The sequence below is a fragment of the Anoxybacteroides voinovskiense genome (assembly GCF_014196205.1).
GTDB classification, from domain to species: Bacteria; Bacillota; Bacilli; order Bacillales; family Anoxybacillaceae; genus Anoxybacteroides; species Anoxybacteroides voinovskiense.
Genome location: NZ_JACIDE010000013.1, coordinates 1 through 57,671 on the forward strand (window position 1 = coordinate 1; position 57,671 = coordinate 57,671).

Genomic DNA, 57,671 nt, shown 5'->3' on the forward strand with positions numbered 1-57,671 from the left:
ATTTAGCATACTGTTTCAGAAAAGGGGAGGGGGACATTCCGAAGGAATTTGCAAAAAAGAAGGCGTTTTATTCGGGGATAAAATGATAATTTACACTAATTATCACATACAAAGAAGGAGCAAGTATATCAATAGATTAAACATGTCAAACCTTTATTTTCTGTTGATGGGCGTCTAACTAATGAAACGAGAGAGACTTTTTAGTAAACTTCAGTCACTTTTTCAGCAATAAATGCTGTCAATAATGGAGTATGGAATATTAAGGAAGAAGAAGTAATGCCCGAATGATAAAAAGGAGGATGAGTTATGTCAAATAACGTAAGACAGAGAAGAATCATTTTAGATTTAGCAGTTACTTTAGATGGTTTTATTGAAGGAAAAAATGGAGAAGTTGATTGGTGCATCATGGACTCTGAGATGGGGTTTATTAATTTCTTAAACCAAATTGATACTATTTTATATGGAAGAAAAAGCTACGATTTATGGGGACAATTTACCCCAGAAACTACTGATGATGCTGAAAAAGAAATTTGGGAATTAATTCATAGCAAAAAAAAATATGTGTTTTCCAGAACACAAAAAGAGGCTGATGACAAAGCGATATTCATAAATGATAATATTTTGGAAGAAGTATTAAAACTAAAGAATGAACCTGGTAAAGACATCTGGCTATACGGCGGAGCAAATCTTATTACTACTTTTATCAATTTAGGGCTTATTGATGAATTTAGATTATCTGTCCACCCTGTTATTTTGGGAGAAGGAAAACCGTTATTTATTGATATAAAGCAGAGATTGAATTTAAAACTAGTTAATACAAGAACGTTCTCCTCTGGCGTTGTGCAACTAATTTATCATTGGAATGGTAATTAATAATATGATTCATTCTAATGATAAATTGCCATAAATAGTAATGGTCATTTATTCAACGATTGGCGGGTTAGTGCAAGAACAATGGAAAACCTAAAATAATAGGTTTCCTTCAGCATTTTGACATTATCAACATGAAATTTTAACAGAAATGAAATAAAAAACGAGGCCGCTGCCGCAAAGCAACAGCCTCGTTTGCTTCATAGCGAATGATCCCCCTTATCCGTTCAACATCGGGCTCCCCAACTTTTTCGCCAGCTCGACAAAGAACGCAAGCGAATCTGGATTGGCCATTGAGCCAACGTTCACCGCTTTTTCGAGCGGGAAACCTAATAAAATTTTGCGAATCGGGATTTCCATTTTCTTTCCGTTTAACGTTTTTGGGATTTGGTCGACTTGGTAAATCGCATCCGGAATAAAGCGCGGCGATACGTGCGCTTTAATGGCTTCTTTCACTTGTTGTTTTAATGCGTCATCTAGCTCTACCCCTGGCTGAAGAACGACAAACAGCGGCATAAACGATTTCCTTCCCATCACTTCTAAGTCAATAACCAAACTGTCGAGAATGCCATCGACTGTTTCCACAGCACGATAAATTTCGCTCGTGCCCATGCGCACGCCCGCGCGGTTAATCGTCGAATCGGAGCGGCCGTAAATGACGCAGCTTCCTTCGGCATCAATTTTAATCCAATCCCCATGTTTCCACACGCCTGGATACGTATCAAAATAGCTTTCGAGATAGCGGCGGTCGTTTTCGTCGTTCCAGAAAAAGAGCGGCATCGACGGCATCGGCTCCGTGATGACTAATTCCCCAACTTCATTGATTAGCGAATGTCCATGTTCATCAAACGCCTGTACGTTTGCCCCAAGCGAACGGCATTGTAGCATGCCTGCGCGAACCGGTAACACCGGCGACCCACCGACAAACGCAGTGCATACATCTGTTCCGCCACTGCATGAAACGAGCCAAACATCTTTCACATGTTCATACACCCAAAGAAACCCTTCGGTCGTCAGCGGCGACCCTGTCGAAAGAACCACTTGCAACAGCGAGAAATCGTAAGTCTCTTTCGGTTGAATGCCTTGCTTCATGCAGACGTTAATAAACGCTGCGCTTGTGCCAAAATGCGTAATTTTTGCCTTTTCGGCAAGCTCCCATAAAACGTTCGCATCTGGAAACGTTGGGCTCCCGTCATATAACACAACTGTTGCCCCAACTAACAGCCCACCAATTAAAAAGTTCCACATCATCCAACCAGTCGTTGTAAACCAGAAAAATGTGCTGTCGCGCGCAATATTGCATTCTATCGATAAAATTTTTAAATGTTCTAATAAAATCCCGCCATGCCCTTGCACGATTGGCTTTGGCAATCCGGTCGTCCCTGAAGAATATAAAATCCAAAGCGGATGAGCAAACGGCACTTGTTCATACACAAGCTCGCCTTCTTCTTGCAATATGTCCGTCCATAATAAAACAGAATCGTCCCATGCGCGTACATCGTCATGTAAATACGGAACGACAATCGTCTTTTTTAGCGAAGGAAGTTTTTCTTGCAGTTCTTTCACAACAGGCACTTTATCAAACGTTTTTCCATTATATTGACAACCGTCCACCGCAAACAAAATCGTCGGCTCAATTTGTTGGAAGCGATCGATCACGCTATTGGCACCAAAATCCGGCGAGCAGCTTGACCAAATCGCGCCAATGCTTGCGCACGCCAAAAACGCAACGACCGTTTCCGGAATATTCGGCATATAAGCAACGACGCGATCGCCTTGTTTCACGCCGAGTTTTTTCAGTGCCGAAGCGACCGCTGCCGTCTGTTGTTTTAACTCTTTCCATGTCACTTCACGTAGCGAAACGCGTTCGGAACGAAATAAAAGCGCTGGTTTTTCCTGTATGTTGCGAAAAATATGTTCCGCATAATTTAACCGCGCCCCTGGAAACCAGTTTGCCCGCGGCATTTTCCGCTCTTCTAACACACACGTATACGGCGCAGACGACTGAATATCACAATATTCCCACACCGTTTCCCAAAATTGTTCAAGTTTCTCGACCGACCATTTCCATAGCGCCGCATGCGAATCAAACACAATCCCTTTTTTCGTTTGCAACCAATCCATATACCGCTTTATGCTTGACTGCTCGATTTGTTCTTTCGTTGGTGTCCATAAAATATCCCCATCCGTAACCGCTTTCATTTCTCCTCACCTTTCCCCTTTGGATAAAAACTACGAAAAATTCGGACTATTTTTATCATATCATCTTTTTTTCGGACAAGGAATACGAACTTTTCGTCAAAAAATGTTCAAAATCGTTGACAAAATGACATTCGCTGAATAAGATAAGATTAAAAGTTGGTTTAAGGAAAAATTATAACCTCTGTACAAATTATTGATAGGAGGGAAACTGTTATGACTGAAGCAAAACTTGCACGTTTATCTGATGCCAATCCTGGAGAACGTTTTCGCATTACAACGCTTAAAATAGAAGGAACGATGAAACGAAGATTGCTTGATTTAGGATTTGTGCCTGGCAGTGAAATCACCGTTTTACAAAAAAGCCCGTTAGGCGACCCGACCGCCTATCGCGTCAGTCATACGACCATTGCTTTAAGGAAGGAAGAAAGTGATCATATTTATGGGGAGAGGATCGGTAATGAATAAGCGGGAATATACGATTGCGCTTGCAGGAAATCCAAATACAGGGAAAAGTACGCTATTTAACGTACTAACCGGCTTACGGCAACATACAGGAAACTGGCCAGGGAAAACGGTCATTCACGCAGAAGGCTTTTTCACTTATAAAAACGAGGAATATCGAATCATCGACCTTCCCGGAACGTATTCGCTCTACTCCAATTCGGCGGACGAAGAAGTAGCTCGGGATTTTATTATTTTTAGCAAACCGGATGTCACGCTCGTCGTATTAGACGCAACCGCACTCGAACGAAATTTAAATTTAGCGCTACAAGTACTAGAAATGACCGACCGTGTCATCATTTGCCTAAACTTAATGGACGAAGCGAAAAAGAAAGGAATTGTCATTGATATTGCGAACCTTTCTAAAAAACTAGGCGTACCTGTCGTACCGCTTGCCGCGCGCAATAAAGAAGGGATTGAAGAGTTGCTTGAAACAGTCGCGCGCATGGTGCATGGGGAAATAAACACAACACCGCTCGTTGTTGCCTACAGCCGCGCCATTGAAGAAAAAATTGCGAAACTTCTTCCGCTTGTAAAAGAAGTGGTTGGAGAAGAATATCCAGCGCGCTGGGTGGCGCTTCGTTTACTAGACGGGGATACATCGTTGCTTCACGCATTGCAACACCATCCGCATCATTTCCTAAAGGAGGGAGCAACGTATGCGTGCCACTGTGCCAAATCCGTTTGATGAACTGATGGAACACGCCAAACGTTTAACAGATGGCGATACACGGGAACAAATCGTTGCGTCTATTTTCCAAACATCGCGTCAAATTTGCCAAGAAACAGTGACCTATACAAAACAAGAAAAGCGATATGAAACAGAAAAGCTCGACCGGATTTTTACATCAAAAATATGGGGATTCCCGATTATGCTCGCGATGCTTGCTGTCGTCATTTATATTACGATTGCCGGCGCCAATGTCCCTTCTTCGTTGCTCGCGGAATTTTTCGGTTGGCTTGAAGGGTATATTACGCTGCTATTCCAACAGTTGCACGCACCAAGCTGGTTACACGGCATTCTCGTTTTAGGGCTATATCGCGGAACGACATGGGTCGTGAGCGTCATGTTGCCGCCAATGGCGATTTTCTTCCCGATTTTTGCGTTGCTTGAAAATTACGGATACCTTCCGCGCGTCGCCTTTAATATGGATCGGCTCTTTAAAAAGTCTGGCGCGCACGGAAAGCAATCGCTAACGATGGCGATGGGGTTTGGTTGCAACGCTGCCGCTATCATGTCGACAAGAATTATCGAATCCCCACGGGAACGAATGCTCGCCATTTTAACGAACAATTTCGTTCCATGCAACGGCAGATGGCCAACGTTAATTTTACTTGCTTCCCTCTTTATGGCGGCAGGCTATACCGGCGGATGGAAAACGTTCGCTACCGCAAGCGTCGTCGTTGCAATGGTCGTATTCGGCATTATCGTGACCCTTACTGTTTCATGGATATTATCGAAAACGGCGTTGCGCGGTGTACCGACCCATTATACGCTTGAACTGCCACCATATCGCCGACCGAAAATATGGGATACAATCGTTCGGTCGACGTTAGATAAGTCGGTTTATGTATTGAAACGTGCGGTCACTGTCGCTGCGCCTGCCGGTGTGTTAACGTGGGTATTGGCAAACATTCATGTAGGCGATACAACCGTGCTGGCGTATTCCGCTCAGCTGCTCGACCCGTTTGCACGCCAATTAGGGCTTGACGGCTATATTTTGTTAGCGTTTATTTTAGGGCTCCCAGCAAACGAAATTGTCGTACCGATTTTATTGATGGGCTATTTATCGACTGGGGCGTTAATCGAAGTAGACGGTCTGCACTCGCTCAAACAAATTTTTCTCGACCACGGGTGGACGTGGCTAACCGCGTTAAATATGATGCTCTTTTCCTTGCTTCATTATCCGTGCGGCACGACACTTGTCAATATTTATAAAGAAACAAAAAGCAAAAAATGGACGTTCCTATCGTTCGCCATTCCAACAGCGATTGCGATTGTCGTCACATTTACAACTGCCCATCTCGTCCAATGGTTTGGGCTTTTGTAAAAAACATCCCGCTCTCGGTAAAGAGCGGGATGTTTTTATACATGTTTGATTTCTTCAATATGCGACACATCCGCCTCGTTAAGCAACTTCCAATGCCCGTCTTGCACAAAAACGGTTGTCAAGCTCGTTCCGTGCATAAATGGCGGCGCCCAAAGCTCCGTTATTGGCGTTTGTTTTAATCGTGCTACGAGCGTCTTTAGTACAACCCCATGGGTGACGATTAAAATATGGCCCGAACGGTGGCGGTCCACAATATCCGCTACCGCGGAAAATGCGCGCATTTGTACGTCAATAAACCCCTCGCCACGCTTTGGTGCATACAAATGCGGCGCGTTCCAAAAATGTTCAAACGAAACAGCGTCAAGCTGCTCGATTTGCTCGTGTGTTTTTCCTTCCCAATCTCCGAGAAAAATTTCCCGTAGCCGCTCTTCTTCATAAATTGGAACGGGCCGCTCCCCGCGGACGATTTTTGCCGTTTCTAATGCCCGCCCGCTCGTGCTTGTATAAATGGCGGTTAAATCGACTGCTTCTAATCGTTTGCCAAGCCGGCGCGCATCTTCCTTCCCTTTTTCCGTTAGCGGCGAATCAAGCCATCCTTGCATTCGTTTTTCGACATTCCATTCCGTTTCTCCATGTCTTGTCAAATATAATGTAAGCACGTTATCCCCCGCCCCTATCCCCTAACAATTACGTGTTAGAGGGAACATTCGATTGGTTATATTGTTCCAGCCAATGTTTTAGCTTCTCTGCTTCTAGCGATTTGCTGAAATAAAATCCTTGCGCAAAGTCACAATGCATTTGCTGAAGGAGCGATAGTTGTTGGTTCGTTTCGACCCCTTCGGCCAATACTTGAATATCAAGGCTTTTCGCTAAATGGATAATCGTATCGACAATGGTAGCGTCTTTTGAGTTTTCGGCGATTCCTTGAATAAAGCTACGGTCAATTTTTAACAATGTCACTGGCAAGTTACGAATATACGCAAGCGAAGAGAACCCTGTGCCGAAATCATCAATCGCCACTTGTACACCGACCGTCTTTAACTCTGTTAAAATGTGTTTTCCTGTTTCGATATTTTCCATTAAGCCGCTTTCGGTTACTTCTAAAATTAAATGTTCTGGTGCAAAACCAGTTTCATTCAATATGTAAATGACATGACCGACAAGTTCGGTTCGATTCAATAAGAACGGCGATAAATTGACCGCTAATTTTAACTTTGGAAACTGGGTTTGCCACTCTTTTACTTGCCGGCATGCCTGCTCTAGCACCCATAACGTAATTTCAAAAATAAAACCGCTTTTTTCTGCCAACGGAATAAACTCCAGCGGCGGAATTTCCCCGAGCGTCGGATGCCGCCAGCGAAGCAACGTTTCTACCCCCATCGCCGAACCGTTTCCTAATTCGATTTTCGGTTGGTAACATAAATAAAATTGCTCGCGAATAATGGCAAACGGAAGGTCACGTTTAATCACTTCCGCCCGGTTATGTACGGGCTGGTAAAAATGGTAGCCGTTTTTGCCGCGGTCTTTGACATAGTAAAGCGCTTGATCGGCATATTTCATCAGTTGCTCTTGATTGTCCGCATCGCTCGGAAAAAACGCAATTCCAACGGAAAGCGTGGACTGAATCATTTGTTTTTCATATCGAAATGGCTGATGAAACGCTTGAATTAACCGCTCTGCCAATAAAGAGACCGCTTCTTTCGCAGTATGCGGCAATAATAGCACAAACTCATCGCCACCAATTCGCGCGAAAAAGTGATTTTCCTGCAATACGGTTTGTACTCGTTTCACTGCTTCTTGTAAAAAATAATCGCCTGCTTGATGAGAAAAATGGTCGTTAATCCATTTAAATTTATCAAAATCTAAATAGCATAACGCAAACGGCGTTTGTTCATGAATTAATTGACGAATGTACCGTTCAAAATAGCTACGGTTCGCAATGCCCGTTAACGAATCAAAATAGGCGAGCTGGTGCAGTTTTTCTTCATATTTCTTCCGCTCGCTAATATTTTTCGCCGCGACAACGACATAGTCAAGCTCCCCATGCTCGTTGAAAATCGCTTTCCCGTTCGCTTCCATCCATATCCATTGTCCGTGTAGGTCAAGCCGACGAAATTCCGCCGTCTGTTTTTCGCCAGTCATATATAGTGTATGTAGTTTCTGCTGCAACTCGTCGACATCGTCACGATGGACGTAGCGAAACAAATCGGACGTTTCGCTTTCTTCTTGAACGACCCCAAACGTATGGACGAACGAAGGAGATATGTATGTTACCTTTTGCTCGTTCGACAAAATTAAAATATAATCGGACGAATGTTCGGCAATGAGGCGAAATCGTTTTTCGCTCTCCTCTAGCGCTACTTCTAATCGCGTTACTTCTGTTCGGTCGCGCAATACGACAATGCAACCGTTTTCCTCTTTTAATGGGAGCAATGAAACATGGACAAGTATTTCTCGCTCCCCGCTGCCCTTTATCATCCGCTCTCGTAAATCGACCGTCTCCCCTTGTTTTACACGTTCGAAATCTTCGGAAAATCCAAGCAACCGCACGTCATGTACATCTGCACCAACTAATGCTTGAAACGCTAGATTGCTATATATAATGCGCCCATTGGCCTCCACGAGCGCAACAGCTTCTGGAAATCGTTGAAAATAAGTCACAAAGTTGTCGCCCATCTCACTAGTTACCTCTCGAGTATATTTTTACTGTTCCTCTTGTATCTTCATTTTTACTAATCTAACGACAAAAATCAACAAAATGGACAAATTTTTTTCGAAAACCGGAATAAAAATCCCCTATACTCAAAAACTTGCCGGTTCTTTTTTTCTATGGTAGATTCAAAAGTACAGGTTGATAGAAAGGATGAGAACCATTGAAACGTCCAATCGTAATAATGCTGTCGCTTAGTGTATTGCTTGGCGCCTGCTCGGCGAACGAAACGAAAGAACAAACTCATGCAACAATGAGCGGAGACGTACGAGAAACGACGAAATCGACCGCGCATCTTCCGTCTTTTTTAAAGCCGTATGATGAAAATATGGCAGTGCTTTATCAACAAGCAGCGAACCATCGACAGTTGCTTGAAAACATTCCGTGCTATTGCGGCTGCGGAACGTCCGCTGGCCATAAAAACAACTACGATTGCTTCGTTTATGAAAATAAAAAAGACGGTTCTATCGTCTGGGATTCTCACGCGACAACATGCGGAGTTTGTTTAGACATTGCTGCCGAATCGATTACGGAATATGAACAAGGGAAATCGATAAAAGACATTCGGAAAATGATTGATGAAAAATATAAAGAAGGCTACGCCGAACCAACCCCGACGAAGCCGCTATAAACAAAAAGGCTATCTCTTCACAAAAGGGATAGCCTCTTTATCTTGGCATGACACTTAATGCTGTGTATAAATCGTACAATGTGTCTAGTTGTTTTTGTTTTATATCGTTTAACATACACTTCCATAATCGAACCATCGCCTGTACATCCCCATCTGCTGTATGCCGCTGTTCGCATCGGACGTTGTAATACGAAAGCGCTTCGTCTAACGTCGGAAACAAAAGCGGACGGTGGAGCATTTCCATCACTTGCCGCATCTCAAGAAAACGACCCGTCCATTTCGTGCGGTAATTCGTCCAAAGAAAATGATTGATAAACGATAAATCATGACCGATATGGTAACCAATGAGCATCCCCTCGCGAATAAACGACAAAAAACGATCCATTTCGTCTTTTAAGCGCGGAGCGGATTGAACGTCTTCTGTGCGAATGCCTGTCAGTTCAGAAATATGTTCCGGAATCGTTTTTTCCGGACGAATGAGCCGAGAGTAAAAGTCGGTAACGTCGCCGTTATTTGTTTTCGCTGCGGCGATCGCAAAAATTTCATCCCCATGTTGCGGCGAAAACCCTGTCGTTTCTGTGTCAATAATAACAAACGGAACGTGCTCTAGCCGCATATGCATATCTAGTTGTTTTTTTTGTTGTTCTTTTAACAACATTCGTACCCATACTTCTTGTTGAAAGGAATGTCGTTCGTTTTCTGGTACGGCAAATATTTTTTCGCTCGGCACCCCAAGCGATAACATACGCAACGCTCGCTGCCAAAATCGATGTTGTTCATTCATCGTGCCATCCCCTCACTTGCCGCATGACAACACGTTGCAGTTTTTTCGCAACTTTCATCGCTTGCTTTAAACGAGCTCGTTCGGATGTACTCAAAATAGAGAATGGAACATAATCTCCTGTTGCTTCTAGCGAATATTTCAAGCGGAAGTAAATGAACGTCATAAACGCTTCCTGCGCTTGCTTCACTAACGCAACCGGCAACAACGACTGCCTTTCCATCCATTGTATCCTTTCCCATGTCGTCATCGCCGAAATATTGCCGACGCACGACAAAAACTTAACTGCGTTCACTAGTTGCACATAGCCGCTCTGTTTTAAATGGAGGCAGCCGCTATACCGCCCCCACCGTTCCAACTGAAAATTTCCGAACCATCCAAGCGGCACATACGGAAACATGACATGTTCCCCCATTCGCTTTAACAATAGTGAATGGCTGCTTAGTTGTTCGAGCAACTTCTTTTTGCCGGTATACACTAATTCATGCGCTCCGTAAATCGGCCGCATATCCATCGCGATAAATAAAAAACGAATGTCGTCAGGAAAATGATGGTGAATATACATGGACATTTGCTCTTCCCAATCCCGCACCGATTGACTCCACCGCCGATTCGTCGCCATCACGTTTCCGAGGCAATACGGATATCCAATCTCTGCTAAAAAAGACGTTCCGATTTTCGCTAAATATTGAATAAACGCATAGCCTTCCGCTTCTTGCTCTCGCGAACAATCGAATAAAATGCCGTTATCTTGATCGGTCCATATTGTCGGCTCCCCTCTTCCTAAGCTTCCCATCACATACCAACACCATTTTTCCGGAGGTGTACCGACCGCTGCCCGTTTCGTTTCCTCCTCCGCCAACATAATCGCTTTTCGAACAAGCGCATCGTGCACATCGCTTAACGCGCGTGAAAGAGACGCGATAACGTCTCTTTCAATGACATTGCGCAGCAAGTAAGCTGCGTCACGATGAATTTTATTTAATTCATTGACCGTCTCTGCCTCAGCAATTTGCTTGAGCAATCCATCGAATGGTTCCATCGCTTTTTCCTCTTGCTTACTGAGCTGCTGTTTTGGACGAAAAAGCAGGATCTAGCTGTTCTGGATAGCCGTAGGAACCGTGCTCGCTAATGTCTAGTCCTGAAATTTCTTGCTCCGCTGTGACACGAAGACCGATCGTTTTCTTTAACACAAACAAAATAAGAAACGATACAAAAGCGACATACGCCATTGCTCCTAGTACCCCGACGGTCTGTACGATTAGTTGGTGGAATCCACCGCCATAAACAAGCCCCGCTTTGCCAATACCTGTTACTTCCACTAAACGAGGGGAAGCGAAAAACCCTGTCGAAATCGTGCCGATGATTCCGGCAATTCCGTGAACGGAAAAAGCATAAATCGGGTCGTCGATTCCTTTTCGTTCAAAATAAACCGATGTCCAAAACGTAAAGGAACCAGCAACGGCACCGATGACGACAGCGGCCCACGGCTCGACAAACGCGCACGCCGCGGTAATGGCGACTAGCGCAGCGAGCACCCCGTTTACCATCGCTGGAATGTCCGCTTTGCCGACGATAATTTTTGCTGTCACCATCGCGGCAATCGCCCCTGCCGCTGCCGCTAAGTTCGTCGTCAACGCGACATAGCCGAAAAATCCATCTCCTACTGCCATCGTACTTCCTGCGTTAAACCCAAACCAACCGACCCACAAAATAAACCCACCAATCACGGTATATACTTGGTTATGTCCTGGGATGACGTTTGGCGTTTTATCTTTATTAAATTTCCCGATGCGCGGTCCGAGTAACACAGTGGCGACTAGCGCCGCAATCGCTCCTTGTAAATGCACGACGGTCGAACCGGCAAAATCTTGCATGCCCATCGCCCCAAGCCAGCCGCCGCCCCACACCCAATGGCCGATGACTGGATAAATGGCAATCGTGAAAATCGTCCCGAAGATAAAATAAACCGATAATTTCGCACGCTCTGCAAAACCGCCCCATGCAATTGCCAAAGAAACCCCTGCAAACCCAAGCTGGAACAAAAATTTAATCGACAACGGCACGTTTGCCCACGAGAGGGAATCGAACGTTCCCTTCCCTTCTTTTAAAAACCATCCTTCCGTGCCGATGAAGCTGTTTCCTGCACCGAACGTAATCGCAAATCCAGCTGCCCAAAACGCTAAGGAAGCAATCGCAAAGCTTAAAATTTGTTTCCCTGCCACATGGCCAGAGTTTTTCATCCGTGTCGACCCCGCTTCAAGCAGTGCAAACCCTGCTTGCATGCCGATGACTAAAATGGCGCTAAGGATGACCCATAACGAATCAAGCGCTAAAGAAATTTCTTTTGGACTCATCTCCATCTCCCTTTCGTCACTTGTTTTAACATCTTTGTGTTATAATATATTACATAACAACAAGTGTTTCAACCTTCTTTTTCATCTGTAAGCGATTACACGCGAAAAAAGTTTGTTAAAAAACCTTACAAACGATTTTGGATAAAAAACAAAAACATTCATATACTACAAAAGAAACAAAACGAGAGGGTGAGAACATGAAAAAAGAGGAAAAACAACTAGACCATAAAAAAACATCCTCGCAACCTCAACCGCGAGGATATGGGGACAAAAAACTAGGAGGACCGAACCGCCCAGCAGAATAAAAACGTAACGCAACGGTTGCTCCGACAATACCTAAAGCAAACAAGGTGCCGACCCAAAAGAGCGGTAATGTTCCTGTCTGGGGCAACATGGCAAAAGAGATCACCACTAAAACCCAGTAAAACCAAGGGTTTCAGAGGTGGTCTCTTTCACATACTTCAGTGAAATTTCATCAAAAAGGGGCTTTTGAGTCAGCCCCTTTATCTTTTCATTGATGCAAGCGTTTGTTTTAGTTGTTCTTCCATGTGCACAAGTTCCCGCTCGACTTGTTGGCGTTTGAGGCGGCCTTCTTGTTGGATTTTCAACGTTTCTTCTAACGTTGTGACAAGGTTTTCTTGCGTTTTTTTCAATGTTTCAATATCAATTAGCCCACGCTCATTTTCTTTTGCTACTTCAATGCTATTTATTTTTAACATTTCCGAGTTGCGTAACAATAAATCATTCGTCGTTTCAGTAACTTGCTTTTGTGCCTCGACCGCTTTTTGTTGGCGGAATAGTGTTAGCGCAATAACGACTTGGTTTTTCCAAAGCGGAATCGCGGTTAAAATCGACGATTGAATACGTTCGACAAGCGTTTGATTCATATGCTGAATCATACGAATTTGCGGCGCTGTTTGAATCGTCACTTGTCGGCTTAATTTTAAATCGTGAATGCGTTTTTCTAACCGATCAGCGAACTGCAATAAATCGTTCACTTCTTGTATTTCCATTTGATTCCCTGAACGTTCCGCCTGCGCCCGTTTTTCCGGGATGGTCTTTGTCCGCAGTTCTTCTAGTTTGATTTCTGCTGCGGCAATATAAATGTTTAGCGCATCAAAATACTCCTTATTTTTTTCATACAACGTTTCTAACATCATAATGTCGCGAAATAATAACTGCCGATGTTTTTCTAGCTGGTCAGCAATTTTATCAATTTCGACGCCGATTTTTTGATATTTTGCCATCATCCCTTGCAGCGATTTCGATACGGAGCCGAACAGCCGCGAAAAAAAGCCTTTTTTCGTCGGCAATAAATCGTCTGGATTGACTTCTTTAATTTTGCTCATCAATGTACTAATTACTTCGCCGACCGGTCCAGCGTCTTTCGTTTGCACGTGATGTAAAATCGCATGCGAAAATTTTGATAGTTCCGCTTGGGCTGCGACCCCATATTGAACGATTGCTTGTTGGTTGCGCGGGTCGATTTGTTGCGAAAGCTGGAATGCTTTTTCTCGGTGTTCTTGTTTTAATGTGTCAATTAACTTAGCCGGTCGTTGTTCTTCTGCCGTTTCTTTTTCGGCAGGTAACGAAAAAGGGTTTTCTAGCAAGGAATCAAGCGAGCTTGTCCACTGTTCGTTATCGAACCGATTCATATTCCTGCTCCTTTCTCTGTTCTAACGGTTGCTCGAGCGATTGCTCGAGTAATTTCGTTTCTACTTGCAATGCAAACAGATCGTCTGAAAGAATTTCTAACAAGCGCTGTTCTGCGGTAATAACGAGTTCATCTAACAGCCGTTCTGCTTTTCGCAGCGCTTCTTGCATGTCGGCATTACGAACGGGTTGGTGGATGAGATACACATATTTTTCAATCATCGTGACGGCACAGTCTAATTCATGCAGGAAAAAAGGCTGCGCCAACCGAAATTTCCGCGGGTGTTGCTCGACGGCACGAATCATTTTTTCAACCGTTGCGCTTAGATGTGAGATTTTCTGCCACATCACAAGCGAACGAACTTTCAAGCGTGCGCGTCGCATTCGCTTCCATTGTTTCCGCGCTTGCGCAAGCTCTGTTTGGATATAACGCTTTTCTTCTTTTAACAAGTCTGGCGCAACGATGCGCTGCTCTCTCCGTTTCATATAAATGGACGTCACAACCATTGCTAGCGCCCCAGAGAGAAACGAAAGAAAAAAGTGATAGCGAAACGAGAAAAAGGCAACTACAGCCGTTATTAGCCCAATATTCCATGAAACGAACCATCGCCATACAGTCATCAACAATCGTTTCACCGTAATCCCTTCCTCATCAAAAGTTTACTTTCATTATAGCATGCCCTAGTTGTTTATACGAACGAGCCGTTTGTTTTGTTTCATCGTCTTGAGCGAGGAAACCCCCACTTCAAACGTTCATTAAGTGGGGGTAGTTGACGCGAATAGGACAACAGATAGAAAGAATATGTTGATAAAAAAGGAGCTGAAAAAGATGAGAACGATTGATTGGCAAATGGTGGCGTTTGTTGGGATGACGTTATTACAAGACTATTGGTGCTATTTCCGCCTCCCGCGCGTCTATTACTGGCACGTTACGGAAAATAACCGAAATAAAGCAGCTTGAAAGAAGGTGAGTCCATGTATTACGCTCCTCCATCCACGGGAACGATCGCTGTTACCGGCCAAGGGACTCTGCGCGTAAATCCGGATACAGTCATTATTACAATTGGCATTCGCACCGAGCATACGAGCGCTTTAGAGGCACTTACAGAAAACGCCACACGCGCAAATGCGATGCTAAAAGCACTGAGAGAAATTGGCGTTGCCCATGAAGACATCGAAACATCTTCGTTTTCCATCTACCCAAAATATACATACACAAACCAAACTCCTATTCTCGCAGGGTACGAAGTCGAGCATATGTTTGACATGACGGTGAAAGATGTAAAAAAAGTTGGCATGATGTACGAAACGGCCGTTGCTAACGGCGCAAACATTGCTCGTCAACTGCAGTTTAAGCTAGCGAACGAACAGCCGTATTATCAACAAGCGCTCGCCCTCGCCGTTAAAAACGCGCAAGAAAAAGCACGTGTGCTTGCCCGCACCTTACAGCTGCCACTACATGACGTTCCAATTGAAATAAAAGAAAACCACCCTTCCCCTCTTTTACCGCGAGCAATGGTACTTGCAGACGGAGCAGCACCGCCAATCCAAGCGCAAGAAGTTGTCATTAGCGCAATCGTTCACGTCATTTTTTCCTATTGAAAAGAGGGTGTCCCAAAAGCAACGGGGCACCCTTTGTTCTAACCGTATATGCGCACGAAACATATTTGTGAAACTATATATTGTATCTTCCTTGAAGAAAGGCGACCTTTTGAGTCAGCTCCTTTTTAAAATTTCACTTCCCGCAGCCGCTTCCCACCGAATAAAATGACCGTTTTCGTTCGCTTCTTTTCGTTTTCGATTAACACTACCTCATACATCCCGGGCAAGTACGGACCATATTTTTTCACAAACGGTTCTTTCGTCGCTTCTCCCTCCACTTTTTCACCGTTCACAAAAACAGTCGCATCAGCTTCTGTGCGAATGACAAACGAATAAAGGGCGGGTTCAAATACGTATTGGTCAAACAAGAAAAATTGTGTTTCGTATACCGCCATCGTAAAAATCGGTGGAACGGATGTTAACCCCTTTATGTATACGTGCTTCGTTTCTTTTTGCTTTTCTAAATCGCGATGAAGCACTTCGTAGCCTTTTGGGTGTTTGTCTAAATATAATAGTAGTGGCGCTAAAGTTTTTTCGTTAATTGCTCTTGTGCTGCGAATCGATATTTTTAACGCATTCCAATCTTTTTCATGGAGCGCTTGTTCGAAGTTTCGGATGGCCACTTCTTTCCCCATCTCGTTTTTCAATATTCCGTAGCCTTTTATGATCGTAACACTAACGATAAAAAGAAGAAGCAGAACAAACACCGTCCAGCCGACCCGCTTTATGTTCCGCTGTTTCACTTTCTTTCGTTCATCCACACGCGTCGTCGGCAACTGTTTTTCGTCTGCCATCTCATTCTCTTCCCCCTCTTCCGTCTTCCTTTTCTTATACGTATGACAGAAGAAGGGAAAATATGTTAATTTGTTAACAAATGTGCTATTCGTTTAGAAACAGTATGCTTCCATCCGCTTTTTCTAGTCCCTTTCCAAAACAACAAATAGTAAAGCCGTTTTGTTACGGACTCAAGATATTAAGTAACACTTCCGCAAATAAGCGGATTTTCAAATTACGATCCCATTGTTGTATCTTCATCTCTCATTTCCACTCCCTTTCCACATTTATCATACCATTATTTCTCAAAATAAGCCGTTTTTAGAAATTATTATCCGAAGATTTTATATTATAAAAATATTCTGTATTTTAAAAATAAAACTTCTTTTCATTTTTATTTAATTTTTTTAATAAAAAATTAATTTATTCCAAAATAGATATTTATCTTTATAAAACGTTATTTATATGTCTAATTTTTATATATAAAGATAATAAAATATCATTATTTTTTCCATAAAATAAAAAAAATTCTTCCTTATTTCCTTTTTGTAACATTGACGTTTATTAATAATTTTCAGATAATAGCATCGCAGCAATTATTATTTTAGCAATAATAATTTAAGGAGGTTCATACATGGAACTATTAAGTCAAATTGTCGGTTCTATTAACAACGTGCTGTGGTCCTACGTATTGATCGCATTACTATTAGGGCTCGGCGTCTACTTCACGATTGGAACAAAATTTGTTCAAATCCGCCATTTAGGTGAAATGTTCCGCGTCTTAAAAGAAAAAGCGCCTGGATCATCGAACGGGGAAAAAGAAATTTCTTCTCTCCAAGCGTTTTTCATCGGTGCGGCAACACGAATTGGTACTGGTAACGTCGCTGGGGTAGCAATGGCAATCGCCATCGGAGGTCCTGGTGCCGTATTTTGGATGTGGCTTGTTGCCGTATTAGGTGGCGCAAGTGCGTTTGTTGAAAGTACATTAGCGCAAATTTTCAAAGTAAAAGACAAAGTTGGATATAAAGGCGGCCCTGGCTATTACATGGAAAAACAATTAGGTGCCCGCTGGATGAGCACCATTTTCGCGATTACAATCATTTTAAGCTTTGGTCTTATTTTTAACGCCGTACAAAGTAACACTATCGCAGCAGCATTTAAAAATTCGTTCCATTTCAACTTACATGTAACCGCTATCCTACTTGTTGTTTTAACTGCTGTTATCATTTTCGGTGGGGTTACACGTATCGCCAACTTCTCGTCATTTATCGTGCCAATCATGGCTGGTTTCTATATTTTGCTTGCGTTATACGTCATGGTAACAAACATTACAGAAATTCCAGCAATGTTAGCGTTAATTTTTAAAAGCGCTTTCGGGCTTGAGCAAGCAGTCGGCGGTGGAATCGGCGCTGCCATCATGATGGGAGTCAAGCGCGGATTGTTCTCGAACGAAGCTGGTATGGGTAGTGCGCCAAACGCAGCGGCAACAGCTACTGTTTCTCACCCTGTAAAACAAGGATTCATCCAAGCGTTAGGCGTCTTTTTCGATACGTTAGTCGTATGTAGTGCAACAGCGTTTATCATTCTTTTATCAGATGCATCGAAATCAAAATTATTAGGAATTGAATTAACGCAAGCAGCGTTAAGCGAACATTTTGGTTCTTGGGCTGGCATTTTCCTTTCATTCGCCATCTTTATGTTCGCGTTCAGCTCGATTATCGGTAGCTACTATTACGGAGAAGCAAACATCGGCTTCATCAGCAAAAGCAAAACCGCGCTGTTCATCTATCGTTTACTTGCACTTGGTTTAGTATACTTTGGTGCAGTCGCAAGCATTCAAATCGTTTGGGACTTAGCAGACCTTGCGATGGCGCTAATGACATTAACAAACCTTGTAGCGATCGGTTTACTTGGTCGCATTGCCTTTAAAGCATTAAATAACTACATGGAACAACGTAAAATGGGTAAAGACCCTGTCTTCTACGCAGATGATATTGAGGGCTTAAAAGGCGTAGAAGCATGGCCAACTCGTGCACAAGCGAAAAAAGTTGCTTCCGGTGAATAATATATCATAAAAAGGTTGATCCTTTAAAAGGGTCAACCTTTTTTTCATGAAACTGACACATATTTGTGACGGTTTTTTGAACGTTTGTGAAGAAATATACATTCTTTCTTCTATTAATAGTATAGTGTGAATAGAATCTTTTTCGAGAATCGAGGGAGTGTTAAAATGATTGTTCATGAGCTAATGAGCATGGAGTCTGTTTTTGCGGAAGAACTAAAAGAAGGGTATCACGTGTTAGTCGGGAAGTATAAAACGGTTGATGTGATTACGGATACGGATTGTGTACAAGAAATTGACTGCGGAACGGAAGAAATTGTGGAAGTCGTATTTGACCCTGGGAACGAATACTCGCTTATTCGTCTTGGCGCCTATACGTTTGAAGAAATGCCATCGCTCGATGAGTTGCAACGGACGATTTTTGCCAACCATTGTGACATTTTTGCAGAAGCGGTCTCAGCGTGAGACCGCTTCTTTTTTTGCTGGTGGCAAATGAACTGCTTTTCCCGTTAATGCTTCCACCGCTTCAAGCAAGCTCTCGTTCACGCTTGGATGCGGATATAGCGGGAACGAAAAATCTTCCTCGCGCCCTACCATTTCAAGACCGATTGCTCCACTTGAGATTAGTTCCACTGCGCCCGCTCCGATGATATGAACACCGAGCACTATTTCCGTTTTGGCATCACTAATGACTTTCACAAGCCCCTCTTTTTGCCCAACAATGCTTGCATAGCCGTTCCCTGTAAGCGGGAACTGGCCGATGCGAACATTTTCATATTGTTGTTTCGCTTCTTCTTCGGTTAATCCAACCGAGGCAATCGGCGGGTTCGAGTACACAACCGTCGGCAACCATGTCCAGTCAACTTCCGCTGCTTTCCCTGCCATTGTTTCTGCTGCCACTTTCCCTTGCTTAATTGCCTTCACCGCTGACATCGGTCCGCCTGTTACATCCCCTACAGCGAAAATGTGCGGGATAGACGTCTGTGCTTGGCGGTTCACCGCCAGAAATCCAGCGTCCGTTTGACTTACGTTCAGCCGCTCGATTCCTAATCCCTTGATGTTTGCTTTCCATGAACAAGAGAGAAATAAATGAGAGCCTTCGATCGTGAACCGTTCAGCTTTTGTCGTAAATGTCGCACATACCGCGTGCGCTTCTGGCTGTACCTGCTCTAAACGGCACTGTTTATATAGTTTTATTTTCATTTTTTTCAAAAGGCGCTCCCACTCGCGATTAATCGACGAGTCAAATGGAAAACTTTCACGATCCAATATTATCGTTACGTTCGCCCCGAGCGCTCGAAAACTTGTCGCTACTTCAAGCGCTATATAATCACTTCCATATACAAGCAGCTGCTCTGGCACTTCTTGTACTTCATAGATGGAGTACGCATGGAATACACGGTCACCGCTTACTTCTGGAAGTTCTAGCGACGCGCCCGTTGCAATCACCGCATAGCGAAAGCGGTATACATCAAACGCATCCCCACGTTCCACTCCCATTCGGTCTTCCGCTAAAAAAGAGGCATTCCCTTTCACAAGTTCGATTTTATTTGCCTTGCAAAGCGCTTCTATTCCTTGCCGCAACTGACTAATCACTTTCATTTTATATTGCGTTAGTTTTTCTAAATGAAACGAAACTCCTGTCCATTCGACCCCAATGTCGTTCAGATGGGCAAGCTGGTTTAAGCTTTGCGCCGCATGGGCAAACACTTTGGACGGAATGCATCCTTTATTTAAACAAACTCCCCCGACTTCCTCTTTTTCGACAAGCACGACCGACAACCCGAGCTGCGCAGCACGAATAGCCGCATGATATCCTCCCGGTCCCGCTCCGATGACGACAACATCGCGCTCATGGGCAAGTTCACCGACAACCACGTTATATCAACTCCATCCACATGAGATTCGGATTTTCAATGAATTTAGCAAAATAGTTCGTGAACGCCACCGCCGTTGCTCCGTCCGCGACACGATGGTCAAACGACATCGAGATGTTCATCATCGACCGAATCGCGATTTCGTCATTTTCCGTGACGACTGGGCGTTTTTTCGTTTTATGAAACGCGACTAGCGCTACTTCTGGATAATTAATGATCGGCGTCGCCCCAATGCTTCCCCCGAGCGGGCCAACGTTGCTAATGGTGAACGTTCCGCCCGTCATGTCAGAAAGCGTCAGCGTATGTTCTAGCGCCTTTTTCGTTAGCGCTTTCATTTCTTCGTGAATTTGTCGAATGGATTTCGTTTCGATATGCTTAATGACAGGAACGACTAATCCTTCTTCCGTATCGACAGCAATGCCAAAATGGTGTTCTGTTTGCAGGCGAATGCATTCGTTTTCTTCATCAAGCTTCGCGTTAAAAATCGGAAATTGCTTTAGCGCGAGCGAAAGCGCTTTAATGAAAAATGCTGTTGCGGAAATCGTGACACCATGTTTTTTTAGCTGTTCGCGTACCGCTAGCAACTCCGTCACATCGATTTCTTCAAAATGGGTGCAGTGCGCAATCGTCCTAAGCGATTGCACCATTTTTTTCGCAATTTGCTTGCGGCGGCCGCGGAACGGGACGATTTCCTCATGATTTTCGCTCGTTTTTGCCATCGTCTGCTGAGGCTGCGTGGATTTTTCGACCGCCGATTGCGATTGTTGCGCTTTAAGGTAGCGATAGACGTCTTCATCCGTAATGCGTCCTGCCGGTCCTGTTCCGTTCACGAGCGCTAAATCCACCCCGTGCTCGCGCGCGATTTTTCTTGTGTATGGGGAGGCAAGAATTCGTTGGCGTCGAGCCGCTTCGGTCGTCTCTTGAGTAAAATGGCGTTCTACTTCCCTCGCGATTGTTGCTGCTAGTTGTTCTTTCACTCGTTGTTCGGCCGTTTCCGTGCGCAACGATAATAACGTTGTTCCGACCGCGACTGTCTGCCCTTCCGGAATGAAAATATCGTCTACCGTTCCTTCTGCTGGTGCAGGAATTTCCGCCACCATTTTATCGGTCTGTACTTCGACAAGCGGCTGGTCAACTTTCACCTGTTCTCCTTTTTTCACAAGATAATGAACGATAACCGCTTCCGTCATCCCTTCTCCGATGTCATGAAGTTTCACTTCTACCATTTCTTCCACCCCCTTAAAACGCCACCGCTTTTTCTATCGCATATAAGACGCGTTCCGGTGTCGGCAAATAATGATCTTCTAACGAAAAAAACGGAACCGGAACATCAAACCCTGTCACACGCTCGACAGGCGCTTTCTGGTATAAAAAGCATTCGTCATTAATGAGCGCAATCAAATCATTGGCAACCCCACCGGTCGCATGCGCTTCTTGCACAATCACGGTGCGCCCTGTTTTTTGTACCGACTCGACAATCAACTCTCGGTCAAGTGGATATAGCGTGCGCAAATCAATGACATCGGCATTAATCCCTTTTTTCGCTGCTTCTTCCGCCGCTTTCATCGCCACTGGCACCATTGCACCCCAAGCAATGACCGTCACATCTTCCCCTTCCCGAACTCTTTTTCCTTTGCCGATTTCTATCGTATATTTTCCCTCCGGCACTTCTTCGCGAAAGGCGCGGTAACATCTCATCGGCTCTAAAAATAGCACCGGATCCGGATCCTCAATCGCCGCAATTAATAGCCCTTTCGCATCATACGGGGTCGACGGACACACCACTTTCATGCCTGGCATATGGGTAAACAATGCTTCTGTGCTGTCGGAATGGATTTCTGGAGCGCGCACTCCTGCGCCATAAGGAGCGCGAATGACCATCGGGACAGTAAAGTGCCCGAGCGTTCGCGAACGAATTCTTGCCGCATGTGTCATAATTTGTTCATACGCTGGATAAATAAATCCTAAAAACTGAATCTCCACAACCGGCCGAAATCCGTTTACCGCCATTCCGATCGCGGCACCTGTAAAGCCCGCTTCACTTAACGGAGTGTCGATGACGCGATCTTCGCCAAATTCCGCCTGCAACCCGTCAGTCGCACGAAATACCCCACCGTTTTTGCCAACGTCTTCTCCTAGCACTAATACATCTTCCCGCTCCCTTAGCATCGTTCGCAGCGCATCTGTAACCGCTTGCACGAGCGTTAACGTATTCGTTTTAACCGTCGTTGTCATGCCCGCTCCCTCCATGATGTATACATTTGTTTTTGTTGCTCAATCGTCCATGTCGGTGTAGCAAATACAAAATCAAACATATCCGCCGGATTCGCTTCTGGAAACTGCTCCATTTCTGCAACTGCCTGTTCGATTTCCGCCTGGACTTTTTCTTGCATCTCCTTTATTTGCTGTTCGTCCCACCAACCGATTTGTTTTAAAAATCGTTCGACGCGCACAATCGGGTCGCGTTCACGTCTTCGTTTGCTTTCTTCCTGGTCGCGATATTTGGTCGGGTCATCCGCGGTCGTGTGTGCCCCGTACCGCCACGTCACCGCCTCAATTAACGTTGGTCCTTCACCGTTCCGCGCGCGATCAAGCGCCTTTTTTGTTTCGAAATAGACCGCGAAAATGTCGTTGCCGTCGACACGAATCCCTGGAATATCGTACGCCAGCGCTTTTTGGGCGATCGTTTTCGTTTTCATTTGCCTTGTTATCGGCACGGAAATGGCGTATTGGTTGTTTTGGTTAAAGAACACTGCCGGCACATGAAAAACGCTCGCGATGTTTAGCCCTTCATGAAAATCACCTTCCGATGTCGCTCCGTCGCCAAAATAAACAATGACGGCGTTTTTCGTTCCTTTTCGTTTTTCCGCGTATGCCGCGCCCGCCGCATGCGGAAGTTGGGTGGCAATCGGTACGCTCGGAGGAAAAATTTTCTTCCCATCTGGCGGGACGCACCCTTCATTTCTACCTTTCCAATACAATAAAATGCGCACGAGCGAATGACCGAACGTCATCGTCGCCCCGTGGTCACGATATGTTGGAAACAGCCAATCATCGTTCTCTAATGCAAGCGCGCTGCCGACTTGGCTCGCTTCTTGTCCTTCATACGGCGCATACGTCCCAATCCGTCCTTGGCGCTGGAGGCTGACGCATTTTCGGTCAAATGTTCTTGTACGGATGAGATGGTAATACATCGTCATCACGAGCTCTTTCGTCAATTTTTCGCGGTACTCCGGTAATACAACGTTGCCTTCCTCATCAATGATTTGTATGATTGGAAATTGTTCCATTCCATCCCCTTCTTTCGTCGTTAGTTACCACCGAACATCCCATTTCGGTCGTTTTTTATGGGTGAAAAAATGATTGCGTCGGCTGCGCATTTCAAGCCGCTGTTCACAAAAACGGTTCGCCGCCTCCACCGTCGTGATTTGCTCGTTTTCTGCCTGACGGTAAATTTCTAAAAGCGTCGTATAAATCGCTTTTGTTTTATTTAATACTCGCTCTTTATTCGGACCATATAGCTCATCCGCTACTTGAATGAGGCCGCCTGCATTCACGATATAATCCGGCGCATATAAAATGCCTTTGTCGCGGAGCCGCTTCCCGTAGCTTCCATCCAACAGCTGATTGTTCGCTGACCCGACAATCGCTTTTACTTTCAACTGTTCGATTGTATCGTTATTGACGACATTCCCGAACGCACACGGCACAAACACGTCCGCTTCGACCCGATAAATGTCTGCCCCTTCCACGACTTTGACGCTACCACCTACTTTTTTCGCATGCGCAACGATTGCCTCGACCGCTGATACGTTAATATCACACACATACAGGTTCGCCCCTTGATTGAGCAGTTGCTCTGCTACTTTATATCCGACTTTGCCAAGCCCTTGAAGCGCATACGTTTTGCCCGAGAGCTCGTCGCTTCCCCATAGTACGTGGCTTGTTGCTTGGAGGCCGTAAATGACGCCTAATGCCGTCGGAACCGATGAATCCCCACTTCCACCATACGCTTCTGGCACACCGACAATGCAGTTCGTTTCCTTCATCGCATGAACGAAATCGTCCGGCGTCGTTCCCATATCGGTTCCTGTATAAAAACGCCCGTTTAGCGACTCGACAAACTGCCCGAATGCACGAAATAGCTCTGGCGTTTTATGCTTCGGGTCGCCGATAATAACCGCTTTGCCGCCGCCGAAATCGACGTCTGCCGCAATGCATTTATATGTCATCCCTTTCGAAAGGCGAAGCACATCAACAAGCGCCGCCTCTACCGTCGGGTATGGCTGCATGCGACACCCCCCTAACGCAGGGCCAAGCGTCGTATTATGAATGGCGATAATCGCTTGCAGCCCTGTTTTTTCATCGTTGCAAAAAATAACTTGCTCATGCTCTTTCATTTGCGTAAAAAGATCGGTTTTCCATTCATTCAGCACTGCGCTCATCACTCATTCCCCCTGCCTAACATCTCGCGAATTTTTTGTTTTGGCAAAATGACTTGCTTCACTTCTCCAATGCCGATGACGCCTGTTTCATTTCTCGCTTCCACGTCCGTAATCACTACGTTGTCGCGCAGTTCTTTTACGGTGGCGGTCACCGTAACGAGTGAACCTTCAGAGGTTGGCGCTACATGTTTCACCGTCACTGCCGCCCCCATTCCTTCTTCGTGCTCCTCTAAATATGGCAAAATAATTTTCCGCGACGCCCATTCCATATGATAGACCATCGATACTGTTGAGTACGCTGGATGGACAACAGTTCCTTCGAATTGTGCAAACATTTCTGGAGTGACGACCGCTTGCACGACCGCCGTATCTCCTATTTTCATCCCTTGTTTCATTTATATCACCTCTTTTTCATAACGTTTTATAAACGTTATATAAAAATGATATTTTATTAAATGTGGCAATAGAGCGGATTTCCTTTTAAAATCAAACATTTTAGTGGTGTAAAGCGTTCAATTTGTAAACGTTTACATTATTAGTATCATAAAAATATTTATTAACGTGTAAATAACGTTATGATAAATAAATATTATCAACTGAATAATTTAAAAGTCAATAATTTTCTTAAAAATATGAAAAAGCACCCCGATCGACGGGATGCTTTATTCTCCAAATAAGTCATGAAGCTTTTTCCACTGTTCCTTCGCTTCGTTCATCATATCGTCCAACAATTGTTGGACGGTCGGGATATGCTCGATAAGCCCAGCAATTTGCCCCGCATTGACGAATCCTTCCGAAAAATCGCCCGCCAATGCGCCGCGACGATGATAGTCTTCGGACGTATGGCGGTTAAATTCTTCTAACGTAATTCCTTCTTTTTCATATTGCAATAACTTCTCGGCATACGGGGTGCGCATAATTCTCCGCACTCTTCCAACGGAGCGCCCGACGATGACCGTTTCGTTTTCATCAGCAGCTACAATCCGCTGTTTATACGCCTCATGAAATGGCGCTTCTTGCGTGGCAATAAGCCGAGTTCCTAACTGGACCCCTTGCGCCCCAAGCGCCAAAGCCGCTAACAACCCTTTTCCATCGCCAATTCCCCCTGCGGCAACGACCGGCACACGAACAGCTTGGACAATTTGCGGAATTAATGTCATCGTCGTGAGCTCTAAATTGGAATTAATCCCTGCTGCCTCGTACCCTTCCGCAACAAGCACATCCGCCCCCGCTGCTTCCGCCTTTTTTGCTTGCTTGACCGATGCGACAACGACGATAATTTTCACCCCTCGCTCTTTCAAACGCGGGATAAATGGCGCAGGATTTCCTGCAGATAGCGACACGACCGGGAGGTGATATTTTTCCACAAGCGCGACCATTTCTTCCGCATACGGTGTCACTTGAATCGGAATATTGACCGCAAACGGGCGGCTTGTACGTTGTTTCGTTTCGGCAATAATCGCCTCCACTTCATCAGGCGCCATCGTGCCAACCCCGATTGTACCAAGTCCACCTGCTTCCGAAACAGCGCTTGTCAACGGGGCATTGCTAATATTCCCCATCCCCCCTTGAATAATCGGATAACGAATGTTTAATAGGCGACAAATATCATTCATGAAATTCCCACCCCGTTAAAAATATGTTATACTTATCATAACCTTATCACATTTTAAGGGGGATGGAAATGATTTATTCATACAACGGAAAGACGCCAACGCTAGATAAAACGGTATTCGTTGCTCCTGGCGCCCATATTATTGGCGATGTCACGATCGGAAAAGAATCGACGATTTGGTTTAATGCGGTATTGCGCGGCGATGAAGCGCCGATTATCGTCGGAGAGCGATGCAGCATTCAAGATAACTCGACATGCCATTTGTACGAAGGATTTCCGCTTGTCATTGAAGACGAAGTAACGGTCGGACATAACGTCATTTTGCACGGATGTACGATTCGCAAACGCTCCATTATCGGCATGGGCTCGACGATTTTAGACGGTGCAGAAATCGGGGAAGAATGCATTATCGGCGCCAATACGCTTATTCCATCGGGCAAAAAAATTCCGCCTCGTTCGTTAGTTATGGGGGCTCCTGGGAAAGTCGTTCGCGAAATTACCGAACAAGACCTTGCCCTTATTCAACTGTCGATCGATACATATGTCCAAAAAGGAAAAGAATATCGGGAGTTGTTGGGGGAGAAATAAAAAAGCACTGTTTGAACGCAGTGCTTTTCTTTATTCTGCAATTAACGGGTGGTCGTACACGTCGTATTGCTCTTCTTTTTTCTCTAGCTCATTACCGTCGGTAAACACTTCTTCAAAAAAGCGGTTTGCCGGTTTCGCCAATTCTTTATAATATTCACTAAACAATGATGCGGCGTGGCTCCCCATCCATTCCCGCGGCAACAACTCTTCCGGAAGTCCTGGGTCGATAAATAAAAACTTCCGATATTCGTGCACGAGCTTCGTCCGTTCAACAAAACATTCCGCATCAGACATTTCTCCGCGCTGAATTTTATGTTTATCAATGACATATTTTTGGCTGTACTCGGAAATAAACGCTTCATATTTCTGATTGATTGCCGCTAAATCCCAACATTTTTCAACAAGCCGCTCATTCGTATGCGGTCCGTCATATTGCGCAATAAAAAAATCAACGTACGGCTCGATTTGGTATTTATCCATTAAATCGTACACCTGCTTTTCCAAATTGTTCGGTGAAATCCAACAGCTGTTGGAAATCGTGCCAAACCCGCTCCATACAAGTTCTTTTCTGAGCTCGTCACGCAATGCCCGTTTTTCCTCTGGGATTGTATAGACGAAAATGCGCCACTTTCCGTCCCATTTTTCTGGCCGGATTTTATAAATTCGCTTTGCTGCTTCTTCGATTCGTTTCACTCCGCGCTCGGTTAACGAATAATAGCTTTTATTCCCTTTTTTCTCGGCTTGCACCCACCCTTGCTTGCTCATGCGGGAAATCGCCGCACGCACGGCCTGGTCGTTATGCCCGAATTCTTTGAGCAAACGAATTAAACTGCCGATCCAAATTTGATTGCCGTAGTGACGAATGTAGTCGCCGTAAATCGTAAAAATCATCGATCGCGTATTCATCGCAGACACCCTTTGTTTTCAAAATACAACGTTTTCCTGACGCGCTTTCATGGTTCAGTATTTTAGCAAATTTTTATAACGCTGACAACACGAAAAAGAAAAAAAGCGCAAAATCCATGAGCAGCATTTCGCTCATGGATCGCCTTGATTAATCGATGTTTTCTACAATGGTCGCAATCCCTTGTCCAACGCCGATGCACATCGTCGCTAGACCATATCGGACATGTCGGCGTTTCATTTCGTAAATTAACGTCGTTAAAATTCGCGCGCCGCTTGCTCCGAGCGGATGTCCAAATGCAATTGCTCCTCCGTTCACGTTCACTTTTTCTTTCTCAAGCGCAAGCTGTTTCATACATTCTAACGCTTGCGAAGCGAACGCCTCATTTAATTCGACCAATCCGATCTCCTCGATTGTTAGCCCCGCGCGCTTTAACGCCTTTTGTGTCGCATAAATCGGACCGAGCCCCATTACGGCTGGTTCTAGACCGGCAACGGCGGAGGTCGTATATTTCACAAGCGGCGTCACGCCAAGCTCTTTCGCTTTTTCGGCGCTCATTAGAAGCAATGCTGCCGCCCCGTCATTGACGCCAGAAGCATTTCCCGCCGTGACGGTTCCACCTTCAAATAATGGACGTAGTTTCGCTAATTTCTCAATCGTTGTATCTGGACGAGGATGTTCATCTTTCTCGACCACAACTTCCGTTCCTTTCCGGTCACGATAGACGACAGGAACTAGTTCATCCGCAAACAAATTTGCCTCGATCGCTCGCTTCGCTTTCATTTGGCTTTCATATGCAAATTCGTCTTGTGCTTCGCGTGAAATTCCGTACCTCTTAGCAACGTTTTCGGCTGTTTGCGGCATGCTGTCGGTTCCATACATTTCATGGAGCTTTGGATGAATAAACCGCCAGCCGATCGTCGTATCAAACATTTCCAAATTGCCGCGCGGAAAGTCTTGATCAGGCTTCGCCATGACAAAAGGCGCCCGCGTCATACTTTCCGTTCCTCCTGCGATGACAATGTCCGCCTCTCCTATCATAATCGCCCGTGCTGCGTAGTTAACCGCATCCAAGCCAGAGCCACATAGACGGTTCACTGTTGTTCCAGCCACTTCAACCGGCAAACCAGCTAATAACGCCGACATGCGGGCAACGTTTCGATTATCTTCCCCCGCTTGATTGGCATTACCAAGAACCACTTCTTCGATTTGTTCGACTGGAAGTGACGGGTTACGTTCGATGAGCGCACGAATAACAGTCGCTCCTAAATCGTCTGGGCGAACGTCTTTGAGCGCTCCTTTATACTTTCCGATCGGCGTCCGCACCGCATCGACAATGACGACTTCTTTCATTCTACCTCTCCCCCTTCTGCACGTTTGGTATAGATCTTACTCACTAACCAATCGTAAATCCGTTATTTTTAGCAAAAAATTCGCTCATTTCACTTATTCTTTTCCTGTATAGTCATAAACTCCTTTGCCTGTTTTTCTTCCGAGACGGCCTGCTTTGACATATTGTTCTAGTAGCGGAGCTGGCCGGTATTTTTCCCCTAGTTTTTCATGCAAATATTTTAAGTTGTTCAAACGTGTATCTAATCCGACTAAATCGGCTAATTCAAATGGTCCCATCGGATAATTGAGTCCAAGTTTAATTGCTTTATCAATTTGTTCTGGCGTACCTACCCCCTCTTGGAGCATGTAAAACGCTTCGTTGCCGACTAGCGCGCTAATCCGGCTCGTCACAAACCCTGGAAATTCATTGACGACAACTGTTTCTTTCCCCATTTGTTCCGCCACTTGTTGAATCACTTCTGCCGTTTCGTCGCTCGTTTCTAATCCGCGAATAATCTCCACAAGCTTCATTTTATGAACAGGATTAAAAAAATGCATCGCAATGACTTTTTCTGGCCGCTTTGTAAAAGAAGCAATCTCTGTCGGGCTCATCGTCGACGTATTCGTCGCAAAATAGCACGTTTGTGGCGCATGTTCGTCGATTGTTTCAAACACATGCTTTTTAATCTCTAATTTTTCCGGAACAGCTTCAATGACTAAATCCGCCGTTTTCACTGCTTCCACTAAACCTGTCGAATACGTAAGTCGTGCTTGTGCGTCTAGTTTTGCCGAGGCGGTCATTTTGTTTAACGACACCGCTTTTTCAAAAATAGCGTCAATTTCTTTTTTTGCGCTTTGTAATTGTTCGTCCTTAATATCTACGAGTGTTGTCGTAAATCCTCCTGCCGCACTTACATATGCAATCCCTCGTCCCATCACGCCTGAACCAACAACAACTAACTGGCGAATCATCGAATCTCTCCTTTGCCATCGTAGTACAAAAATGAACGTGTGATCAAAAATGCATGTAAAAGACAAAAGTGAAAACGAGCACCCATCCGCAGATGGAAGTGCTCGGAAAATGTTACAGACCGAAAGGATTGAGCGGACGGCTTCCGTAATACGATAAAATGCTCTTCGTTTCCGTATATAAATCGAGCGTTTCTACACAAAGTTCCCGACCAAATCCAGATTGTTTATATCCGCCAAACGGTGTGCCTGGGAATGCCGAGAACGGACTGTTAATCATCACTATTCCTGCTTGAATTTGTTTAGCGACGCGAAGCGCACGGGCATGATCTTTCGTCCAAATCGCGGAACCTAATCCGTATTCGCTGTCGTTTGCTAATTTGACGACTTCTTTTTCATCGCTGAATGCCATAACGACAACGACTGGACCAAAAATTTCTTCTTTGACGACTTTCATTTGATGGTGAACGTTCGTAATAATCGTCGGTTCGTACCAATAGCCGTTTTCAAATCCTTCGACTTTCGCCTCTTTTCCACCTGTGACAATCGTTGCTCCTTCTTCGACTGCCGAACGAACGTAGCCGTCAATGACTTCTAGTTGCTCACGGCTAATAATTGCCCCAACATGCGTTCCTTGGTCAAACGGGTTGCCGAGGATTAGTTTTTTTGTTTTTTCCACAAACTTTTCCATAAACGCATCGTAAATGCTTTCATGGACGTACAAACGCGAACGTGCTTCGCATGACTGACCCGTGTTATAGAAAATACCGAATAACGAACCATCGACCGCCGCGTCGATATCGGCATCTTCAAACACAATGTTCGGTGATTTTCCGCCAAGTTCTAATGTAACACGCTTTAACGTTTTCGATGCTTTTTCCATAATGTCTTTTCCGACTGGTGTTGAACCGGTGAACGCCACTTTATCAACAAGCGGATGCTCGACTAAATAGTTGCCGACTTCCGAGCCAGAGCCCGTGACGACGTTCACGACCCCTTCCGGAACACCTGCCTCGTGGCAAATTTCCGCAAGCACAATGCATGTGAGCGGCGTTAAGGAAGCTGGTTTAACGACGACGGAGCAGCCAGCAGCGATGGCTGGAGCGATTTTCCATGCTGCCATCATTAACGGATAGTTCCACGGGATAATTTGCGCGCATACACCGACCGGTTCTTTTTCGGTAAAGTTATGAAATGCGCCTGGCATATTATTGACCGTGCCGCGATGGCTTACGATCGCACTTGCATAAAACTCAAAATCTTCGATTGCTTGCATCACTTGTCCTTGTGCAGCCGACAACGCTTTTCCTGTATCTAAAATCTCCAACTCTACTAATTCGTTAAAACGCGAACGCATAATCGAGGCAATTTTGTTGAGAATACGCGCCCGTTTATTCACTGGAAAATGACGCCACTTTCCATAATCAAACGCTTGCCGTGCCGCTAAAATGGCGCGCTCTGCATCTTCTTTCGTCCCTTTTGCTACTTTTGCGACCGGTTCGCCTGTTGCTGGGTTATACGTCGTAAACGTTTCTCCGGAAGAGCTTTCGACACGTTCCCCGTTAATAATTAAGTGATACATGTCACGCTTCGTTTCAAGTTTTTCCATTTTTTGTTCTCTAACCGTTGCCACTAGTCACACACTCCTTTTTTGTGAAAATGTTTCATTTTTTCGTATCGTCGCTTGGTAGAGAGCACCGTTCGGACGTTTTATTATTTTCCTTGAAATATCGCTCGCCGTTTTTCAAAAAAGGCGCGAACACCTTCGCGATGATCTTGGGTGAGCCCTGCAATTCGTTGGGCAAACGCTTCTTTTTCTAAATATTCAGTAAAAGATAGTTCCCAACTTTGCCGTAAACACCGTTTGATTAGCCCGACTGCTTTCGTCGGTAGATTCGCTAGCCTTTCGGCGAATCGAGCGACCTCCTCTTCCCATGCCTCTTCCGAAATAACAGCAGTCACAAGCCCGAGCTCGTACGCTTTTTGTGCGGTCACTTTTTCTCCTAAAACCGCTAACTCAAGTGCTTTCGCATGACCGATAAGACGCGGCAAATAATAAAGATTACCTGCATCCGGGATTAAGCCGACGTGAATAAACGCTTCTACAAAGCTTGCCTTTTCCGACGCAAGGCGAAAATCGCACGCTAACGCAAGGCTCATCCCTGCCCCTGCGGCGACCCCATTTACTGCCGCAACGACTGGCTTTTCGAAAGAGTGAAGCGCTTTCATCATTGGTGCATAGCGCGTCCGAAGTACTTCGCCATGATCCATGTCTTCTGTAACACCACTGAGATCTTCTCCTGAGCAAAACGCTCTTCCTGTGCCTGTGATGACTAAGCAGCGAACAGTTTCGTCGTTTGCTGCTTGTTTGAGTGCTACTGTAATCTCTTTGTTCATTTGTTCTGTAAACGCATTCAATTTATCCGGGCGGTTCAATGTCAACCACGCCACTTGATTCCGAATGTCATAACGAATCGTTTCGTACAACGAACGGCCCTCCTTATTTTCCTTGAAATTTCGGTTTCCGTTTTTCGATAAATGCTTGCATGCCTTCTTTTTGGTCTGCGGAGGCAAACAGAAGGTAAAAATTCTTTCGTTCAAACTGCATCCCTTCATATAGCGAATAATCAACCGCTTTATGGACCGCTTCTTTAATAAAACGGACGGATAAAGGAGGCTGTTTCGCTAACTTTTCCGCGAACGTCATCGTTTCCTCCATGAGCAACTCTGGCGCAATGAGCCGGTTGACGATTCCTAGGTCGTAAGCGGTTTTCGCCGACATCCGCTCTCCGGTCCAAAGCCATTCGAGCGCTTTCGTTTTGCCGATTAGCTTCGTTAGCCGCTGTGTCCCTCCCGCTCCCGGCATGACGCCAATATTTACTTCCGGAAAGCCAAATTCTGCCGTTTCGGAAGCAAACAGCAAATCGCAACAAAGCGCTAGTTCAAAGCCCCCACCTAATGCAAATCCGTGAACCGCAGCAATCATCGGTTTTTTAATAAGCGCCAATCGATCCCATTCGGCAAACTGATTGAGCAAATCAAGCGTAATCGGGTCATCGTTAGCCATTTCGTCGATATCTGCTCCCGCCGCAAACGCTCTTCCCTTTCCGGTTAACACGATCACGCGCACGTCATCGTTGCGATCGTATGCTTCGATAGCGTGAACAATTTCGGTGACCATCGGGCGGTTTAGTGCATTCAATACGTGCGGACGGTTTAACTCAATAATTGCGACCATTCCTTCCGTCCGCGTTTGAATATGCAAAAACTCATTCATTGCCAACTTCCTCACCAATCATCAAGGTGACAAGCTCCCCGGCAAATGACATTAAGTCTTTTCCTGATGCTTTTGCTTCGCTCGTTTTCATCGCTTCTTTTAGTGCTTCATGGCTGTCGTAATACATTTCGCATAACAAATAATACTCGCTTTCGCCTCCCATCGGCGTGCCGACAATTTTCGTTACTTCCATTTTGCGAAGCCCTGGAATTTTTGCCGTAATTGGGGCATGCGTCCCGAAATAATGCGCATCAAATGCTTCTTTATCTTTCGGTTGTTTGTAAAGAGCAATCATTTTTACCATTTTTCTCTTCTCCTTTTCTATGAACGTAGTGAATATTCTTAAATGGCGAGCAACACGCGCTCTTTTTTACATCCAAATGGAAATTGGTTTTAATGCTTCAAACGGATTTTTGCATTGTTTGCAATAAAAAATGCTGCGGCAGGCGGTCGGTCCGAAAATGTTTTCCATCAACGTATAAGACGATTGGCAATACGGGCATTCCACTTGCCATTCCCCGTTTGGACCGGTTTGTTTTGGGGGCGGAGCGATGCCGAATTGTTTTAATTTTTCCCGCCCTTGTTCGGTAATGCGATCCGATGTCCATGGGGGATGGTGAATAAATTCTACCGTTACCTGTTCGACTCCTTCTAAATCGCTCAACACTTGTTCGACACGTTGGCGAATAATGTCGAGCGCCGGACAACCGATGAACGTCGGCAACAACTTCACAATTGCTTCTCCGTCGACGAATTGGATATTTTCCACCATTCCAAGCTCCACGATGCTAATCGAATCAATTTCTGGGTCTTTAACAGCCGCGAGCGCAGCTGTAAGTTTTTCCACCATGCGCTCTCTTCCTTTCAAAAAGATTACCAGATGGCTAGAGGGTCCATGCGGTAAACTTCGGATAATGTCGCGAGCGCTTCGATTAAATCCGCTGTATGTTCGCCATTTCGCCCGTTGCCGCGCTTCATATGAAACTCGCTTGGCAACTCGAGGTTTGTTTGTTCAAACACTGGCTTCACCGCCTGCAGCCAGCGCGCTTTTAACACTTCTTCGCTATCGATTAAGCCGCATTCGACCATTTTTTCTCCCTTCTCGCCAAGTGAAAGCACGCCGGCGAAATCGTCGAACACTTTCTCCACTGCTTTTCTCATTCGTTCCCGCGCTTCGCCCCCAGCGTTGACTAACTGCACAAACCACGTTCTCCAATGCATCAGGTGATAATAAAGTTCCATATTCACTTTCACCGCTACTTGCGCGAGCGGTTCGTAGGAACAGTTTTTCAATGAATCGATACGCACTTTTTTCGCTTGCGTATAGAAGTAGTTTCTTACGACCGCAAACGCCCAGTCATATTGCGGTTCATATAAATAATGTCCCGGGCCATTTACTTCCTCTAATAAAATCGCGTTTCGTCTTTCATTGGCTCCGCGTCCGTGCGCAAGGTCGTCGGCACGCCCCATTCCGATGTCTTCTAGCAATTGATAATACATCGCCGCATGCCCCATCGTATCTTGCGTAATGGAGGAAAAAGCTACGTCCTCTTCAATATGAGGGGCAAGACCTAACCACTCCGAGCCGCGATAAGCAATGATGAAATCATCATCGGCAAGCTGAAATAACAATTCGACAAGCGCCTCTTTATATTCTGGAAGCTGGTGAAGCTCTTCTAGTTTTGTGACAATCATCGCTGAATCTCCCCCTTCCATGATAAAATTTCTTTTTCATCAAACATTTCTTGCTCATATTGCCGCCATTTCTTTTTTAAGTAGCCGTATCCTTTCGTTGTCCGATAGTCTTTGTTATCAAGCCGCTTTAATGCTCCTTTTTCTTCTTCTGTCATTTGGCGAATATCAGAGCGTTTCACGACCCATATATCGGAAACAGGCTCGCGCCGCATGAAATTTTCTTGCGCCATCACTAACGCAATTTCATGGTTAGGGGCAAGCAAGCTAAATTGATGTTGAAGCGGTGCGGTGTCGTTTTTGCGGCTGAACACTTCAAATACTTCATAAAATCCACTCATGACCATCCCCCCTTATACCGTTGCTTTGGAGCCGCTTAATGCTTCACGAACCCACGCGTTATGCCGATACGATAATTCGCGCAGGCGAAGCCGTTCTTTCGACTTCGGGCCGTTGTTGCGGATAATTTCTTTAAATTGATTCCAATCTGGCTGGCGATATATCCATTTTCCTTCTGTTTCGTCGTAATGCATCGTTTCATCTGGAAGCTGAAGCCCAATCGATAAGATGCGTGGCACATATTTTGTAAAGAAATCTTGGCGAAGCTGCTCATTCGTTTTTGTCCGGATGCGGTATTTAATCGTAATGTCTTGTTTCGACGTTCCAGTAGTGGAAGGGCTATCAGGACCGAAAAACATAAGCAACGCATCCCACCAACGGTTAAGCGCACCTTGCAACATTTCTTTTTGCTCTTTTGTTCCTTCCGCTAGCGCTAAAATAATCGATTCCCCGTGCTGGGCGTGGAATACTTCTTCCGCACAAATTCGCTTTAACGCGCGAGCGTACGGGCCGTAGGAAGCATCGAGCATGTTCGTTTGCGTAATGATCGCCGCTCCGTCGACTAGCCACCCAATTAAGCCAGCATCTCCCCACGTCGGCGCCGGCATGTGAAAGACGTTATGAAACTTTAAATTTCCGCTAAATAAATCTTGCATAATTTCTTCGCGCGTTTTGCCAAGCGGAGCCATTAAGTCTTCCGCGACGCGAAGAAGTAGTTGCCCATGTCCCATCTCATCTTGCACTTTTGCCATAATCCCTAGCTTTCTCCGCAACGTCGGGGCTTTTGGCACCCACTCTTTCTCTGGAAGCGCACCCATAATTTCACTAATGCCATGCATAGCGATAAGTTTAATGAGCGTCATTCGGTACTCGTCTGGCATCCAATCATCCGCCTCAATCTTTTCCCCCGCCTCGATTCTCTCCATAAACCGCTGATATTTGTCTTCTTCCGATAAACGTTCAAACGATGTAACAATCGCCATCTATATCCCCTCCTGTTTATAACGTTTATTTAACGTAATTATAAAATAACGTTATAAACATTTCAATTATGAAAATTGTAATAATTAATTATTTTTTTACTTTTTCTTTCCGATGGTCGACAATGCGCACCGCTTTTCCTTCGGAGCGCGGGAGCGATTTCGGTTCACAGACGTGAACATCAATCGAAATAAGGCAGTAGTTTTTCAGTACATGCTGAATGCGTTTTTTGAGTAATGCAACGCGTACGTCGTTCAAATCGCCGCTGATTTCTTGTGCGAACAATTCATTTATTTCGACTTGGAGTTCGACAGTGTCAAGCGTTCCTTTCCGGAATAGGTGAATTTGGTAATACGGGGCTAGTTCTGGAATCGTTAATAAATAATGCTCGATTTCTGACGGAAAAACATTTACCCCGCGAATAATGAGCATATCGTCGACACGCCCTTTGACGCGCGACATTCGTGTCGTCGTTCGGCCGCACTTGCAGCGCTCTTTTGCAATCGACGCAATATCACCTGTACGATAGCGAAGAATAGGGAACGCTTCTTTTGTTAAACTTGTAAATACTAACTCTCCTTCTTCCCCATCTGGTAGTGGCTCAAGCGTTTTCGGGTCGATGACTTCGACATAAAAATGGTCATCTGCGATATGCAGCCCATCTTGCGCCTCATGGCATTCCATCGCCACTCCTGGTCCGATGACTTCGCTTAATCCGTAAATATCACATGCCTTAATCGCAAACGTTTCTTCTAGCGTCTTCCGCATTTCTTCCGACCACGGCTCTGCGCCAAAAATTCCGTATTTCAACGACGTTTGCCGCGGGTCTTTCCCGAGCTCTTTCATTCGTTCTGCAATGTTAAGAATGTAAGAAGGGGTTCCACAAATGACATGTGGCTGAAAATCTTCGATAAGCATCACTTGTCGGTCGGTATTTCCTCCCGATACCGGTACGGTCACCATCCCAAGCCGTTCGCTGCCGTAATGAAGACCAAGCCCCCCGGTAAATAAGCCATACCCGTACGCATTATGCAGCACTTGCCCCCGCTCTCCCCCAGCGATTGCAATCGCCCGTGCGACAATGTCCGCCCAGTTTTCAATGTCGTTTTTCGTATACGCCACAACCGTCGGTTTTCCGCTCGTGCCGCTTGAAGCGTGGAGTCGCACCGTCTGCTGCAAATCGACCGCAAGTAACCCAAACGGGTAATGGTCACGCAAATCTTTTTTCGTCGTAAACGGGAGCTTCTGAATGTCTTCTAGCGACCGAATATGTTCTGGGGTCATTCGTCCAACTAATTTCTGGCGATAAAACGGCACGCGTTCATACACCCGCTGCACCGTTTGTTGCAGCCTCGCAAGCTGCAACTTCTCCAACTCTCGTCTTGACCATGTTTCCACTTCATGTAAAATCATTTTCCCATCCCCTTTGTCAAACGCTTTCATTTTTTTATCAAAAACAAACATTTATAACGTTTATAAAACGTTATAAATGTTTTACATTATATTTAAGTTAAAAATAGCGCTAATATTTTAAATTGTCAATCTATTTTCTTGGCGAATTTTATCGATATCCGCAAAAAGAAGCTAACAGCCTACCTGTTAGCTTCACTCTGTTGACAATCCATGTTCAAACGGTTTCTTGCGGTTTAGGCGCTAGCGGTTTTGGTTCGATGAGATTACCTGTTAAAATGTCTTGCACAGGGACAGCCTCGGTTTTCCAGCTGACTGGCGGTTCTGTGCCCCAAAATGTCGCACGCTGCGGGTCGTCTAAATGCCATTTCACCGGTTCCCAATCTGGGTCGTTCGTAAAATAGTCCCCAGTATACAGTTCAATGCGGTTTCCATCTGGGTCGCGCACATAGACGAAAAAGGCGTTAGACGTCCCATGCCGCCCTGGAGAGCGCTCGATATTGCGCGCATACCCCATCGCCGCTAAATGATCGCACGCATCTAAAATCGATTTGGCATCGTCCATCCAAAAACCGGTATGGTGATAGCGCGGTCCTGTTTCGCTAATAAGCGCCAAGTCGTGAACGCTCGGTTTTCGATGCATCCACGCCGCCCACATTTTCTCGTCTTCTCCATATCCTTTTACTGTATATTCGCTCGTCATAAAGCCTAAGTGGTCGCTATACCACCGATATACTTCCTCAATGTTTGTAATGAGGCAGTTCGCATGATCGATGCGCTTTATTTTTGTGTTTTTGTGCAAATGAAACTTTTGCAACATTCGCTCTGCTTTTTCCATCTCAAAGAAAAACTCGACAGGCAATCCGCCAGGGTCTTGAATGCGAAGTGCTCTCCCTTGCCCGCGTTCTTCTCCAGGCTGAATCCATTTTTTCTTCGTTCCTAGTTTCGTAAATAATCGCTCCAATTCATCGAGGTCTTCGTCGGCGCTCACCCGATAAGCAATATGGTTTAAACTAGCTTGCTCGCCTTTCGTCAACACTAAACAATGGTGGTTCGCATCTTCTAACGCTCGAAGGTAAAGGTGCGTATCATCGCGCGCTGTTTCGAATAACCCGAGTCCATGGACGTAGAAATCGTACGCCCGTTCTAAATCGGTCACCGTGACTTCTACATGGTGCAAGCGAACAATGTCAAACGGTCTTTTCACACAAATCCCCCCTCGTTAAGACAGTGTGACGGAAGTAATGCCGGCACGACGCTTCGCCCGCTCTAAAAACTCTTTGACTTGCTGCTTGTACGGTGCTTTATCGTAGTGATCATAAAACACGTTCGACATGCGAACTGGGTCACCGAAAAAGTAATATTCGTATAGTGCTTGACGGTTACCAAACGCACTAATGGCAATATCCCAAGCAAGGCGATAAAGCTGAACTCGTTCATACCCATCAATATTTGCCCCTTGCATATAGCGATGCATGAGCGGACCAATCTCTGCATCTTCAAAATCTTTATGGGTTGGAATGGCCATCAAGCCAGAAGCGCCTAAAATTCGAATGATTTCAACCATCCGCTGATATACTTTCGGATACCAGTTTCGAGCAGCATCCAGCGGCAAAAAGTCTGGCGTCATGTTTCCATAGCGATCTATTTTGGCATCTTGTTCTGCGCGATATAAATGGGAACGCATCGTTTCAAGAATAATCATCACTTCTGCTGCTTTTTCTTTAACGTGCTGGAACTGCTCAATTCCAACCGCTTCAATCATGCTTAAAATAACCCCAAGCACAAATTCGGTTTTGGCGATGTTTTTCGCGACAACTTGATGCGACATATGAATAACTGCATTCGTTTCTCGGTACGTCCGGTTGCATAAATCCGCGTTATGCACGATAAAGACGCGCTCCCACGGGATGAAGGCGTTTTCAAAAATGACGATGGCGTCACTTTCGTCAAATTGTGCTCCCATCGGGTGATCCCATTGATTTTTCCCGTAATCAAACGATTCCCGGCAAACGAATTTAACGCCATGGGTATTATTCGCAAAAGCAAATGCCATGCAATATGGATCATCGTTATTAGTCGCCTTGTTTAAGGTAGACGGATAGACGATGCATTCGTCCGTAATTCCGCCTAATGTGGCGAGCAGACGGCAACCAGAAACGTAGATACCATCAGCATCTTTTTTCACAATTCTTGCAGATACGTGTGGGTCATTTTGTTCGTGTTGCGCTTTGGCACGATTAACTTGAGGATGGATTAGTGTATGTGTGAGTGCTAAGTCATTTTCGCGGACGTATTCGTAATATTTCACGATATTTTCGCCAAAGTCAATGCCGTCACGATTGCCTTGGCGGAAAAATTCAGCGGCAGACGCAAACGCCATGATACTTGTATTAATGTAGTCAGGCGAACGCCCCATCATTCCGCCGGAATACCGAGCCCATTCGGTAAACATTTCTCTTCGGGCGATTAAGTCTTCTTTCGTTTTTGGCGCGATAAACGAAAGCCCCACTAAGTCCCCGGTTGTCGGTGAAGTGTACAGCATTTTGTCGCGCTTTTCGTACTGCAAATCGTACAAATCGGCAACCGAACGCGCAACGTTTTTAAATGCTGGATGCTCTGTCGGATCTTCGACGCGTTGCCCGTCGATATAAATACGATTTTTCGCCTCTTTCAACGCTTTTAAATATTGCTCCCCTGTTCTTGCTGGCATAAACAACTCCCCCTTTTTTTAGTTTAGAAATAATCATCTTACTAGCGCTCGATATACTTCTTCGTCTAGTTTTTTCGCTTTGTCCACATTATACGTTTTTTCGTATGCAGGTTCTGTCGTAATTTGCGATCCCCAGAACATACTGTCAAAAACAGCTTCGACCGTCGCCTCGATTTTCGCTAGTTTCAGCGAAACGCCGCTCATCGCGTCTTCTACAATAACAGCAGTCGCATGAATGGAGTACACCGTGCCAAGTCCAATCACCGTAAAGACAACGTGCGGATTGGCACGAATGTTCGACACAATTCGCGAATTCGTCGAAACCGCGAAACGAATCGTTGTTTCATTGACGCTTTTCACCCACGAAATTGCCGCTACATTCGGAATGTTCCGTTCTGCTTCCATCGTTGTCAGCAACACTAATTTTTCCCCTGATAAAAATGCCATTAAGTCATGCGAAAGCGTGGACACTTTTTCTGCCGCTCCCATCTTTTTTCCCCCTCAACTAATACTTTCACGCACTAAGTTGCTCTGTTTTTTTCCAAAATATGCTGCTTGCACCGTTTCATTATTCATTAGCTCTTGCGCAGTTCCGGAAATAGAAATTTGTCCATGGCTAAGAACGCAGGCGCGATCGGCTACTTTTAAAGCCGCTTTTACGTTTTGTTCGACTAAAATAATTGTTGTTTCGAGTTCATCGCACATTTTCCGCAAAATGGTCATAATATCTTTCACAATCAGTGGTGCTAGGCCAAGAGAAGGTTCATCAAGCATGATTAATTTCGGTTTTGCCATCAATCCACGTGCAATTGCCAGCATTTGTTGCTCTCCTCCGGAAAGCAGTCCACCAGGCCGGTCTAACATTTGTTTTAAGCGCGGAAACAATTCAAGCACTTGTTCGACATCGCGAGGAATTTCTTTTTTGTCGCGGCGGTAGCGATGATACGCTCCTAAGAGCAAGTTGTCTTTCACCGACAGCGAATCAAAAATTTGCCGACGTTCCGGTACTAAACAAATCCCTTTTTTTACAAGCGTCTGCATTGTTGCAGGGGTGATGTCTTCTCCTTCCAGCTCTATCGTTCCTTCTGCTGCCTTATAAACACCTGCGAGCGTACCGAGAAGCGTGCTTTTGCCTGCCCCGTTTGCTCCGACAATTGCCAACAACTCGCCTTTCTGAATCTGAAACGAAATGCCTTTTACTACATGCAAATAGCCGTGATACACATGCAAGTTGTTTACCGCTAGCACACCGTCTCCTCCTCCCCTAAATACGCCGCTACCACCGCTTTATTCCGATAAATTTCTTCTGGTGTTCCTTCGCCGATTTTCACACCATTGTCAAGGACAACGATGTGGTCGGAAATCGCCATGACCGTTTCCATATCGTGCTCAACAAATACAAACGTCAGCCCTTCTTTACGCAGCTGCAAAATCACTTCTACTAGCCATCGCGACTCCTCATCATTCAGCCCTGCCATCGGTTCATCCAATAAAATGAGCGCAGGCTCTGCGGCGATTGCTCTAGCAATTTCTAGCAGCCGCTGATTTCCATACGGCAACGTTTCCGCCCGCTCATAAGCAAGATGAGCAATACCGACCTTTTCTAAACAACGCATCGCCTTCTCTTCTACCGCTTTTTCTTCTTTTTTCACTGATGGCACGCGAAGCCCTGCCTGCAAAAAACTAGTTTTCATATTCCTGTGTGCTCCAGTCATGACATTTTCGATGACAGACATGTTCGTAAATACTTCTAAGTTTTGAAACGTCCGTGTCATTCCTAGCTGGGCAATTTGATACGGTTTTTTTCCGGTAATGTCTGTTCCGTTAAATCGAACCGTTCCTGATGACGGCGCAAGAATGCCGGTAACGATATTAAACAGCGTCGTTTTTCCCGCACCGTTCGGTCCAATCACCGCCAAAATCTCCCCTTTGTTTACGTCGAACGAAACATCGTTGACCGCTACCACGCCGCCAAACTGCTTCGTTATATGTTCCACCGTTAAAAGAACTTGCCCGTTCCGTTTCAACGCCCACCGCCCCCTTTAGCGGCTGGAGATAACGTGGTGCTTGTTCTCCACTTCCCCGTTATTTTTTTCCACGCAGCTGTTAATCCGTTTGGCATATAAATAAGCATTACGACGAGCAATACGCCGAAGAAGACGATTTCAAATTCTCCTCCAGCATTCGAAAAGACAAGCGGCACAACTTCTTTTAGTAGCTCGGACAATAAAACAAACACACTAGAACCGATGACCGCTCCCCAAATACTCGATGCTCCGCCGGTGATTACCATAATTAAAAAGTAGATCGAGAGCATTGCATCAAATGCTTGCGGATTAATAAACGTCACATAGTGAGCGTACAAACTTCCAGCGATAGACGCGCAAATGGCGCTATACACAAACACTTGCAATTTGTATCTCATAATATCGATTCCTACGGCGTCAGAAGCGGCTTCACTTCCCTCAATCGAGCGCAACGCTCTCCCTACTCGCGAATGAATGATATTTTGTGAGAATAGAAGCGAGAGAAGAACAACGGTCCAAATTAAGTAATAAAAGCGAGCGTCGTTACTAAATTCCCATGCGAACAGCTTGATAGACGGAATACCAAAGAATCCGTTCATCCCTCCAGTAATCGACGTAAACTCTTTAAAACACGTGTATACAATTACTCCAAAGCCGAGTGTAGCAAGTGCTAAGTAGTGCCCTTTCAACTTGAACGTTGGAATGCCAACAATAAAAGCAATGAAAGCAGAAATGACAGCACCAGCAATGATGCTAAGCCACGGTGACCATCCATGCGTTGCAGATAAATAAGCAGTCGTATAAGCGCCGATTCCATAAAAGGCAGCATGCCCTAATGAAATTTGCCCCGCATATCCCATCAACATCGTCAACCCGTTGCAAACGAGCGAGTAAAACCCGATCATAATGAGAATGCTAAGCAAGTAGTTCGAATGGACAATGAGTGGAAAAAGCAAAATACCGAGCGCAAATAGCCATGTACCTAGACGACGTTCGTGCATGACACCCTCCCTTATACACGCTTCCCTGTTGCTTTTGCAAACAGGCCGTTTGGTTTTACAAATAACATCATCAACAGTAACGCAAAGCTGATGGCATCCTTTAATCCAGCCGACCAAAACCCTTCGGCAAACGACTCGAGAATGCCGAGCAAAAATGCCCCGACAACTGCAGCAGGAGCATTTGTCAATCCCCCGATGACCGCGGCAACAAACGCTTTCATGCCAAGCATCATTCCCATGTTATAGGAAGCGCCAGAAATGGGCGCAATCACAATTCCTGCCAATGCACCGAGCCCTGCGCTAATGGAAATCGCGATGAGTGACATTTTTTCGGGATGAATTCCCATAAGCCGCGCCGCAAATTTATTGACAACACATGCGCTAACCGCTTTTCCAATATACGTTTTGTTAAAAAAGTATCCCATCGAAAATACACCGACAAGGGAAATCGCAATCGCCCATAAATTTTGCGGCAATAACACTGCTTGAAATATCGTAATCGGGTCGTTCGCAGTGAACGGTCTTAACGATTTTGGCTGCGTGCCCCATATAAAAATGGCCAAGCCGCGGAAAACAAACGAAACGCCGATCGTAATAATGATTAATGTCGCCCCCGAAGAATGACGCGCCGGATAAATGGCTGTTTTTTCAAACAACGCTCCGATGAGAACAACGATGGCAATGGCTAGGGAGATGGCTGCCCATAGCGGCAGCCCTGCTCCCGATAAAGAAATCGCCGTAAGCGCTCCAAGCATCGCAAATTCTCCTTGGGCAAAGTTAAGTACGCCTGTTACGTTATACGTCACGACAAAGCCGATCGCAATTAATGCATAAATACTACCAATCGTCAAACCAGAAAAGAACAGTTGAATAAACTGGCTAAACACCTCCATGTAATCGCCTCCACTACATCATTCGGTAATCTTCCATTGCCCGTTTTGAATCTCAATCATTACTAAACTATCGGTATTTAGCCCGTTATGGTCGTTCTCGCTCATTTTGAATATTCCGGTGACCCCCACAAACTCTTTCATATTTTCCAAAAAGGTTTTAATTGCCTTTGGATCGGTACCTTTTGCCTCTATCGCTTTTGTAAGCATCATAAATCCGTCATACGCATGACCACCAAATGTACTAGCAGGGTAGCCAAATTTCTCTTCAAACGCTTTTTTATAGGTTGTAATGACTTCTTTTTGTGCATCGTTCGCTGGAATTTGCTCGATTACCGGTAGCTTTCCAGCAGGGAAATAGACGCCGTTTGCCGCATCGCCTGCTAATTCAATAAACTGCTTGGAGCCAAGACCGTTGCTCCCTAAAATCGGAACATTCATTCCTAGTTCCCGAATGTTTTTCACGACAACCGACGTTTCTTGCACCGTTCCCCAGACGATAATCGCGTCTGGATTTTCTTTTTTCACGCGCGTCAACATTGCCTTCGCATCGTTCACTGTCGCTTCAAATTCATCTTCTATGACAACGTTCAAATCATAATTTTTCACGAGCCGCTGAAACTCGGCATGCCCGCTCGTTCCATAGCTTGTCGCTACGTTAAGCCAAGCGATCTTTTTCCATCCTTTTTTCGTCAAAAAGTCGAGTACTTTTGGCATGACAACGTCATCGCCTTGAGCCACTTTAAACACCCAATCACGTTTTGCGCCATCGTCAGGTGCGTTAATTTGTTTGCTTGATGCAGCGGAAATAAACGGAATTTGTGCTTTCATGGCAATTGGTAACATCGCCAGCGAGTTTCCGCTTGTCGTTCCACCAATCACTGCAACCACTTTTTCTTGCTCGATTACTTTTTTCATCGCTAATACGGCTTGGTTTTGATCTGACTTGCTGTCGATGGCAATAAGTTTAATTTTCTTCCCGTTAATTCCACCTTTTTCGTTGATTTGATCTGCTAGCATTTGAACCGTGTCCATTTCCCCTTTTCCTAACGGAGCAGCAACTCCGGAGGTGTCAAAAATAGCCCCGATTTTAATTTCTCCGCCTCCGCCAGCTTCCTCTTTCTTTCCGCTCGTTTCTTGGCTGCTAGTACATGCTGCTAATAAGAAAACAAGCAAGCATGTTACAAAAATAGAAACCCATTTTTTCATCGTTCATCCCCCTTTTATTTTGTAAGCACTTTCATTTCTTTTTATAGAAAATAATATTTATTTCCCGAACTGAGGAATATGGTGATTGCCAATGGCAACATGGATGACTTTCGGCTCGGTGTAAAATTCGAATGCATAATGACCACCTTCTCGGCCAATTCCGCTATATTTCATTCCGCCGAACGGAATGCGTAAATCGCGGACATTTTGCGCATTAATCCAAATCATGCCCGACTCTATCGCTTGGGCAACACGGTGTGCCCGTTTAATGTCGTTCGTCCAAACGTAACCCGCCAACCCATATTTGACGTCATTGGCCATTTGAATAACGTCTTCTTCTGTTTCAAATTCAATGACTGCCATGACAGGTCCGAAAATTTCTTCTTGGCACACCCGCATCTCGTTTTTCGCGTTTAACAATAACGTCGGGGCAACGAAATTGCCATGTTGGAATGATTCTGGCACTTGTCCGCTATACACCGTGCACCCTTCTTGTTGCGCAAGCGTGATATATTCCGTCACCTTTTTCCAATGGTCTTTATGAATTAAAGGTCCTACTTGTGTTTTGGCGTCTAGCGGATCGCCGATGCGAATATTGGCCACTCGCTCTTTTAATGCCGCAACAAACCGCTCTTTCAATGACGTGTGCACAAAGACGCGCGAGTTAGCTGTGCATCGCTCCCCGTTAAAGGAAAAGATGCCCCATACCGCCGCATCAAGTGCGCGTTCAAAATCGGCGTCTTCAAAGACGATGAGCGGCGATTTTCCGCCTAATTCCATTGATACGCGTTTCATCGTATCGGCGGCGTTTTTTATAATCAGTGAGCCTGTTACGGTTTCTCCTGTGAAAGAAATAGCAGCGACATCTGGGTGGGCAACAAGCGCGGCTCCTGCTGTCTCACCAAATCCGTGAACAACATTAAACACACCTTTTGGTAGTTGCGCTTCTGCGATGATTTGTGCGAGTTTGTTGGCCGTGAGTGGAGATAGTTCGGCAGGTTTTAGGACGACTGTATTTCCAGTAGCAAGTGCAGGAGCGACTTTCCACGTTTCGAGCATAAACGGTGCATTCCAAGGAGTGATGAGCCCAACTACCCCTAAAGGTTGGTAAACAGTGTAGTTAAGGAATTCGTCATCTTGTTGGTACGCTTCCCCTACTAAACGGGAACGGACCATTGCTGCGTAAAACCGGAAATTTTCTGCCGACCGAGCAATCATTTTTCGCGTCTGGCTAATCGGCAATCCGGTGTCAAGCGATTCTAAATAGGCGATTTCTTCGACATGTTTATCGATCAATTCCGCAATCCGTTGGATATATCGGAGCCGTTCGGATGTTTTCATCGTTCGCCATGGACCGTTGCGGAACGCTTCTTTCGCGGCTGAAACGGCAAGATGGATGTCTTCGTTATCGCCTGCCGCCACACGGTTGATTATTTCATTCGTGAACGGATTAAAATTTTCAAACGTGTCACCGGAAACACTGTCGACAAATTCCCCGTTGATATATAACTTCGTATCTTCAATCTTGTTGCACAGCATATGATTCACCTCGATTATCGACGGTGCGTCCGTCTAATACGTAGTTTTCTAACGCTCCTAATCCATCGATTTCTAAACGGACAACATCCCCTGGGTAAATATGCGACAACCCTTTCGGCGTTCCTGTTAAAATGACATCGTTTGGTTCAAGCGTCATGAAGGAACTAATAAACGCAATCAGTTCCGGGATGGAATAGATCAAATCTTTCGTATTTCCGCGCTGGCGAAGCTCGCCATTGACGTATGTGCGCAATTCTAAATCACTGACATCGTTAATATCTTCTTTGTCCACAAAAAACGGACCCATTGGACCGAACGTGTCATGCCCTTTTGCGCGGACTGGTGGCCGGTAAAAGTTGTTGACAAAATCACGAACGGTAACATCATTCGCAATCGTATATCCGCTTACATAGTCAAAGGCATCTTTTTCTTTCACATTGCGCGCGGTCTTTCCAATGACGACGGCTAATTCGTTTTCGTAATGCATATATGTAGCTCCGTTCGGATAGTAAATCGGTGCTAGATGGCCGATGAGTGAAGAGTTTGGCTTAATAAATAGTACCGGTTCGGTCGGTTTCTCTAGCCCTAGCTCCTCGGCATGGTCGGCGAAATTTAATGCAAGACCGATCATTTTGTTCGGTTGAATAGGCGGAAGCCATACTTGAATATCATGAAAAGCATATTGCTTGCCGCCTGCTGCGGTAATATGCGTCCCTTCTTTGTTTAGTATGCCTGTTTGCTCCCTTCCTTCGGCAATAAAACGTGCATGTTTCATCTCTCCCCGCTCCCCGCTTTCGATAATAGTCCATATCCTTCTAATACTTCGCGAATTTCTTGTTGTAGTTCTGGTGACGGCAAATCCATCGGTAGACGTAATTTTGGGTAAATTTTTCCCATCATTCCTAGTGCCGCTTTTAATGGCGCTGGGTTTGTATCTTTAAATAGCACGTCGTTTAGCGGCATTAGTTCGTAATGCAAATCTTGTGCGCGCTTCACATCGCCTGCTATCCATGCGTTATACACTTCTGCTACTTTTTCCGGTGCAACGTTAGCAGTAGCGCTAATATAGCCCGCTCCACCAATCGCAAGCATCGGGTAACATAATAACTCAATACCTGAGAACAAAAGGAAGTCCCGACCGCAAGCAAGTAACACGCGATTGACGTGCTCAAAATCTTTATTCGATTCTTTCACGCCGATAATGTTTGGACAGTCTTCTTTGAGGCGGGCGAGCGTCTTTACTTCTAAATTCACCGCTGTTCTTCCTGGGATATTGTAGACGATAATCGGAATATCGACAGCGTCAGCGACTGTTTTAAAATGTTTGTAAAGCGCGTGTTGGGACGGACGATTATAGTATGGGACGATGACCATTGCAGCATCTGCTCCCATCTCTTGGGCAAGTTTCGTCAAATGCAACGTTTCCGCATGGTTCGTTGAACCTGTGCCAGGCACAACTGGAACGCGCCCTTTTGCCGCTTTGATAGCGGTTTCCATCACTTTTTCCCGCTCTTGCAACGTAAGCGAGCTTGGTTCCCCTGTTGTTCCTGTCACGGAAATGCCGTGACTCCCGCTTTCCATGTGCCAGTCGATTAATTGTTCTAGCGTTTTGTAGTCCACTTCGTCATTTTCTAAAAACGGGGTGACAATTGGTGCGATGGAACCGCGCAAACGTTCTTTTGCTTCAGCAATCGACATCAAAATAATTCACTCCTTTTTAAATATTTGAAATTTTCAGATATAAAAGATGAAAAAATTTTTCCCTTTTCGGGACTGACACCTCCTTTTATTCAAAAAAAGCGATGCGCTGTTGCTTTTCTTGCTCTAACACGTGGCTTCGATACGCTTCGAGCGTGTGTAATTTATGGTTTCTAGCAAACTGATCGATGAGCGAAAACGCAGCGTTATGCTCCATCATCGCAATCATTTCTTCATGTTCTTTGATCGATTCTCTTGCTCTTTTTGGAATAAACGCTGTTCCCATACGGCGAATCGAATCAATTCGTTCGTGAACGTGTTCAATCGTTTCTAATAAAAACGGATTGCCGCAATATTGGTAAATGGTGATGTGAAAGGTGCGGTTTAACTGTCCGAACCGACGAAAGTTAAACTCGTCTAGCGCTTCGCTCATCTGTTGGTTGAGCTGACGCAGCTCTTTTAGCTTTTCTTTCGGGAACTGCTTGGCGCTTAACGCCGTAGCATAGCCAGATAACACAGCCAGTACCGATAGTGCTTCCAAATATTTGTCGTGATCGATTGGCGTGACGATTGCCCCTATGTTTAGTTTGTATTGAATAAGCCCCTCTTCCTCTAATTTTTTTAACGCCTCACGAACAGGAATGACACTGATCGCTAGCTCCGCCGCGATTTGGCTTGTGACAATGCGTTGCCCTGGGGCATAAACCCCAGTCATAATTCGCTCACGAATGACTTCGTACGCATGTTGCTGTTTGTTCAGTTTTTTCATGTCCTTTTTCATAGTTTTATCATAAGATAAATTTTATGAATTTTCAATACAAATGTTATAAAAAAATATAAGATTTTATACTTTAAAATATCTATTCCGTTGAAAGAAAATTTCCCTACTCAGCATGCATATCCTCCTTTACAATGGTAATAAAAAACGAGGAGGAAAGAAGATGTACGAGATGAGAAGACCGATGCTAGCGTGTACGGATGAAACGAAAATTTCCGCGTTTTTGTCGGCGGCGATGACGGGGTATTTAGGGCTAGCGGATGGGCTAGAGCCGTACGTCGTTCCGTTAAACTTTGTCTGGTGGAACGGCGCCGTGTACGTTCACGGGGCAGAAGCAGGGCGAAAAATGGAGGTGTTGAAACGAAATGCGCGCGTCTGTTTTACTGTGAGCGAACATTTTGGAACGATGGTGCATCCCGTTCCAGCAAAAACGGATACAGGATATATGAGTGTCATGTTATTTGGCACGGCAGAAATCGTGGCTGATTTGGACGAAGCGACAGAAGCGATGCAACAACTTCTAAACAAATATGTTCCTGGCTATTTTTCCGCACCGCTTTCGAAGCATCATGTCGAAACGTACCGGTCTTCGATGGGCAGCCGAACCGTCGTTTTAAAAATTACACCGCACACGATAACCGCAAAAGAAAAACCGCTCGACGAGGAGAGGGTGTTTTATGACGGACGAAAAGTGGCAGATGATGTCGGAACAGAAAAAGGGCAGCCATGAGAAGCTGCCCTTGATTCGTTACAGTTGATTTAATGCTTGCGCTAAATCTTCCCAAACGTCTTCCCATGCTTCTAGTCCGACGGATAGGCGAAGGAGCGAGTCGCTGATGCCCATTTTTTTTCGTGCTTCTTCTGGAACGACGGCGTGGGTCATTGTCGCTGGGTGTTGGATTAATGTTTCGGTATCGCCTAAGCTGACAGCGATATGAATGAGGCGTAAATGGTTTAAAAGCCGCTGAGCGTCTTCTTTTGTTCCGTTTACTTCAAACGAGATGAGCCCCCCACCACGCTTCATTTGCTTTTGATAAATCGAATAGTCGCGATGGTCAACATCCGCTGGGTAATAGACGCTTGCCACACGCGGATGTCGCTTCAGCTGCTCGACGATTTTTTCCGCGTTGTCGCAATGGCGCTCCATTCGTACCGCGAGCGTCTTCACTCCCCGCAATAACAACCACGCATCAAACGGAGAAAGAATGCCGCCGACATCTTTTTGTGTTGTTTTGGCGATTTCTGCTATTTTTTCTTTTGTGCCAACCGCAATGCCAGCGATGACATCCCCATGCCCTCCAATATATTTTGTGGCACTATGGATGACGATATCGCAGCCAAGCGATAACGGCTGCTGCAAATATGGCGAACAAAACGTGTTGTCTACGACAACGGGAATGCCATATTCTTTCGCCACGTTAGCGACCATTTGCAAGTCAATCAGCTTCATTGTCGGATTAATCGGCGTTTCGACATAAATGCACACCGTTTCTGGACGAATGAGCTGGCGAATTTCTTCTTCTGTTTCCATCGCGCAAAAATCATGGGAAATGTGGTATTTGTTTTTCAACAGCTGCAACAGTCCGAACGTGCATCCGTACACCCCTTGCGAACAAATAATATGGTCGTTCGCTTTTGTCAGCGCCATTAAGACCGCGGATACCGCTGCCATCCCTGAGCTAAACGCAAGCGCGGCTTCTCCCCCTTCTAAACATGCCATTTTTTCCTCAAGCGCCCTTACTGTCGGATTGGCAAGCCGCGAATAAATATACCCTTCCTCTTGGCCAGCAAAACGCGCCTCTCCTTGCTCTGCTGTTGCAAATGTAAACGTGGACGTTTGAAAAATCGGGACAGATAAGCTGCCAAGATGGTCTTTCGTATCGTATCCGTGGTGAATGACGAGCGTGTCGAATCGTTTGTCTTTGTTCATTGAAATCCCCCTTGCTGTGAATAAACCCCCTACGTTTTTAGTATACGACATCATCTGTGATTTTGTAAGCGCTTTCTTCTCTTTGGAAACGGTTCGCGAAAAAATTTTCTTGTAAGTATTTGTGTTCATTAGTATATTTGAATTATTGAATATTCCATTATACATTTATTTAGAGGTGATAAGATGGGAGAGTTTGCAATACGCCTGTTTGTGCTGTCGCTACTTCTTTTCGTTTTCGGCGCATTCAGTGCTCTTTGTTTTAACCGACGCACGAAATGGGCAAACGTTCTCGCTCATTGCAGTTCTTTTCTTGGCGGATTGTTTGGGGCAACGACCGCAGCGCTTGTTTTATCGACAAAGCAACCAATCATCGTGACTGCATGGACCATCGTATCCGATGTTGTGTTGCGATTGAAAGTCGATATGCTTTCCGCCTATTTTCTCTTCGTTATTTCATTTATAACGATCGCTGTGTCGATTTATTCGCTCGGATACGTCACAGAATATTACGGCAAAAAACCAATTGGGCTGCTTGGGAGCGGGTTGAACTTATTTGTACTATCCATGATCGCCGTCGTCACGGTCGATCATAGCGTTTCGTTTTTAATTGCATGGGAACTTATGTCGCTTCTTTCTTTTTTCTTAGTAATGGTTGAACATGAAAAAGCAGAAACGCGCAAAGCAGGGTATGTGTATGTTGTCATGACCCACTTTGGCACAGTTTTTATCATTCTTTCGTTTTTAACGCTCTTTTTCTTTACAAAGAAGCTCGATTTTTCATCGTTTACGCAAACGGCGACACGTTTTCCAGATTATGTTAAAAACATCATTTTTCTCCTGTCGTTGATCGGGTTTGGAACAAAAGCAGGGATGATTCCACTGCACGTATGGCTTCCGCGGGCGCACCCGGCCGCACCAAGCCATGTGTCCGCCTTAATGTCTGCCGTTATGATTAAAACAGCCATTTACGGATTGCTTCGAGTGAACTACGACTTTTTAAAAGGCGGGGCGACATGGTGGGGGGCAGTCGTGCTTGGGATTGGCGTCCTCTCTGCCGTATTGGGCATTTTATTTGGAGTAGCGGAAAACGATATAAAACGTTTCCTTGCGTTTAGCAGCGCGGAAAATATCGGGATTATTTTTATGGGATTAGGGGCTTCCCTTTTGTTCCGTTCGTATCACGAACCGCTCTTAGGGGCGTTAGCGTTGACGGCACTTTTATACCATGTATTGAACCATGCCGTCTTTAAAGGATTGCTGTTTATGGGAGCAGGTTCTGTTCTTTATGCGACGCATACAAAAAACATTAACGAACTAGGAGGGCTCATTCGCCGCATGCCGTGGACTGCTGTACTCTTTCTCATCGGTGGCATGTCGCTCGCTGCTTTTCCGCCGCTTAACGGGTTTATGAGCGAATGGGCGACGTTTCAGTCGTTGCTTCATCTTTCGTTTTCGCTCGATCATCCTATTTGGAAGACCGTCGGCGGCCTTCTAGCTGCAGCGCTCGGCTTGACAGGAGCGTTTGTGGCCGGAAGTGTGGTGAAACATTTCGGTACTGCGTTTCTCGCCTTGCCGCGTACGTCGCACGCTGCAAAAGCAACTGAAGTACCGCTTGCGATGCGCATTGGGATGGTTGTGCTTGCTTGCGGTACCGTCGTTTTTGGCGTATGGCCAGGATTAGTTTTGGGCATGACGAACCAAATCGTCGAAAGCTACTTCCATCAGTCAGTAACTGGTCGCGCGATGTTGTACATCCCGTTCCACCGTTCGGTCGAGTCGATTTCGCTCGGATGGATGGGGATGATTTTCTTAGCGTTATTCCTTTTATTGATAGCGTTGCTTCGCGTATTGGTTGGAAAAAGCAACAATCGCTACGATGAAACGTGGAACTGTGGAACGCCGCTTGTCCAAACGATGGAATATACCGGGACGTCTTACTCCCATCCTGTGCTAATGATTTTCAAAAGGCTCTATGGAATCGAACGAAAAGTAGAAGTACATGGAGAATACGCGTACTACCCGAAACGAATTCGCCATCGGTTAAAAACAGAAGCGATCATCGAAACAAAGCTATACCGCCCGCTCATTCTTGGTACGGTTTGGTTGTCACAACGGTTGCGAGCCATTCAAAGCGGAAATTTGCAAAGTTATTTAGCCTATATGATTATCACGCTGGTCGTGTTACTGTTATGGATTCGATAATGGAAGGAGGGAATGAAGAAGTCGCGGGAGGTTGGCGGCTATCTTCGCAACATACATGAGATGGATCTTTTCTATGTTTTTACAGATAGCGATTGTCATTTTGCTTGCCCCGTTTATTCAAGGGGTGATTAAAAAAACGAAAGCACGGATGCAAAACCGCATCGGACCAAGCATTTGGCAACCGTATTATGATGTCATAAAGTTTATGAAAAAAGACGCGGTTCTTTCTCATCATTCATCATGGCTATCGATCGTTACGCCGTATATCGTCTTTGTTTCGATTGTAACGGCAGGGCTTTTTATTCCTACGTATACTGTTAACAATGACTGGAATTTCATCGGGGACGTCATTCTTGTCGTCTATTTGTTTGGCGTTGCGCGTTTTTTTACCGCGCTTACCGCTCTTGATGCCGGCGGCTCGTTCGGCGGCATGGGATCAAGCCGTGAGATGGCGTTGTCTGCCATCGCTGAACCGGCGTTATTGTTAGCGCTGTTTGCGGTTTGTTTATCTAGCGGAACGATGAAGCTTTCTGACCTTGTCGTTTCCCTTTTGCACAACGGCTGGGATTGGTTTACCCCATCGTATGGGCTTGCATTTTTTGCCATGCTTATCGTCGTCATTGCGGAAACGGGGCGCATTCCGGTAGACAATCCGGATACTCATTTAGAGTTGACGATGGTTCATGAAGGGATGTTGCTTGAATATTCCGGTCGGTATTTAGGGCTCATGATGTGGGCAGCGCAAATAAAACAACTATTGCTTTTAAGCCTTTTCATCCATTTATTTTTCCCATGGGGGATTGCTGCTTCCGGCGATGCTTCACAAATCATTCTGTCGTTTTTGTTATATGTTGCAAAGCTAGTTGCTCTTAGTATGCTTCTTGCGTTCATTGAAACAATGTATGCAAAAATTCGGCTGTTTAAAGTGCCGAAGCTGCTCGGTTCATCGATGATTTTATCTTTAATGGCGATTTTGCTTCGGGTATTTGAATAGGAGGGATGAGCGATGGAACAATGGATTGCCATGCTGCTATTGATTAGCGCGATTTGGTTATTACAAATCCGAAAAATAAGCGACTCTGTGCCGATTTTAGCGTTTCAGTCGTTTGTGCTTGCACTGACGGCAGGTGCGATGTGGTATCAAACGAAACTTTCTCACCTGCTCATTGCGGCGTTATTAACGTTGGTCGTCAAAGCGATGATTATTCCAGCTATTTTGCACTATACCATTAAAAAAATTGACGTCCACCGACAAGTAGAACGAGTGACTTCGAAATACACGTCGCTCTTAATGGCGATTATTTTGTCGGTAGCGGGTTTTTACGTTACTTCCCGCCTCCATCTTCCGAGCACCAAATTCGGCGAACCGTATCTTCCGGTATCGATTACGCTCGTCTTTCTCGGTACATTTATTATGATTGACCATAAAAAGGCGCTCATGCAAGGGATCGGGCTTATTACGATTGAAAACGGCTTGTTTTTAGTGGCGCAGTCTATTAGCTACGGCATGCCGATGATGGTAGAGTTAGGCATCTTCTTTGATATGCTCGTAACAGTCGTCATCATTGGAATTTTATCGCTTCGGATTCATTCGACGTTTGAAAGCTTAAATATTGAAAAAATGAGCAACTTGAAGGGATGATTGACATGGGAGAAGTGTCGTTGCTGCTCATCATTCCTTTGGTGACAGCAGTGCTATGCTGGAAAATAAACATTCACATTGGTGAAAAATTACAAATAACCACCGCATTGTTAAACGTATTCGTTAGTCTGCTTATCGCCAACAACGTATTTTTTCATGCACCAATCACCGGATGGCATCACCTAATCTACATCGATGCTTTAAGTGCTTTTAATGTCATGCTAATTGTACTGATTGGATTTGTTGCTTCCCTTTATTCGGTTGGATATATGCATCACGAGGTAGCAGAAAAAATCATTGACGCTAATAAAGTGCGGCATTATTATTTATGGTTTCATCTTTTTCTCGGAACGATGCTAGCGGTCAGTGTTGTCAATAACCTTGGATTTCTTTGGGTTGGCATCGAATTGACGACGTTAGTATCCGCCCTTTTAGTCGCTTTTTATCGAAAAGGGACGTCGTTAGAAGCCGCTTGGAAATATTTAATCATGGGAAGCGTCGGGATTGCCTTTGCATTATTAGGAATTATTTTTCTTTATTTATCCGGAGTGGATTTGTTTGGAGAAAGCGCGGATTCATTAAATTGGACCGTATTACATCAAGCAGCTAAACAGCTAAATCCGCAATGGACGCTTATTGCTTTTGTTTTTGTGTTAGTTGGATTCGGCACAAAAGCTGGATTAGCGCCGATGCATTTTTGGCTACCGGATGCCCATAGCCAAGCTCCTTCTCCGGTAAGTGCTGTCCTATCAGGGGTATTGTTGAATACGGCGCTGTACGGTGTTTTCCGTATATACACGATTGTCAATACGACGCTAGATGGAAAAGCAGCATCGTATCTCATCTTTTTTGGGTTGCTTTCGATTGCCATCACCGTTCCGTTTATGCTCGTTCAACATGATTTAAAACGTATGCTTGCCTACTCTAGCGTCGAACATATGGGCATTATTACGCTCGGTGTTGGCATTGGTGGAGCGCTTGGTCTTTATGGGGCTGTTCTCCATATGTTTCATCATTCTATGGCAAAATCGTTATTATTTTTTGCAGCTGGAAATATCACGCAAAACTATCATTCGAAACGAATGGAACGCATTTCTGGTATATTAAAAACAATGCCGATTACCGGAAGCATTTTTTTAATTGCGGCGTTTGCGATTACTGGCACACCACCGTTTAACATTTTTGTCAGTGAATTTACGATTATGCGCGCTGGCTTTCAGAGCGGGCATTTAGTAGCGACCGTTCTCTTCCTTTTATTCGTTGTCCTTATTTTTTCTGGGATGATGTATTATGTCGTACGAATGGCGTTCGGAGAAGCACCGGCGAAAGTAGAAAAGAAAGAAATGAGCCGTTGGTCGACAGCTGCGCTCTTTCTTCCATTAGTAGCCGTTATCCTTTTCGGGTTATACGTTCCACCGTTCTTTCAAGAAATCATTCAACAAGTGGCGGTTGTGTTGCAAGGGGGCAAATCATAATGGAAAAAACGATAAAGCAGTGGCTTTCACGAATGAAACAACAGCTTGGAAATAAAGTGCGGTCGATGGAACAAAACGGCGCACAAGAAACGGTTATGCTTGTAGAAAAAACAGAACTTCCTGATGTCTGTTATTTTCTTTGGCACGAGAAAAAAGGGCGGTTGTTTACGATGGTCGGAAATGATGAGCGGGATATTCACGGCTTTTTCGCCTTATATTATGTATTTTCCTTCGATTCTTTCCGTCATTTCATCACCGTGAAAACGTTGATCGACCCGCTCGACCCGACATTTCCATCCGTTTCCGTACAGTTGCCGGCAGCGAATTGGTATGAACGGGAAGTAAAAGATTTGTTAGGGCTTAGGCCTCAAGGACATCCAGATCCTCGCCCGCTTATTTTGCACGGAGATTGGCCGGAAGATCTTCATCCTTTAAGAAAAGATTTTCCGCTCGACCGCCATGCTCCGCGCGTCCAGAGCAGAGAATCGTTTATGCCGTACGACAGCGAAGACGTGACGGAAATACCTGTCGGACCGATTCATGCCGGCATTATTGAACCAGGCCATTTCCGTTTCGGGGCAGTTGGCGATACGATTTTACATTTAGATGCCCGCTTATTTTTTACCCATCGCGGCTTAGAAAAAGCAAACGAAGGAATGCCGCTAGAAAAAGCATTGTTTCTTGCCGAGCGAATATGCGGTGTTTGCGCGCTTTCGCATAGCACAGCATTTGCTCAAGCGGCAGAACGTCTAGGCGGAGTGACAATTCCACCCCGCGCCGCCTATTTGCGTACACTGTTTTTAGAATTGGAACGGCTGTATAACCATATCGGCGACGTCGGAAACATATGCGCTGGATTTGGATTTGCGGTCGGAGTTAGCCAAGGGGCGCGCTTAAAGGAAACGCTGCAGCAATTAAATGAACGCGTTGCTGGCCACCGCTAT

Annotated in this window: 57 protein-coding genes (1 of these 57 running past the window's edge); 16 read left to right on the plus strand and 41 right to left on the minus strand. The window is 45.2% G+C overall.

Annotation, left to right across the window (positions count from 1 at the left end; all coding sequences use genetic code 11):
- Positions 1–306: 306 nt before the first annotated feature.
- Positions 307–873: a dihydrofolate reductase family protein gene (locus GGR02_RS09895; protein WP_183184568.1), complete on the plus strand. Its 567-nt coding sequence runs from the start codon at positions 307–309 to the stop codon at positions 871–873.
- 216 nt (positions 874–1,089) lie between these two features.
- Here the strand turns inward: GGR02_RS09895 and GGR02_RS09900 are convergent, their stop codons facing one another.
- Positions 1,090–3,072: an acetoacetate--CoA ligase gene (locus GGR02_RS09900; RefSeq protein WP_183184569.1), complete on the minus strand. Its 1,983-nt coding sequence runs from the start codon at positions 3,070–3,072 to the stop codon at positions 1,090–1,092.
- A gap of 213 nt (positions 3,073–3,285) precedes the next feature.
- Between GGR02_RS09900 and GGR02_RS09905 the strand changes: the two genes are divergently transcribed.
- The 3 genes from GGR02_RS09905 to GGR02_RS09915 are packed head-to-tail and all read left to right on the plus strand — an operon-like array spanning position 3,286 to position 5,624.
- The gene (locus tag GGR02_RS09905; RefSeq protein ID WP_183184570.1) at positions 3,286–3,537 is read left to right on the plus strand and encodes a FeoA family protein; all 252 of its coding nucleotides are present in this window, start codon (positions 3,286–3,288) and stop codon (positions 3,535–3,537) included.
- Positions 3,530–4,261, plus strand: a complete 732-nt coding sequence (locus tag GGR02_RS09910) for a FeoB small GTPase domain-containing protein (protein ID WP_183184571.1) — start codon at positions 3,530–3,532, stop codon at positions 4,259–4,261. Before GGR02_RS09905 ends, GGR02_RS09910 begins: the two co-directional genes overlap by 8 nt.
- Complete coding sequence (locus GGR02_RS09915; protein WP_183184572.1) at positions 4,233–5,624, plus strand: ferrous iron transporter B; 1,392 nt, start codon at positions 4,233–4,235, stop codon at positions 5,622–5,624. Before GGR02_RS09910 ends, GGR02_RS09915 begins: the two co-directional genes overlap by 29 nt.
- A gap of 35 nt (positions 5,625–5,659) precedes the next feature.
- On the opposite strand, the gene GGR02_RS09920 is transcribed toward GGR02_RS09915, so the two are convergent.
- Positions 5,660–6,283 carry a histidine phosphatase family protein gene (locus GGR02_RS09920; protein ID WP_183184573.1) on the minus strand — a complete coding sequence of 208 codons (624 nt, stop codon included), beginning with the start codon at positions 6,281–6,283 and terminating at the stop codon, positions 5,660–5,662.
- A gap of 28 nt (positions 6,284–6,311) precedes the next feature.
- On the minus strand, positions 6,312–8,300 hold the full coding sequence (locus GGR02_RS09925) for a putative bifunctional diguanylate cyclase/phosphodiesterase (protein WP_183184574.1): 1,989 nt from the start codon (positions 8,298–8,300) through the stop codon (positions 6,312–6,314).
- A 197-nt stretch (positions 8,301–8,497) separates the two neighbouring features.
- Between GGR02_RS09925 and GGR02_RS09930 the strand changes: the two genes are divergently transcribed.
- Positions 8,498–8,965, plus strand: coding sequence for a PCYCGC motif-containing (lipo)protein (locus GGR02_RS09930; protein ID WP_229706178.1), 468 nt, complete (start codon positions 8,498–8,500; stop codon positions 8,963–8,965).
- A 37-nt stretch (positions 8,966–9,002) separates the two neighbouring features.
- Here GGR02_RS09930 and GGR02_RS09935 read toward each other — a convergent pair whose 3' ends face one another.
- From GGR02_RS09935 to GGR02_RS09955, 5 genes are all read right to left on the minus strand, one after another.
- Positions 9,003–9,749 carry an exonuclease domain-containing protein gene (locus tag GGR02_RS09935; RefSeq protein WP_183184575.1) on the minus strand — a complete coding sequence of 249 codons (747 nt, stop codon included), beginning with the start codon at positions 9,747–9,749 and terminating at the stop codon, positions 9,003–9,005.
- Positions 9,742–10,788, minus strand: a complete 1,047-nt coding sequence (locus tag GGR02_RS09940) for a DUF294 nucleotidyltransferase-like domain-containing protein (protein ID WP_183184576.1) — start codon at positions 10,786–10,788, stop codon at positions 9,742–9,744. Before GGR02_RS09940 ends, GGR02_RS09935 begins: the two co-directional genes overlap by 8 nt.
- A 16-nt stretch (positions 10,789–10,804) precedes the next feature.
- On the minus strand, positions 10,805–12,103 hold the full coding sequence (locus tag GGR02_RS09945; RefSeq protein WP_183184577.1) for an ammonium transporter: 1,299 nt from the start codon (positions 12,101–12,103) through the stop codon (positions 10,805–10,807).
- A gap of 503 nt (positions 12,104–12,606) precedes the next feature.
- Positions 12,607–13,758 carry a toxic anion resistance protein gene (locus tag GGR02_RS09950; protein ID WP_183184578.1) on the minus strand — a complete coding sequence of 384 codons (1,152 nt, stop codon included), beginning with the start codon at positions 13,756–13,758 and terminating at the stop codon, positions 12,607–12,609.
- Positions 13,742–14,392, minus strand: a complete 651-nt coding sequence (locus GGR02_RS09955) for a 5-bromo-4-chloroindolyl phosphate hydrolysis family protein (protein WP_183184579.1) — start codon at positions 14,390–14,392, stop codon at positions 13,742–13,744. The genes GGR02_RS09950 and GGR02_RS09955 overlap by 17 nt, the downstream gene beginning before the upstream one ends.
- 193 nt (positions 14,393–14,585) lie before the next feature.
- Here GGR02_RS09955 and GGR02_RS17555 point away from each other — a divergent pair, with 193 nt between their 5' ends.
- The gene (locus GGR02_RS17555; RefSeq protein ID WP_260175061.1) at positions 14,586–14,717 is read left to right on the plus strand and encodes a hypothetical protein; all 132 of its coding nucleotides are present in this window, start codon (positions 14,586–14,588) and stop codon (positions 14,715–14,717) included.
- A gap of 14 nt (positions 14,718–14,731) precedes the next feature.
- Positions 14,732–15,358: an SIMPL domain-containing protein gene (locus GGR02_RS09960; RefSeq protein ID WP_183184580.1), complete on the plus strand. Its 627-nt coding sequence runs from the start codon at positions 14,732–14,734 to the stop codon at positions 15,356–15,358.
- Positions 15,359–15,483: 125 nt separating this feature from the next.
- Here GGR02_RS09960 and GGR02_RS09965 read toward each other — a convergent pair whose 3' ends face one another.
- Positions 15,484–16,152, minus strand: coding sequence for a TcaA second domain-containing protein (locus GGR02_RS09965; RefSeq protein WP_229706177.1), 669 nt, complete (start codon positions 16,150–16,152; stop codon positions 15,484–15,486).
- 614 nt (positions 16,153–16,766) lie between these two features.
- On the opposite strand from GGR02_RS09965, the gene GGR02_RS09970 reads away from it, so the two are divergent.
- Together GGR02_RS09970 and GGR02_RS09975 are read left to right on the plus strand one after the other, a co-directional pair.
- Entirely contained in the window at positions 16,767–18,197 is a 1,431-nt protein-coding gene (locus tag GGR02_RS09970) for an alanine/glycine:cation symporter family protein (RefSeq protein ID WP_183184581.1), read from the plus strand.
- Positions 18,198–18,362: 165 nt separating this feature from the next.
- Positions 18,363–18,659 (plus strand): hypothetical protein, encoded by a 297-nt coding sequence (locus GGR02_RS09975; RefSeq protein ID WP_183184582.1) that lies wholly within the window; start codon positions 18,363–18,365, stop codon positions 18,657–18,659.
- On the opposite strand, the gene lpdA is transcribed toward GGR02_RS09975, so the two are convergent.
- From lpdA to GGR02_RS10010, 7 genes are all read right to left on the minus strand, one after another.
- Positions 18,651–20,072, minus strand: coding sequence for a dihydrolipoyl dehydrogenase (gene lpdA, locus GGR02_RS09980; RefSeq protein WP_183184583.1), 1,422 nt, complete (start codon positions 20,070–20,072; stop codon positions 18,651–18,653). The two genes, GGR02_RS09975 and lpdA, sit on opposite strands and share 9 nt — an antisense overlap.
- A gap of 1 nt (position 20,073) precedes the next feature.
- On the minus strand, positions 20,074–21,297 hold the full coding sequence (locus tag GGR02_RS09985) for a dihydrolipoamide acetyltransferase family protein (RefSeq protein WP_183184584.1): 1,224 nt from the start codon (positions 21,295–21,297) through the stop codon (positions 20,074–20,076).
- Between the two features lie 13 nt (positions 21,298–21,310).
- On the minus strand, positions 21,311–22,306 hold the full coding sequence (locus tag GGR02_RS09990) for an alpha-ketoacid dehydrogenase subunit beta (RefSeq protein ID WP_183184585.1): 996 nt from the start codon (positions 22,304–22,306) through the stop codon (positions 21,311–21,313).
- Positions 22,303–23,361, minus strand: a complete 1,059-nt coding sequence (gene pdhA, locus GGR02_RS09995; protein ID WP_183184586.1) for a pyruvate dehydrogenase (acetyl-transferring) E1 component subunit alpha — start codon at positions 23,359–23,361, stop codon at positions 22,303–22,305. The genes GGR02_RS09990 and pdhA overlap by 4 nt, the downstream gene beginning before the upstream one ends.
- Before the next feature lie 24 nt (positions 23,362–23,385).
- A complete protein-coding gene (locus tag GGR02_RS10000; RefSeq protein WP_183184587.1) occupies positions 23,386–24,516 on the minus strand; it encodes a Leu/Phe/Val dehydrogenase in 1,131 nt (376 codons plus the stop codon).
- On the minus strand, positions 24,516–24,911 hold the full coding sequence (locus tag GGR02_RS10005) for a thioesterase family protein (RefSeq protein ID WP_183184588.1): 396 nt from the start codon (positions 24,909–24,911) through the stop codon (positions 24,516–24,518). Before GGR02_RS10005 ends, GGR02_RS10000 begins: the two co-directional genes overlap by 1 nt.
- A gap of 267 nt (positions 24,912–25,178) precedes the next feature.
- Positions 25,179–26,132 (minus strand): NAD(P)H-dependent flavin oxidoreductase, encoded by a 954-nt coding sequence (locus GGR02_RS10010; RefSeq protein WP_183184589.1) that lies wholly within the window; start codon positions 26,130–26,132, stop codon positions 25,179–25,181.
- Positions 26,133–26,200: 68 nt separating this feature from the next.
- On the opposite strand from GGR02_RS10010, the gene GGR02_RS10015 reads away from it, so the two are divergent.
- Positions 26,201–26,719, plus strand: a complete 519-nt coding sequence (locus tag GGR02_RS10015; protein ID WP_183184590.1) for a gamma carbonic anhydrase family protein — start codon at positions 26,201–26,203, stop codon at positions 26,717–26,719.
- Positions 26,720–26,749: 30 nt separating this feature from the next.
- Here GGR02_RS10015 and paaX read toward each other — a convergent pair whose 3' ends face one another.
- The 24 genes from paaX to GGR02_RS10135 form a co-directional block, all read right to left on the minus strand.
- Positions 26,750–27,625, minus strand: a complete 876-nt coding sequence (gene paaX / locus GGR02_RS10020) for a phenylacetic acid degradation operon negative regulatory protein PaaX (RefSeq protein ID WP_183184591.1) — start codon at positions 27,623–27,625, stop codon at positions 26,750–26,752.
- Between the two features lie 148 nt (positions 27,626–27,773).
- Positions 27,774–28,976 carry a thiolase family protein gene (locus GGR02_RS10025; protein ID WP_183184592.1) on the minus strand — a complete coding sequence of 401 codons (1,203 nt, stop codon included), beginning with the start codon at positions 28,974–28,976 and terminating at the stop codon, positions 27,774–27,776.
- Positions 28,977–29,069: 93 nt separating this feature from the next.
- Entirely contained in the window at positions 29,070–29,927 is an 858-nt protein-coding gene (locus GGR02_RS10030; protein ID WP_183184593.1) for a 3-hydroxyacyl-CoA dehydrogenase, read from the minus strand.
- A 112-nt stretch (positions 29,928–30,039) separates the two neighbouring features.
- Positions 30,040–31,557, minus strand: coding sequence for an aldehyde dehydrogenase family protein (locus tag GGR02_RS10035; protein ID WP_183184594.1), 1,518 nt, complete (start codon positions 31,555–31,557; stop codon positions 30,040–30,042).
- 80 nt (positions 31,558–31,637) lie between these two features.
- Positions 31,638–32,411, minus strand: coding sequence for an enoyl-CoA hydratase-related protein (locus GGR02_RS10040; protein WP_183184595.1), 774 nt, complete (start codon positions 32,409–32,411; stop codon positions 31,638–31,640).
- Between the two features lie 13 nt (positions 32,412–32,424).
- On the minus strand, positions 32,425–33,201 hold the full coding sequence (locus tag GGR02_RS10045) for an enoyl-CoA hydratase/isomerase family protein (protein WP_183184596.1): 777 nt from the start codon (positions 33,199–33,201) through the stop codon (positions 32,425–32,427).
- Positions 33,194–33,505 (minus strand): EthD family reductase, encoded by a 312-nt coding sequence (locus GGR02_RS10050; RefSeq protein ID WP_183184597.1) that lies wholly within the window; start codon positions 33,503–33,505, stop codon positions 33,194–33,196. Before GGR02_RS10050 ends, GGR02_RS10045 begins: the two co-directional genes overlap by 8 nt.
- A gap of 66 nt (positions 33,506–33,571) precedes the next feature.
- The gene (gene paaD / locus GGR02_RS10055) at positions 33,572–34,051 is read right to left on the minus strand and encodes a 1,2-phenylacetyl-CoA epoxidase subunit PaaD (protein ID WP_183184598.1); all 480 of its coding nucleotides are present in this window, start codon (positions 34,049–34,051) and stop codon (positions 33,572–33,574) included.
- 23 nt (positions 34,052–34,074) lie between these two features.
- A complete protein-coding gene (paaC, locus tag GGR02_RS10060) occupies positions 34,075–34,917 on the minus strand; it encodes a 1,2-phenylacetyl-CoA epoxidase subunit PaaC (RefSeq protein WP_183184599.1) in 843 nt (280 codons plus the stop codon).
- Positions 34,893–35,234: a 1,2-phenylacetyl-CoA epoxidase subunit PaaB gene (paaB, locus tag GGR02_RS10065; RefSeq protein WP_183184600.1), complete on the minus strand. Its 342-nt coding sequence runs from the start codon at positions 35,232–35,234 to the stop codon at positions 34,893–34,895. The genes paaC and paaB overlap by 25 nt, the downstream gene beginning before the upstream one ends.
- 12 nt (positions 35,235–35,246) lie before the next feature.
- Positions 35,247–36,215 carry a 1,2-phenylacetyl-CoA epoxidase subunit PaaA gene (gene paaA / locus GGR02_RS10070; protein ID WP_183184601.1) on the minus strand — a complete coding sequence of 323 codons (969 nt, stop codon included), beginning with the start codon at positions 36,213–36,215 and terminating at the stop codon, positions 35,247–35,249.
- Between the two features lie 88 nt (positions 36,216–36,303).
- Positions 36,304–37,626, minus strand: a complete 1,323-nt coding sequence (gene paaK, locus GGR02_RS10075; protein ID WP_183184602.1) for a phenylacetate--CoA ligase PaaK — start codon at positions 37,624–37,626, stop codon at positions 36,304–36,306.
- Between the two features lie 214 nt (positions 37,627–37,840).
- Positions 37,841–38,830 carry a 3,4-dihydroxyphenylacetate 2,3-dioxygenase gene (hpaD, locus tag GGR02_RS10080; RefSeq protein WP_183184603.1) on the minus strand — a complete coding sequence of 330 codons (990 nt, stop codon included), beginning with the start codon at positions 38,828–38,830 and terminating at the stop codon, positions 37,841–37,843.
- A gap of 15 nt (positions 38,831–38,845) precedes the next feature.
- Entirely contained in the window at positions 38,846–40,336 is a 1,491-nt protein-coding gene (hpaB, locus tag GGR02_RS10085) for a 4-hydroxyphenylacetate 3-monooxygenase, oxygenase component (protein WP_183184604.1), read from the minus strand.
- Positions 40,337–40,369: 33 nt separating this feature from the next.
- Positions 40,370–40,825: a pyridoxamine 5'-phosphate oxidase family protein gene (locus GGR02_RS10090; protein ID WP_183184605.1), complete on the minus strand. Its 456-nt coding sequence runs from the start codon at positions 40,823–40,825 to the stop codon at positions 40,370–40,372.
- Between the two features lie 12 nt (positions 40,826–40,837).
- Positions 40,838–41,584 carry an ABC transporter ATP-binding protein gene (locus tag GGR02_RS10095; protein ID WP_183184606.1) on the minus strand — a complete coding sequence of 249 codons (747 nt, stop codon included), beginning with the start codon at positions 41,582–41,584 and terminating at the stop codon, positions 40,838–40,840.
- Complete coding sequence (locus tag GGR02_RS10100; RefSeq protein ID WP_183184607.1) at positions 41,578–42,363, minus strand: ABC transporter ATP-binding protein; 786 nt, start codon at positions 42,361–42,363, stop codon at positions 41,578–41,580. Before GGR02_RS10100 ends, GGR02_RS10095 begins: the two co-directional genes overlap by 7 nt.
- A complete protein-coding gene (locus GGR02_RS10105; protein ID WP_183184608.1) occupies positions 42,360–43,364 on the minus strand; it encodes a branched-chain amino acid ABC transporter permease in 1,005 nt (334 codons plus the stop codon). The genes GGR02_RS10100 and GGR02_RS10105 overlap by 4 nt, the downstream gene beginning before the upstream one ends.
- A gap of 11 nt (positions 43,365–43,375) precedes the next feature.
- The gene (locus tag GGR02_RS10110) at positions 43,376–44,257 is read right to left on the minus strand and encodes a branched-chain amino acid ABC transporter permease (protein ID WP_183184609.1); all 882 of its coding nucleotides are present in this window, start codon (positions 44,255–44,257) and stop codon (positions 43,376–43,378) included.
- An 18-nt stretch (positions 44,258–44,275) separates the two neighbouring features.
- Complete coding sequence (locus GGR02_RS10115) at positions 44,276–45,463, minus strand: ABC transporter substrate-binding protein (RefSeq protein ID WP_183184610.1); 1,188 nt, start codon at positions 45,461–45,463, stop codon at positions 44,276–44,278.
- A 57-nt stretch (positions 45,464–45,520) separates the two neighbouring features.
- Complete coding sequence (hpaE, locus tag GGR02_RS10120) at positions 45,521–47,002, minus strand: 5-carboxymethyl-2-hydroxymuconate semialdehyde dehydrogenase (protein ID WP_183184611.1); 1,482 nt, start codon at positions 47,000–47,002, stop codon at positions 45,521–45,523.
- On the minus strand, positions 46,983–47,777 hold the full coding sequence (locus GGR02_RS10125; protein ID WP_183184612.1) for a fumarylacetoacetate hydrolase family protein: 795 nt from the start codon (positions 47,775–47,777) through the stop codon (positions 46,983–46,985). Before GGR02_RS10125 ends, hpaE begins: the two co-directional genes overlap by 20 nt.
- The gene (gene hpaI, locus GGR02_RS10130) at positions 47,774–48,700 is read right to left on the minus strand and encodes a 2,4-dihydroxyhept-2-ene-1,7-dioic acid aldolase (protein WP_183184613.1); all 927 of its coding nucleotides are present in this window, start codon (positions 48,698–48,700) and stop codon (positions 47,774–47,776) included. The genes GGR02_RS10125 and hpaI overlap by 4 nt, the downstream gene beginning before the upstream one ends.
- 88 nt (positions 48,701–48,788) lie before the next feature.
- Positions 48,789–49,469 carry a GntR family transcriptional regulator gene (locus tag GGR02_RS10135; RefSeq protein WP_229706176.1) on the minus strand — a complete coding sequence of 227 codons (681 nt, stop codon included), beginning with the start codon at positions 49,467–49,469 and terminating at the stop codon, positions 48,789–48,791.
- A gap of 172 nt (positions 49,470–49,641) precedes the next feature.
- Between GGR02_RS10135 and GGR02_RS10140 the strand changes: the two genes are divergently transcribed.
- Positions 49,642–50,208, plus strand: coding sequence for a pyridoxamine 5'-phosphate oxidase family protein (locus GGR02_RS10140; RefSeq protein ID WP_373286627.1), 567 nt, complete (start codon positions 49,642–49,644; stop codon positions 50,206–50,208).
- A gap of 18 nt (positions 50,209–50,226) precedes the next feature.
- On the opposite strand, the gene megL is transcribed toward GGR02_RS10140, so the two are convergent.
- The gene (megL, locus tag GGR02_RS10145; protein ID WP_183184615.1) at positions 50,227–51,408 is read right to left on the minus strand and encodes a methionine gamma-lyase; all 1,182 of its coding nucleotides are present in this window, start codon (positions 51,406–51,408) and stop codon (positions 50,227–50,229) included.
- Between the two features lie 183 nt (positions 51,409–51,591).
- On the opposite strand from megL, the gene hyfB reads away from it, so the two are divergent.
- The 5 genes from hyfB to GGR02_RS10170 form a co-directional block, all read left to right on the plus strand.
- Positions 51,592–53,610, plus strand: a complete 2,019-nt coding sequence (hyfB, locus tag GGR02_RS10150; protein WP_183184616.1) for a hydrogenase 4 subunit B — start codon at positions 51,592–51,594, stop codon at positions 53,608–53,610.
- Positions 53,611–53,683: 73 nt separating this feature from the next.
- Complete coding sequence (locus tag GGR02_RS10155) at positions 53,684–54,604, plus strand: respiratory chain complex I subunit 1 family protein (RefSeq protein WP_229706175.1); 921 nt, start codon at positions 53,684–53,686, stop codon at positions 54,602–54,604.
- A 12-nt stretch (positions 54,605–54,616) separates the two neighbouring features.
- Entirely contained in the window at positions 54,617–55,252 is a 636-nt protein-coding gene (locus GGR02_RS10160; protein ID WP_183184617.1) for a hydrogenase, read from the plus strand.
- Between the two features lie 5 nt (positions 55,253–55,257).
- A complete protein-coding gene (locus tag GGR02_RS10165) occupies positions 55,258–56,727 on the plus strand; it encodes a hydrogenase 4 subunit F (RefSeq protein WP_183184618.1) in 1,470 nt (489 codons plus the stop codon).
- A protein-coding gene (locus GGR02_RS10170) for a hydrogenase large subunit (RefSeq protein WP_183184619.1) crosses the window boundary here: on the plus strand, positions 56,727–57,671 show its 5' portion. 645 nt of this gene lie beyond the right edge of the window; only the first 945 of its 1,590 coding nucleotides appear in the window; it begins with the start codon at positions 56,727–56,729; its stop codon lies beyond the right edge, outside the window. Before GGR02_RS10165 ends, GGR02_RS10170 begins: the two co-directional genes overlap by 1 nt.

What these genes read in the sequence shown, in the direction of transcription:
- GGR02_RS09895 (WP_183184568.1), top strand. Translation starts at nt 307, where the DNA reads ATGTCAAATAACGTAAGACAGAGAAGAATCATTTTAGATTTAGCAGTT.
- GGR02_RS09900 (WP_183184569.1), bottom strand. Translation starts at nt 3,072, where the DNA reads ATGAAAGCGGTTACGGATGGGGATATTTTATGGACACCAACGAAAGAA.
- GGR02_RS09905 (WP_183184570.1), top strand. Translation starts at nt 3,286, where the DNA reads ATGACTGAAGCAAAACTTGCACGTTTATCTGATGCCAATCCTGGAGAA.
- GGR02_RS09910 (WP_183184571.1), top strand. Translation starts at nt 3,530, where the DNA reads ATGAATAAGCGGGAATATACGATTGCGCTTGCAGGAAATCCAAATACA.
- GGR02_RS09915 (WP_183184572.1), top strand. Translation starts at nt 4,233, where the DNA reads ATGCGTGCCACTGTGCCAAATCCGTTTGATGAACTGATGGAACACGCC.
- GGR02_RS09925 (WP_183184574.1), bottom strand. Translation starts at nt 8,300, where the DNA reads ATGGGCGACAACTTTGTGACTTATTTTCAACGATTTCCAGAAGCTGTT.
- GGR02_RS09935 (WP_183184575.1), bottom strand. Translation starts at nt 9,749, where the DNA reads ATGAATGAACAACATCGATTTTGGCAGCGAGCGTTGCGTATGTTATCG.
- GGR02_RS09940 (WP_183184576.1), bottom strand. Translation starts at nt 10,788, where the DNA reads ATGGAACCATTCGATGGATTGCTCAAGCAAATTGCTGAGGCAGAGACG.
- GGR02_RS09945 (WP_183184577.1), bottom strand. Translation starts at nt 12,103, where the DNA reads ATGAGTCCAAAAGAAATTTCTTTAGCGCTTGATTCGTTATGGGTCATC.
- GGR02_RS09950 (WP_183184578.1), bottom strand. Translation starts at nt 13,758, where the DNA reads ATGAATCGGTTCGATAACGAACAGTGGACAAGCTCGCTTGATTCCTTG.
- GGR02_RS17555 (WP_260175061.1), top strand. Translation starts at nt 14,586, where the DNA reads ATGAGAACGATTGATTGGCAAATGGTGGCGTTTGTTGGGATGACGTTA.
- GGR02_RS09960 (WP_183184580.1), top strand. Translation starts at nt 14,732, where the DNA reads ATGTATTACGCTCCTCCATCCACGGGAACGATCGCTGTTACCGGCCAA.
- GGR02_RS09965 (WP_229706177.1), bottom strand. Translation starts at nt 16,152, where the DNA reads ATGGCAGACGAAAAACAGTTGCCGACGACGCGTGTGGATGAACGAAAG.
- GGR02_RS09970 (WP_183184581.1), top strand. Translation starts at nt 16,767, where the DNA reads ATGGAACTATTAAGTCAAATTGTCGGTTCTATTAACAACGTGCTGTGG.
- GGR02_RS09975 (WP_183184582.1), top strand. Translation starts at nt 18,363, where the DNA reads ATGATTGTTCATGAGCTAATGAGCATGGAGTCTGTTTTTGCGGAAGAA.
- GGR02_RS09985 (WP_183184584.1), bottom strand. Translation starts at nt 21,297, where the DNA reads ATGGTAGAAGTGAAACTTCATGACATCGGAGAAGGGATGACGGAAGCG.
- GGR02_RS09990 (WP_183184585.1), bottom strand. Translation starts at nt 22,306, where the DNA reads ATGACAACGACGGTTAAAACGAATACGTTAACGCTCGTGCAAGCGGTT.
- pdhA (WP_183184586.1), bottom strand. Translation starts at nt 23,361, where the DNA reads ATGGAACAATTTCCAATCATACAAATCATTGATGAGGAAGGCAACGTT.
- GGR02_RS10000 (WP_183184587.1), bottom strand. Translation starts at nt 24,516, where the DNA reads ATGAGCGCAGTGCTGAATGAATGGAAAACCGATCTTTTTACGCAAATG.
- GGR02_RS10005 (WP_183184588.1), bottom strand. Translation starts at nt 24,911, where the DNA reads ATGAAACAAGGGATGAAAATAGGAGATACGGCGGTCGTGCAAGCGGTC.
- GGR02_RS10010 (WP_183184589.1), bottom strand. Translation starts at nt 26,132, where the DNA reads ATGAATGATATTTGTCGCCTATTAAACATTCGTTATCCGATTATTCAA.
- GGR02_RS10015 (WP_183184590.1), top strand. Translation starts at nt 26,201, where the DNA reads ATGATTTATTCATACAACGGAAAGACGCCAACGCTAGATAAAACGGTA.
- paaX (WP_183184591.1), bottom strand. Translation starts at nt 27,625, where the DNA reads ATGAATACGCGATCGATGATTTTTACGATTTACGGCGACTACATTCGT.
- GGR02_RS10025 (WP_183184592.1), bottom strand. Translation starts at nt 28,976, where the DNA reads ATGAAAGAAGTCGTCATTGTCGATGCGGTGCGGACGCCGATCGGAAAG.
- GGR02_RS10030 (WP_183184593.1), bottom strand. Translation starts at nt 29,927, where the DNA reads ATGATTCGCCAGTTAGTTGTTGTTGGTTCAGGCGTGATGGGACGAGGG.
- GGR02_RS10045 (WP_183184596.1), bottom strand. Translation starts at nt 33,201, where the DNA reads ATGAATGAGTTTTTGCATATTCAAACGCGGACGGAAGGAATGGTCGCA.
- GGR02_RS10050 (WP_183184597.1), bottom strand. Translation starts at nt 33,505, where the DNA reads ATGGTAAAAATGATTGCTCTTTACAAACAACCGAAAGATAAAGAAGCA.
- paaD (WP_183184598.1), bottom strand. Translation starts at nt 34,051, where the DNA reads ATGGTGGAAAAACTTACAGCTGCGCTCGCGGCTGTTAAAGACCCAGAA.
- paaC (WP_183184599.1), bottom strand. Translation starts at nt 34,917, where the DNA reads ATGGAAGGGGGAGATTCAGCGATGATTGTCACAAAACTAGAAGAGCTT.
- paaB (WP_183184600.1), bottom strand. Translation starts at nt 35,234, where the DNA reads ATGAGTGGATTTTATGAAGTATTTGAAGTGTTCAGCCGCAAAAACGAC.
- paaA (WP_183184601.1), bottom strand. Translation starts at nt 36,215, where the DNA reads ATGGCGATTGTTACATCGTTTGAACGTTTATCGGAAGAAGACAAATAT.
- paaK (WP_183184602.1), bottom strand. Translation starts at nt 37,626, where the DNA reads ATGATTTTACATGAAGTGGAAACATGGTCAAGACGAGAGTTGGAGAAG.
- hpaB (WP_183184604.1), bottom strand. Translation starts at nt 40,336, where the DNA reads ATGCCAGCAAGAACAGGGGAGCAATATTTAAAAGCGTTGAAAGAGGCG.
- GGR02_RS10090 (WP_183184605.1), bottom strand. Translation starts at nt 40,825, where the DNA reads ATGGGAGCGGCAGAAAAAGTGTCCACGCTTTCGCATGACTTAATGGCA.
- GGR02_RS10105 (WP_183184608.1), bottom strand. Translation starts at nt 43,364, where the DNA reads ATGCACGAACGTCGTCTAGGTACATGGCTATTTGCGCTCGGTATTTTG.
- GGR02_RS10110 (WP_183184609.1), bottom strand. Translation starts at nt 44,257, where the DNA reads ATGGAGGTGTTTAGCCAGTTTATTCAACTGTTCTTTTCTGGTTTGACG.
- GGR02_RS10115 (WP_183184610.1), bottom strand. Translation starts at nt 45,463, where the DNA reads ATGAAAAAATGGGTTTCTATTTTTGTAACATGCTTGCTTGTTTTCTTA.
- hpaE (WP_183184611.1), bottom strand. Translation starts at nt 47,002, where the DNA reads ATGCTGTGCAACAAGATTGAAGATACGAAGTTATATATCAACGGGGAA.
- GGR02_RS10125 (WP_183184612.1), bottom strand. Translation starts at nt 47,777, where the DNA reads ATGAAACATGCACGTTTTATTGCCGAAGGAAGGGAGCAAACAGGCATA.
- hpaI (WP_183184613.1), bottom strand. Translation starts at nt 48,700, where the DNA reads ATGTCGATTGCTGAAGCAAAAGAACGTTTGCGCGGTTCCATCGCACCA.
- GGR02_RS10135 (WP_229706176.1), bottom strand. Translation starts at nt 49,469, where the DNA reads ATGAAAAAACTGAACAAACAGCAACATGCGTACGAAGTCATTCGTGAG.
- GGR02_RS10140 (WP_373286627.1), top strand. Translation starts at nt 49,642, where the DNA reads ATGTACGAGATGAGAAGACCGATGCTAGCGTGTACGGATGAAACGAAA.
- megL (WP_183184615.1), bottom strand. Translation starts at nt 51,408, where the DNA reads ATGAACAAAGACAAACGATTCGACACGCTCGTCATTCACCACGGATAC.
- hyfB (WP_183184616.1), top strand. Translation starts at nt 51,592, where the DNA reads ATGGGAGAGTTTGCAATACGCCTGTTTGTGCTGTCGCTACTTCTTTTC.
- GGR02_RS10155 (WP_229706175.1), top strand. Translation starts at nt 53,684, where the DNA reads ATGTTTTTACAGATAGCGATTGTCATTTTGCTTGCCCCGTTTATTCAA.
- GGR02_RS10160 (WP_183184617.1), top strand. Translation starts at nt 54,617, where the DNA reads ATGGAACAATGGATTGCCATGCTGCTATTGATTAGCGCGATTTGGTTA.
- GGR02_RS10165 (WP_183184618.1), top strand. Translation starts at nt 55,258, where the DNA reads ATGGGAGAAGTGTCGTTGCTGCTCATCATTCCTTTGGTGACAGCAGTG.